67 protein-coding genes and 1 tRNA gene (1 of these 68 running past the window's edge) are annotated in these 54,608 nt (G+C 51.7%); 30 read left to right on the top strand and 38 right to left on the bottom strand.

Features of this window, described 5'->3' with window-relative positions:
* Positions 1-229: the final stretch of a GDYXXLXY domain-containing protein gene (locus PHE17_RS16665; protein ID WP_301017035.1), read on the top strand. 284 nt of this gene lie to the left of the window's left edge; the window shows 229 of its 513 coding nt (coding positions 285-513); its start codon lies beyond the left edge, outside the window; the stop codon is at positions 227-229.
* Here the strand turns inward: PHE17_RS16665 and PHE17_RS16660 are convergent.
* Both PHE17_RS16660 and PHE17_RS16655 read right to left on the bottom strand, forming a co-directional pair.
* Positions 226-528, bottom strand: coding sequence for a 2Fe-2S iron-sulfur cluster-binding protein (locus PHE17_RS16660; RefSeq protein WP_301017034.1), 303 nt, complete (start codon positions 526-528; stop codon positions 226-228). The genes PHE17_RS16665 and PHE17_RS16660 overlap by 4 nt on opposite strands.
* Before the next feature lie 4 nt (positions 529-532).
* Positions 533-886, bottom strand: coding sequence for a hypothetical protein (locus PHE17_RS16655; protein WP_301017033.1), 354 nt, complete (start codon positions 884-886; stop codon positions 533-535).
* A gap of 76 nt (positions 887-962) precedes the next feature.
* On the opposite strand from PHE17_RS16655, the gene waaA reads away from it, so the two are divergent.
* The 5 genes from waaA to PHE17_RS16630 are packed head-to-tail and all read left to right on the top strand — an operon-like array spanning position 963 to position 6,043.
* Positions 963-2,234 (top strand): lipid IV(A) 3-deoxy-D-manno-octulosonic acid transferase, encoded by a 1,272-nt coding sequence (gene waaA / locus PHE17_RS16650; RefSeq protein WP_301017032.1) that lies wholly within the window; start codon positions 963-965, stop codon positions 2,232-2,234.
* The gene (gene waaC / locus PHE17_RS16645; RefSeq protein ID WP_301017031.1) at positions 2,231-3,214 is read left to right on the top strand and encodes a lipopolysaccharide heptosyltransferase I; all 984 of its coding nucleotides are present in this window, start codon (positions 2,231-2,233) and stop codon (positions 3,212-3,214) included. Before waaA ends, waaC begins: the two co-directional genes overlap by 4 nt.
* Positions 3,214-3,996 (top strand): glycosyltransferase family 2 protein, encoded by a 783-nt coding sequence (locus PHE17_RS16640; RefSeq protein WP_301017030.1) that lies wholly within the window; start codon positions 3,214-3,216, stop codon positions 3,994-3,996. Before waaC ends, PHE17_RS16640 begins: the two co-directional genes overlap by 1 nt.
* Positions 3,993-5,117 (top strand): putative lipopolysaccharide heptosyltransferase III, encoded by a 1,125-nt coding sequence (gene rfaQ / locus PHE17_RS16635; protein WP_301017029.1) that lies wholly within the window; start codon positions 3,993-3,995, stop codon positions 5,115-5,117. The genes PHE17_RS16640 and rfaQ overlap by 4 nt, the downstream gene beginning before the upstream one ends.
* Positions 5,114-6,043, top strand: coding sequence for a glycosyltransferase (locus tag PHE17_RS16630; RefSeq protein ID WP_301017028.1), 930 nt, complete (start codon positions 5,114-5,116; stop codon positions 6,041-6,043). The genes rfaQ and PHE17_RS16630 overlap by 4 nt, the downstream gene beginning before the upstream one ends.
* Positions 6,044-6,067: 24 nt before the next feature.
* Here the strand turns inward: PHE17_RS16630 and PHE17_RS16625 are convergent, their stop codons facing one another.
* From PHE17_RS16625 to PHE17_RS16600, 6 genes are read right to left on the bottom strand one after another with little or no spacing between them, the layout of a single operon-like run.
* Positions 6,068-7,369, bottom strand: a complete 1,302-nt coding sequence (locus tag PHE17_RS16625; protein ID WP_301017027.1) for an O-antigen ligase family protein — start codon at positions 7,367-7,369, stop codon at positions 6,068-6,070.
* Entirely contained in the window at positions 7,366-8,325 is a 960-nt protein-coding gene (locus PHE17_RS16620) for a glycosyltransferase (protein WP_301017026.1), read from the bottom strand. The genes PHE17_RS16625 and PHE17_RS16620 overlap by 4 nt, the downstream gene beginning before the upstream one ends.
* Before the next feature lie 15 nt (positions 8,326-8,340).
* Positions 8,341-9,399 carry a glycosyltransferase family 9 protein gene (locus PHE17_RS16615; RefSeq protein WP_301017025.1) on the bottom strand — a complete coding sequence of 353 codons (1,059 nt, stop codon included), beginning with the start codon at positions 9,397-9,399 and terminating at the stop codon, positions 8,341-8,343.
* Positions 9,400-9,411: 12 nt separating this feature from the next.
* Positions 9,412-10,545 carry a glycosyltransferase family 9 protein gene (locus PHE17_RS16610; RefSeq protein ID WP_301017024.1) on the bottom strand — a complete coding sequence of 378 codons (1,134 nt, stop codon included), beginning with the start codon at positions 10,543-10,545 and terminating at the stop codon, positions 9,412-9,414.
* Positions 10,529-11,668, bottom strand: coding sequence for a glycosyltransferase family 4 protein (locus PHE17_RS16605; protein WP_301017023.1), 1,140 nt, complete (start codon positions 11,666-11,668; stop codon positions 10,529-10,531). Before PHE17_RS16605 ends, PHE17_RS16610 begins: the two co-directional genes overlap by 17 nt.
* Positions 11,668-12,807: a glycosyltransferase family 4 protein gene (locus PHE17_RS16600; protein WP_301017022.1), complete on the bottom strand. Its 1,140-nt coding sequence runs from the start codon at positions 12,805-12,807 to the stop codon at positions 11,668-11,670. The genes PHE17_RS16605 and PHE17_RS16600 overlap by 1 nt, the downstream gene beginning before the upstream one ends.
* Before the next feature lie 77 nt (positions 12,808-12,884).
* On the opposite strand from PHE17_RS16600, the gene PHE17_RS16595 reads away from it, so the two are divergent.
* Positions 12,885-14,027 (top strand): glycosyltransferase family 4 protein, encoded by a 1,143-nt coding sequence (locus PHE17_RS16595; RefSeq protein ID WP_301017021.1) that lies wholly within the window; start codon positions 12,885-12,887, stop codon positions 14,025-14,027.
* On the top strand, positions 14,020-15,096 hold the full coding sequence (locus PHE17_RS16590; RefSeq protein WP_301017020.1) for a glycosyltransferase family 9 protein: 1,077 nt from the start codon (positions 14,020-14,022) through the stop codon (positions 15,094-15,096). The genes PHE17_RS16595 and PHE17_RS16590 overlap by 8 nt, the downstream gene beginning before the upstream one ends.
* Here PHE17_RS16590 and PHE17_RS16585 read toward each other — a convergent pair.
* Genes PHE17_RS16585 through hldE form a run of 3 tightly spaced genes read right to left on the bottom strand, consistent with a single transcriptional unit; the run spans position 15,014 to position 18,434 of the window.
* A complete protein-coding gene (locus PHE17_RS16585) occupies positions 15,014-15,844 on the bottom strand; it encodes an aldo/keto reductase (protein ID WP_301017019.1) in 831 nt (276 codons plus the stop codon). The genes PHE17_RS16590 and PHE17_RS16585 overlap by 83 nt on opposite strands.
* Positions 15,829-17,001, bottom strand: a complete 1,173-nt coding sequence (locus tag PHE17_RS16580) for an FAD-dependent oxidoreductase (protein ID WP_301017018.1) — start codon at positions 16,999-17,001, stop codon at positions 15,829-15,831. Before PHE17_RS16580 ends, PHE17_RS16585 begins: the two co-directional genes overlap by 16 nt.
* Positions 16,995-18,434: a bifunctional D-glycero-beta-D-manno-heptose-7-phosphate kinase/D-glycero-beta-D-manno-heptose 1-phosphate adenylyltransferase HldE gene (gene hldE, locus PHE17_RS16575; RefSeq protein WP_301017017.1), complete on the bottom strand. Its 1,440-nt coding sequence runs from the start codon at positions 18,432-18,434 to the stop codon at positions 16,995-16,997. The genes PHE17_RS16580 and hldE overlap by 7 nt, the downstream gene beginning before the upstream one ends.
* A 66-nt stretch (positions 18,435-18,500) precedes the next feature.
* On the opposite strand from hldE, the gene lpxL reads away from it, so the two are divergent.
* From lpxL to PHE17_RS16550, 5 genes are all read left to right on the top strand, one after another.
* Positions 18,501-19,454 (top strand): LpxL/LpxP family Kdo(2)-lipid IV(A) lauroyl/palmitoleoyl acyltransferase, encoded by a 954-nt coding sequence (lpxL, locus tag PHE17_RS16570; RefSeq protein ID WP_301017016.1) that lies wholly within the window; start codon positions 18,501-18,503, stop codon positions 19,452-19,454.
* A gap of 22 nt (positions 19,455-19,476) precedes the next feature.
* Positions 19,477-19,965, top strand: a complete 489-nt coding sequence (locus PHE17_RS16565; RefSeq protein ID WP_301017015.1) for a peptidylprolyl isomerase — start codon at positions 19,477-19,479, stop codon at positions 19,963-19,965.
* 58 nt (positions 19,966-20,023) lie between these two features.
* Entirely contained in the window at positions 20,024-20,518 is a 495-nt protein-coding gene (gene tpx / locus PHE17_RS16560; RefSeq protein ID WP_301017014.1) for a thiol peroxidase, read from the top strand.
* Positions 20,519-20,666: 148 nt separating this feature from the next.
* Complete coding sequence (locus PHE17_RS16555) at positions 20,667-21,233, top strand: hypothetical protein (protein WP_301017013.1); 567 nt, start codon at positions 20,667-20,669, stop codon at positions 21,231-21,233.
* A 90-nt stretch (positions 21,234-21,323) separates the two neighbouring features.
* Complete coding sequence (locus PHE17_RS16550; RefSeq protein ID WP_301017012.1) at positions 21,324-21,728, top strand: SCP2 sterol-binding domain-containing protein; 405 nt, start codon at positions 21,324-21,326, stop codon at positions 21,726-21,728.
* 15 nt (positions 21,729-21,743) lie between these two features.
* On the opposite strand, the gene PHE17_RS16545 is transcribed toward PHE17_RS16550, so the two are convergent.
* A complete protein-coding gene (locus tag PHE17_RS16545) occupies positions 21,744-22,187 on the bottom strand; it encodes a hypothetical protein (RefSeq protein WP_301017011.1) in 444 nt (147 codons plus the stop codon).
* A 308-nt stretch (positions 22,188-22,495) separates the two neighbouring features.
* Between PHE17_RS16545 and PHE17_RS16540 the strand changes: the two genes are divergently transcribed.
* Positions 22,496-23,689, top strand: a complete 1,194-nt coding sequence (locus PHE17_RS16540; protein ID WP_301017010.1) for an ammonium transporter — start codon at positions 22,496-22,498, stop codon at positions 23,687-23,689.
* A gap of 67 nt (positions 23,690-23,756) precedes the next feature.
* Complete coding sequence (locus PHE17_RS16535) at positions 23,757-24,155, top strand: PGPGW domain-containing protein (RefSeq protein ID WP_301017009.1); 399 nt, start codon at positions 23,757-23,759, stop codon at positions 24,153-24,155.
* Here PHE17_RS16535 and PHE17_RS16530 read toward each other — a convergent pair.
* The 5 genes from PHE17_RS16530 to PHE17_RS16510 all read right to left on the bottom strand — a co-directional run bounded on the left by PHE17_RS16530 (position 24,152) and on the right by PHE17_RS16510 (position 30,392).
* On the bottom strand, positions 24,152-28,006 hold the full coding sequence (locus PHE17_RS16530) for a DUF3683 domain-containing protein (RefSeq protein WP_301017008.1): 3,855 nt from the start codon (positions 28,004-28,006) through the stop codon (positions 24,152-24,154). The two genes, PHE17_RS16535 and PHE17_RS16530, sit on opposite strands and share 4 nt — an antisense overlap.
* Before the next feature lie 85 nt (positions 28,007-28,091).
* Positions 28,092-28,586 (bottom strand): hypothetical protein, encoded by a 495-nt coding sequence (locus PHE17_RS16525; RefSeq protein WP_301017007.1) that lies wholly within the window; start codon positions 28,584-28,586, stop codon positions 28,092-28,094.
* Positions 28,586-29,014: a type II toxin-antitoxin system VapC family toxin gene (locus PHE17_RS16520; RefSeq protein ID WP_301017006.1), complete on the bottom strand. Its 429-nt coding sequence runs from the start codon at positions 29,012-29,014 to the stop codon at positions 28,586-28,588. The genes PHE17_RS16525 and PHE17_RS16520 overlap by 1 nt, the downstream gene beginning before the upstream one ends.
* Complete coding sequence (locus tag PHE17_RS16515; RefSeq protein ID WP_301017005.1) at positions 29,011-29,232, bottom strand: hypothetical protein; 222 nt, start codon at positions 29,230-29,232, stop codon at positions 29,011-29,013. Before PHE17_RS16515 ends, PHE17_RS16520 begins: the two co-directional genes overlap by 4 nt.
* A 122-nt stretch (positions 29,233-29,354) precedes the next feature.
* Positions 29,355-30,392, bottom strand: a complete 1,038-nt coding sequence (locus tag PHE17_RS16510) for a porin (RefSeq protein ID WP_301017004.1) — start codon at positions 30,390-30,392, stop codon at positions 29,355-29,357.
* A 421-nt stretch (positions 30,393-30,813) separates the two neighbouring features.
* On the opposite strand from PHE17_RS16510, the gene PHE17_RS16505 reads away from it, so the two are divergent.
* Positions 30,814-31,386: a hypothetical protein gene (locus tag PHE17_RS16505; protein ID WP_301017003.1), complete on the top strand. Its 573-nt coding sequence runs from the start codon at positions 30,814-30,816 to the stop codon at positions 31,384-31,386.
* On the opposite strand, the gene PHE17_RS16500 is transcribed toward PHE17_RS16505, so the two are convergent.
* The 3 genes from PHE17_RS16500 to PHE17_RS16490 form a co-directional block, all read right to left on the bottom strand.
* Entirely contained in the window at positions 31,383-33,011 is a 1,629-nt protein-coding gene (locus PHE17_RS16500) for a 5'-nucleotidase C-terminal domain-containing protein (protein ID WP_301017002.1), read from the bottom strand. The genes PHE17_RS16505 and PHE17_RS16500 overlap by 4 nt on opposite strands.
* Positions 33,012-33,119: 108 nt before the next feature.
* Positions 33,120-34,025: an alpha/beta hydrolase gene (locus PHE17_RS16495; RefSeq protein ID WP_301017001.1), complete on the bottom strand. Its 906-nt coding sequence runs from the start codon at positions 34,023-34,025 to the stop codon at positions 33,120-33,122.
* Between the two features lie 16 nt (positions 34,026-34,041).
* Entirely contained in the window at positions 34,042-35,205 is a 1,164-nt protein-coding gene (locus tag PHE17_RS16490) for a UbiH/UbiF/VisC/COQ6 family ubiquinone biosynthesis hydroxylase (protein ID WP_301017000.1), read from the bottom strand.
* Positions 35,206-35,294: 89 nt separating this feature from the next.
* On the opposite strand from PHE17_RS16490, the gene smpB reads away from it, so the two are divergent.
* The 8 genes from smpB to PHE17_RS16450 all read left to right on the top strand — a co-directional run bounded on the left by smpB (position 35,295) and on the right by PHE17_RS16450 (position 41,350).
* A complete protein-coding gene (gene smpB / locus PHE17_RS16485; protein WP_301016999.1) occupies positions 35,295-35,777 on the top strand; it encodes an SsrA-binding protein SmpB in 483 nt (160 codons plus the stop codon).
* Positions 35,778-35,820: 43 nt separating this feature from the next.
* The gene (locus tag PHE17_RS16480) at positions 35,821-36,972 is read left to right on the top strand and encodes a branched-chain amino acid ABC transporter substrate-binding protein (protein WP_301016998.1); all 1,152 of its coding nucleotides are present in this window, start codon (positions 35,821-35,823) and stop codon (positions 36,970-36,972) included.
* Positions 36,972-37,904 (top strand): branched-chain amino acid ABC transporter permease LivH, encoded by a 933-nt coding sequence (locus PHE17_RS16475; protein ID WP_301016997.1) that lies wholly within the window; start codon positions 36,972-36,974, stop codon positions 37,902-37,904. The genes PHE17_RS16480 and PHE17_RS16475 overlap by 1 nt, the downstream gene beginning before the upstream one ends.
* Positions 37,897-38,970 carry a high-affinity branched-chain amino acid ABC transporter permease LivM gene (locus PHE17_RS16470; RefSeq protein WP_301017064.1) on the top strand — a complete coding sequence of 358 codons (1,074 nt, stop codon included), beginning with the start codon at positions 37,897-37,899 and terminating at the stop codon, positions 38,968-38,970. Before PHE17_RS16475 ends, PHE17_RS16470 begins: the two co-directional genes overlap by 8 nt.
* Positions 38,967-39,737, top strand: coding sequence for an ABC transporter ATP-binding protein (locus PHE17_RS16465; RefSeq protein WP_301016996.1), 771 nt, complete (start codon positions 38,967-38,969; stop codon positions 39,735-39,737). The genes PHE17_RS16470 and PHE17_RS16465 overlap by 4 nt, the downstream gene beginning before the upstream one ends.
* A complete protein-coding gene (locus PHE17_RS16460; protein WP_301016995.1) occupies positions 39,734-40,447 on the top strand; it encodes an ABC transporter ATP-binding protein in 714 nt (237 codons plus the stop codon). The genes PHE17_RS16465 and PHE17_RS16460 overlap by 4 nt, the downstream gene beginning before the upstream one ends.
* Before the next feature lie 8 nt (positions 40,448-40,455).
* Entirely contained in the window at positions 40,456-41,223 is a 768-nt protein-coding gene (locus PHE17_RS16455; protein WP_301016994.1) for an RNA methyltransferase, read from the top strand.
* A gap of 51 nt (positions 41,224-41,274) precedes the next feature.
* Positions 41,275-41,350 (top strand) — tRNA-Thr (locus PHE17_RS16450).
* Positions 41,351-41,740: 390 nt separating this feature from the next.
* Here the strand turns inward: PHE17_RS16450 and PHE17_RS16445 are convergent.
* Together PHE17_RS16445 and PHE17_RS16440 are read right to left on the bottom strand one after the other, a co-directional pair.
* On the bottom strand, positions 41,741-42,652 hold the full coding sequence (locus PHE17_RS16445; protein WP_301016993.1) for a site-specific integrase: 912 nt from the start codon (positions 42,650-42,652) through the stop codon (positions 41,741-41,743).
* Positions 42,653-42,736: 84 nt separating this feature from the next.
* On the bottom strand, positions 42,737-43,321 hold the full coding sequence (locus PHE17_RS16440) for a ProQ/FINO family protein (RefSeq protein WP_301016992.1): 585 nt from the start codon (positions 43,319-43,321) through the stop codon (positions 42,737-42,739).
* A gap of 172 nt (positions 43,322-43,493) precedes the next feature.
* Between PHE17_RS16440 and PHE17_RS16435 the strand changes: the two genes are divergently transcribed.
* Positions 43,494-44,420, top strand: a complete 927-nt coding sequence (locus tag PHE17_RS16435; protein ID WP_301016991.1) for an Rpn family recombination-promoting nuclease/putative transposase — start codon at positions 43,494-43,496, stop codon at positions 44,418-44,420.
* A gap of 41 nt (positions 44,421-44,461) precedes the next feature.
* Here PHE17_RS16435 and PHE17_RS16430 read toward each other — a convergent pair whose 3' ends face one another.
* From PHE17_RS16430 to PHE17_RS16365, 14 genes are all read right to left on the bottom strand, one after another.
* Positions 44,462-45,001: a hypothetical protein gene (locus PHE17_RS16430; protein WP_301016990.1), complete on the bottom strand. Its 540-nt coding sequence runs from the start codon at positions 44,999-45,001 to the stop codon at positions 44,462-44,464.
* Between the two features lie 308 nt (positions 45,002-45,309).
* Positions 45,310-45,747 (bottom strand): hypothetical protein, encoded by a 438-nt coding sequence (locus PHE17_RS16425; protein WP_301016989.1) that lies wholly within the window; start codon positions 45,745-45,747, stop codon positions 45,310-45,312.
* Positions 45,740-47,065, bottom strand: coding sequence for a hypothetical protein (locus tag PHE17_RS16420; protein WP_301016988.1), 1,326 nt, complete (start codon positions 47,063-47,065; stop codon positions 45,740-45,742). Before PHE17_RS16420 ends, PHE17_RS16425 begins: the two co-directional genes overlap by 8 nt.
* A 79-nt stretch (positions 47,066-47,144) precedes the next feature.
* Positions 47,145-47,276 (bottom strand): hypothetical protein, encoded by a 132-nt coding sequence (locus PHE17_RS16415; RefSeq protein WP_301016987.1) that lies wholly within the window; start codon positions 47,274-47,276, stop codon positions 47,145-47,147.
* Between the two features lie 101 nt (positions 47,277-47,377).
* On the bottom strand, positions 47,378-48,034 hold the full coding sequence (locus PHE17_RS16410; RefSeq protein WP_301016986.1) for a hypothetical protein: 657 nt from the start codon (positions 48,032-48,034) through the stop codon (positions 47,378-47,380).
* Positions 48,031-48,978: a transglycosylase SLT domain-containing protein gene (locus PHE17_RS16405; protein WP_301016985.1), complete on the bottom strand. Its 948-nt coding sequence runs from the start codon at positions 48,976-48,978 to the stop codon at positions 48,031-48,033. The genes PHE17_RS16410 and PHE17_RS16405 overlap by 4 nt, the downstream gene beginning before the upstream one ends.
* Positions 48,979-48,984: 6 nt before the next feature.
* Positions 48,985-49,233, bottom strand: coding sequence for a hypothetical protein (locus PHE17_RS16400; RefSeq protein WP_301016984.1), 249 nt, complete (start codon positions 49,231-49,233; stop codon positions 48,985-48,987).
* Positions 49,234-49,235: 2 nt separating this feature from the next.
* Entirely contained in the window at positions 49,236-49,523 is a 288-nt protein-coding gene (locus PHE17_RS16395) for a hypothetical protein (protein WP_301016983.1), read from the bottom strand.
* Positions 49,524-50,456: a hypothetical protein gene (locus PHE17_RS16390; RefSeq protein WP_301016982.1), complete on the bottom strand. Its 933-nt coding sequence runs from the start codon at positions 50,454-50,456 to the stop codon at positions 49,524-49,526.
* Positions 50,457-50,458: 2 nt separating this feature from the next.
* Positions 50,459-50,680: a hypothetical protein gene (locus PHE17_RS16385; RefSeq protein WP_301016981.1), complete on the bottom strand. Its 222-nt coding sequence runs from the start codon at positions 50,678-50,680 to the stop codon at positions 50,459-50,461.
* A gap of 16 nt (positions 50,681-50,696) precedes the next feature.
* A complete protein-coding gene (locus PHE17_RS16380; protein WP_301016980.1) occupies positions 50,697-51,047 on the bottom strand; it encodes a hypothetical protein in 351 nt (116 codons plus the stop codon).
* Positions 51,048-51,199: 152 nt separating this feature from the next.
* Complete coding sequence (locus PHE17_RS16375) at positions 51,200-51,349, bottom strand: hypothetical protein (RefSeq protein ID WP_301016979.1); 150 nt, start codon at positions 51,347-51,349, stop codon at positions 51,200-51,202.
* Positions 51,346-51,504: a hypothetical protein gene (locus tag PHE17_RS16370; protein WP_301016978.1), complete on the bottom strand. Its 159-nt coding sequence runs from the start codon at positions 51,502-51,504 to the stop codon at positions 51,346-51,348. The genes PHE17_RS16375 and PHE17_RS16370 overlap by 4 nt, the downstream gene beginning before the upstream one ends.
* A complete protein-coding gene (locus tag PHE17_RS16365) occupies positions 51,497-51,736 on the bottom strand; it encodes a hypothetical protein (protein WP_301016977.1) in 240 nt (79 codons plus the stop codon). The genes PHE17_RS16370 and PHE17_RS16365 overlap by 8 nt, the downstream gene beginning before the upstream one ends.
* Before the next feature lie 66 nt (positions 51,737-51,802).
* Between PHE17_RS16365 and PHE17_RS16360 the strand changes: the two genes are divergently transcribed.
* From PHE17_RS16360 to PHE17_RS16350, 3 genes are read left to right on the top strand one after another with little or no spacing between them, the layout of a single operon-like run.
* Positions 51,803-52,156, top strand: a complete 354-nt coding sequence (locus tag PHE17_RS16360; RefSeq protein WP_301016976.1) for a helix-turn-helix transcriptional regulator — start codon at positions 51,803-51,805, stop codon at positions 52,154-52,156.
* Positions 52,156-52,584, top strand: a complete 429-nt coding sequence (locus tag PHE17_RS16355) for a tetratricopeptide repeat protein (RefSeq protein ID WP_301016975.1) — start codon at positions 52,156-52,158, stop codon at positions 52,582-52,584. Before PHE17_RS16360 ends, PHE17_RS16355 begins: the two co-directional genes overlap by 1 nt.
* Positions 52,574-52,933, top strand: coding sequence for a hypothetical protein (locus PHE17_RS16350; protein WP_301016974.1), 360 nt, complete (start codon positions 52,574-52,576; stop codon positions 52,931-52,933). The genes PHE17_RS16355 and PHE17_RS16350 overlap by 11 nt, the downstream gene beginning before the upstream one ends.
* Positions 52,934-52,946: 13 nt before the next feature.
* Here PHE17_RS16350 and PHE17_RS16345 read toward each other — a convergent pair whose 3' ends face one another.
* Both PHE17_RS16345 and PHE17_RS16340 read right to left on the bottom strand, forming a co-directional pair.
* Positions 52,947-53,282 (bottom strand): helix-turn-helix transcriptional regulator, encoded by a 336-nt coding sequence (locus tag PHE17_RS16345; RefSeq protein WP_301016973.1) that lies wholly within the window; start codon positions 53,280-53,282, stop codon positions 52,947-52,949.
* The gene (locus PHE17_RS16340) at positions 53,263-53,646 is read right to left on the bottom strand and encodes a type II toxin-antitoxin system RelE/ParE family toxin (RefSeq protein ID WP_301016972.1); all 384 of its coding nucleotides are present in this window, start codon (positions 53,644-53,646) and stop codon (positions 53,263-53,265) included. Before PHE17_RS16340 ends, PHE17_RS16345 begins: the two co-directional genes overlap by 20 nt.
* 173 nt (positions 53,647-53,819) lie before the next feature.
* Between PHE17_RS16340 and PHE17_RS16335 the strand changes: the two genes are divergently transcribed.
* Positions 53,820-54,074, top strand: coding sequence for a hypothetical protein (locus tag PHE17_RS16335; RefSeq protein WP_301016971.1), 255 nt, complete (start codon positions 53,820-53,822; stop codon positions 54,072-54,074).
* A gap of 12 nt (positions 54,075-54,086) precedes the next feature.
* Entirely contained in the window at positions 54,087-54,509 is a 423-nt protein-coding gene (locus tag PHE17_RS16330) for a hypothetical protein (protein WP_301016970.1), read from the top strand.
* Positions 54,510-54,608: the final 99 nt, after the last annotated feature.

The following is a 54,608-nucleotide window of genomic DNA, read 5'->3' as shown; positions in this document are numbered from 1 at the left end:
GCCGTCAGACTGCACGCTGCTGATCCGGGGGGAATGCGATGCTGGACGCTTTAATGCAGGCATTGAACGTTTTTACATCCCCGAAGAACACGCGGCAGCACTCGATACCAAAGTACGCGACAAGCAAGGCTCCATCGTGTTGTCGGTGGATACTGATGGCAACGCGGTACTCAAGGATTTGTTGATCGACGGCAAACCGTGGAAAACAGCACTGGAAACCGCCAACTAATCAAACGGTTCCCAATCTTCATCCATTTCCGGCAGGTCAAGGATCAGGTCGGAAATCGGATGCCCGACGCAAAACAGCCCCTTCCCAGCTTCGGCATCCTCCTCAAACAGTGCGATGGGTTCGCCGTCGGGGTAAACCATTTCCCCCAACACGATATGTCCCATGCACACGCCGCATACCCCGCCGCCACAACCCCACGGCACGGGGATTTCTTGGCGTAAAGCAGCCTGCAACACGGTTTCGCCCTCGTGGACTTGGAATTGCCACGGGGTATTTTGGATGGTGACGGTATAGGCCATGCGCTTACTTCGGGAATTTGTAGTAAGTGTCATTCATGTAATTGATAATTTTATCAATATCTTCGTCGAACAACTTTGCCCCCAAATTGGCATCGCAACGCTTCACTTGCGCGGAGAGCATGGCGAAATCCTGCATTTTGTGGTCAGCGCGGGTGTATTTACTGGAATCGTGGCAACTGATGCAGTTGGCGTCGTGCAATTCCTTGCCAGACAGGTTGCTGGGAGCGCTGGTAACAGGGGCAACTTCCGACAGGGCAGCCACTGGTTTGACGCTATTGGGGGCATCGGGTTTCTTTTCACCGCAGGCGCTCAGCGCGAGTGATAACGCCAACAATGGCAGAAAAAGGATTTTGCGCATAAGGGTTCTCCATTCCATTTATAACAAACGCAAGGTAGTATGCCCCAAATCTTGGTTGAAGCGAAATTCTGCACCTGTGACCCGTTTTTTTTATACGCTGGCTTTTTACCTGTTGCTGCCAGTTTTCGTGCTGCGGCTGCTATGGCGTAGCCGCAGTAATCCTGCCTACCGGCAACGGCTGGCGGAACGCTTCGGTTTCGTGGGTGCGCCAACAAACCAAGCGTGCATCTGGGTGCATTCCGTATCGGTCGGTGAAACCATTGCCGCCCGTCCGCTGGTGGAACGTTTACTGCACGAATACCCGCGCCATACCCTGTGGATAACCACGACCACCCCCACTGGCTCTGATACGGTGAAACGCCTGTACGGGGAACGGGTGCGGCACAGCTATTTCCCTTACGACCTGCCCGGTTCTGTTGCGCGTTTTTTACAGCGGGTACAGCCTGAATTGCTGATCGTGATGGAAACCGAAATCTGGCCCAACCTGTACGCCGCTTGTCAGCAACGCCACGTTCCCTTGCTGCTGCTGAATGCCCGCCTCTCGGAACGCTCATTCAGCCGTTACCGGAAAATTGCCGGATTGACCCGCCAAACACTCGCGTACATTAACTGGATAGGGGCGCGTAGCCAGCAAGATGCTGACTATTTCCAGCAACTCGGCGCAACGCAGGAACAGGTCAGTGTGTGCGGCAACCTGAAATTTGCCCTGCAAAGCCCTGAGGGGCTGCAAGCAACAGCACACGACCTGAAACAGCAATGGGGAAACCGCCCAGTCGTGGTGGCAGGTAGCACCCATGCTGGCGAAGATGAAATTCTCCTGCGCGTATTTGTCCGTATCCGCCAACAAGTACCCAACGCCCTACTGATTATCGTCCCACGCCACCCAGAACGTTTCGATACTGTCAGCAAATTATGCGATGACGCAGGTTTAGCGACGATCCGGCGCAGTTCCGGCAAGCCCGTATTACCCGAAACCGCTATCCTACTGGGCGACAGCATGGGGGAATTGCTGCTGTGGTACGCCGTTGCCGATGTCGCTTTCATTGGTGGTAGCCTGATTCCGCACGGCGGGCATAATCCGCTGGAAGCTGCGGCCTTTGGCATACCCGTTGTTTCGGGCATCCATACGGCAAATTTCACCGATATATTCCCACCGCTGTACGCGGCGGGCGGAGCGGTGCAAATCGGTGATGAAGTGGCATTACAAACGCAATTGCTGGCGTGGCTGCAAGACCCCGCCGCCCGTGCGCAAGCCGGAGCAAACGCAGCGGCATTTTTTGCCCAACAACAGGGCGTGTTGGCGCTTATACTGCAACACATTCGTCCCCACATTCGGCAATCTCCATGAGCAACGCCCGCAAACTGCTGATCATCAAAACCTCATCGCTGGGCGACGTGGTACACATGCTGCCCGCCGTCACCGACGCACTGCAACAGCAACCCGATTTGCTCATCGACTGGGTGGTGGAAGAAGGCTTTGCCGAAGTCCCAAGCTGGCATCCCGGCATCCGCCGAGTGATCCCACTTGCCCTACGGCGCTGGCGCAAAACACCGTTTGCTGCCAATACCAAGGCAGAAATCAAACAATTCCTCAGCGCCCTCAAGCAAGAACAGTATGACTACGTGCTGGATACTCAAGGCTTGCTGAAAAGTGCGCTGATTGCGTGCCTGAGCAGCGGGGAACGCTACGGTTACGACTGGCACAGCATCCGCGAACCACTCGCCAGCTTGTGTTACCAGCACCATGCAACAGTATCCCGACAGCAGCACGCTGTTACCCGCAACCGCCTGCTGACAGCCGCTGCGTTGGGTTATGCCATTGACGACATGCCGCTGGCTTATGGGATTTCCCTCACTACTTTTCCCAACCCCTCCGTCGAATTGCCGGAAAAGTATATCGTTGCCCTGCATGGAACCAGCCGCCCAGCCAAAGAATGGGCAGAAACACACTGGCAAATGCTAATCCAAACCATTGCGGAACGCGGTATCCACACCCTATTACCGTGGGGCAATGTGCGGGAATGCGAACGGGCAGAACGCCTTGCGCAACAGCAACCTTACGCGCAAGTCTTGCCCCGCTGCGGTTTGGGGGAATTGGCTTACCTGTTGCAACACGCCCAAGGTGTGATTGGCATGGATACCGGGTTGATGCACATTGCCTCAGCACTCGACCAACGTGGGCTGGCGTTGTATCCTGTAACCGCTCCTGAATTGACGGGGGTAATGGGCAATAATAATGCACAAACCCCCATTACCACGCTTGCCGGGGAAGCAACGGCAGATGCCGCCATCATTGTTCAACGCTTTTCCGATTTACTGGAAACTTGATGAAAACCAACAAACAACACCCAACTTTGGCAGTCGCGATGATTGTCAAAAACGAAGCTAAGAACTTGCAGGAATGCCTTGCAAGTGTTTCTGGCTGGGTGGATGAGATTGTGGTGCTAGATTCCGGCAGCAGTGACGAGACGGTAGCGATTGCAGAATCATTCAATGCCTGCGTGTTTGTGAATGCCGAATGGCCGGGGTTTGGGAAACAACGCCAGCTTGCGCAAAGCCATGTGCAGTCCGATTGGGTGTTGTGGTTGGATGCGGATGAGCGGGTATCAGAGGAATTGCGCGATGAAATCCTCGCCGTTCTACAAAATCCACCGACAAATACTGTGTTTGCCATGCCGCGTTTGTCGTGGGCGTTTGGGCGCTTTATTCACCATTTGGGCTGGTATCCTGACCATGTATTGCGCCTCTACCCGACCCGCCTCACCCAGTACGACGACTCCTTGGTGCACGAAAAAGTATGCATTCCCGCAGGTGTACAAACACAAATTTTAAAGGCTAATTTGCTGCACTATACCTACCGCGATATGCCGCAATACCTTGCCAAAATGGGGCATTACGCCAGCCTGTGGGCAACGCAAAAAGCCGCAGCAGGCAAACGCAGTTCCATTCCCAGCGCCATCCTGCACGGCATCGGTTGTTTCGTGCGTATGTACATTTTACGGCGCGGTTTCCTCGACGGGGCGCAGGGTTTGCTGATTGCGCTCACCAATGCCTATTTCACCTTCGCCAAATACGCCGATTTGTGGGTACGGAACAAGCAAAAGCCATGAAAATCCTGATCATGAAATTCCGCCACTTTGGTGACGTACTGCTGACCAGCCCGATGGCATCCGCATTGGCGACCTTGCCCGACAAGCCGCAAGTCACCTTTCTGGTCAAGCAAGGCACGGAAGTGATGCTGACTGGACATCCAGACATTCACGAAATCCTGACCCTGCCAGTACGGGCGCGAGGGGAAAGCCAATGGCAGTTTACCCGGCGGCAATTCGCTTTCATCCGTGCATTACGGGCGCAACGCTTTGATGTCAGCATTAACACCACCGAAGGCGACCGGGGGCTGATTTTCGGCTGGCTGTCGGGCGCTGCCAAACGGGTTGGCTACCTCAAAGATGCCTCACGGGAAAAATGGTGGCGCAAACGCCTGTTGACCGACCCCAAACCTTCGCGTAGTGGGCGCTTCCACACCGTATTGCGTAACCTTGACTTGATTACGGATTGGGTCACACCAACCAACATGCGTGTCAGTTTCCACTACACCCCGCTGGATGAACAGGTGGTATTCGATAAGCTCAAGCAAGCAGGTTGGGATGGCAACCAACCGCTAGTGCATGTCCACGCGGTATCACGTTGGTTTTTCAAATGCTGGCGTGACGATTACATGGCGCAAACCATTGACCACATCCAGCAAACGCTGGGCTACCGGGTGGTATTGACCAGCGCCCCGGATCCGCAGGAATTGGGCAAACTGGCGGGCATCATTGCCCTTTGCCAAACCCAGCCCATCAATTTGGGCGGGCAATTGAGCCTGAAACAAACGGGCGCATTGTCGGCATTGGCAAAACTGTTCTTTGGGGTAGACAGTGCGCCAATGCATATGGCAGCAGCGGTAGATACGCCGACAGTGGCAATTTTCGGCCCCTCAGGGGCGTTCGACTGGGGACCTTGGCCGAATGGGTGGGAGGATATGGCTGTGAACCCATATTCTGAACGCAATGGGATACAACGAGTTGGACAACACATAGTGGCGCAACAAACGTGGGATTGTGCGCCATGTGGTCGCGATGGGTGTAATGGAAGCAAGCAAAGTAAGTGCTTAGAAGATTTATTATCCAGACTCGTGTTATCTTTAATTCAGCAAACCATTAATGTTCCATCAGGAAATGTGTCATGACATGTATACTGACAACCCACTCACAAAACCACCCTTTGCTACAAGCACTATCTGAGTTGAATGTCCGTATTATTTACAAAGATTTTCGACACATTACCCATAAAGACTTAAAAGGCACAACAGCTTACCTCAGCAATCTTTTCACTGAACTTAAATATCCTTATCATTTATATAAATTATCCAAAGCATTGAAATCAAGAAAAATTCCCTATGTCTTCTGGAATCGAGATGCGCCATGGAACTGCGGCATGAAGAGCAGACACCGCTGGGTATTAAATATAATAAATCCTATTGATATATATTTCACACATTCTGGACAAGAAAACATTCCTGCCAAAGTCACAAAATATCTACCAAATGCAGCTCGTGTCGATTATATATTCAATGGCGACATGAATATTTTTCGTAACGAAAGTCATTATAGTTACGATGTATGTTTCATGGGGGCTTTAGCTAATAAAAAACGTTTTGGTTGTCGTGATCGACATGATTTTTTAAGCACACTACAACAGCAATTACAAAATTCATCTCCCAGATTACGTTTCAAGATAGTAGATACCAGCGTTGAGCGACTATCCCTAACTGAACAACTAGACTTAATACAACGCAGTAAAATTAATATCAATTATGGTGCAAACTGTGACCTGCCTAACTTACGCTCTTGGGGCTTGCCTGAACGGGTATTCGGCATACCAGCAAGTGGAGCATTCCTATTAACCGAACACAGGGAGTGTTTACGTGATACTTTTTCAATAGACACTTATGATTACTTCTCATCCCCAGAAGAATGCGTAGAAAAAATTATATTTTATTTATGCAACTTAGATATACTACGCTCCCGTGCAGAAACATTACACAATAATGTAGTAGCAAAACATACTTATATCAATCGCGCTCAAGCATTTCTGGAAAAATTATCGAATTAGATGCCATCAACAAAACGCAACACTTTACACTCCGCGATTATTTTCTTGGCTTACCACAGCCAAACCCCATAGAATCGCTGTAACAAAAGCAAAACCAATAAAACGTGAACCATACATATGTCCGTCAAGCAAGCTACGCACACAAAAATTAAGCACAAAGAACAGTAAAACCAAACCAGTTGCATCACCAATTTGATACGACAACCATCCACGACGCATAATTAATAAAAATAACAACAATAACAATCCCAAGCCAATAATGCCATTTGCCAAAGCAAAATCCAACCATCCACTGTGACTACTAACTACTCCTTTGGGGCCACCTAACTCAACGACAAAACGCCCAAATGCATCAGAACCATATCCCAATCCAAATGGATGTTTAGCGATACCATTTAAACTTATCTTTACCCACATAGCTCGAAGATAAGACGACGCCTCCATTTGATTAACCATAGCACTTGGATCACTAGCACCAGTGAATGTCTGGAAGTCTATTGGTGAATTAATAACTGCAACAATAGAATCTGATGTGCCATGCCAACGATTATTCCATGTTACACTCACAATTAGTACAAATACCGCACCCGCAAATAACAATACCCCCTGTCGCATTGATTTTAATGATATAACCACAAATATTGCAGAAGCAAGAAATAAGACAACGGATCCAACCACTGCTGCCTTAGCATTCAATACTCCCAATGCAACCAAGGTTGAAAAAAATATAAATACAAGCCATTGATTAGAAAAAGGCAACCATTGTTTATCATTAAAACGCAATACAACTTCAGCCATCAAAAAAGATAATGCACCCGTAACAAAAGGAGATGCATACCCATAATTCCCAAGAAAGCTATTCCCCAGCATTAAATTTCCAGAATAAAAATAACTCCAAATTTGATATGCAACGGTTGAGATAACATGAATAAAGCACCCAAAAAACAAACCGACAATTAGCCAATTTGCACGGCCTTCCGAACTAAAAACTTTTAATACCATCCAAATAGCAATAACCACAGTCAATAACCATTTCCCCCACTCATCACCCAACTCGGCTAAAGAAGCTGATGGGGTTGAAGAAATAAAAGCCGACTGTAAAAGCAACCAAAGCGTAAGTACAACTAACACCGCAACTTCAACATTAAACCGAGGCCATGTAATAGGCGACATAGAACGCCTTGCCAGCATAATCAAATGCAAAATACCGACAACCAAAAATACAGTACGCCACATACCAACATCAGGGATACCACGCGAAGCAATCCAACCAGACAACCAAACAGACCCCATCCAATATACTGGATTAAAAAAACTCTTTATCATTTCACTACCAACGAATACAACCAATAACGAATAATGCGCCGATGCTGAGTAAACCCATGAGCATTACTCCATAATAACTTAAAAAACCCTTCTTTACGTAATATACGTAAACGTTGTTTAGCTTCAGGCTTAGGCAATTGTTTAAGTTTATGAAAAACCGAAAAAGCACCATCAACCAACTGTGCCTGCAATAATGTCCTCAAAGAACATCTATGCGCATTTTTAGCGATCTTCGCCAAAGATTGCACATTAAAAACACTACTATCAATAATTTTTCTTACTTGACGCGCCTTCTCTTCTACAGAAAATTTTCGGACAGAAATCCGATAGTAATAAAAAGGTGTAGAATCATAACACACGTGCTTAGCAGCCAATAATACTTGTGTCGTCCAGAGAACATCCTCATAAATCAACCCAGGAACAAATCGAAAACAATTATCTTTAAGAAATTTACGTCGATATATATGTATAACAACATAATGCAGCAACCTATCCACTTTTAAGTGTTTAAGCAACCAATCTTCTCCAGATAAGCCTGATACTGCATCAGCATTCGGATAAATTAAACAATCTGGTTTACGCCCTTCAAAATAATACACTCCATTGAATAGAAGTATTTCAAGCCGTTCATCTCGCATATATCGCAGGCCTTTATCATAAAGGTCTGGTGCAACAAAGTCATCTGCATCAACAAAAGCCACAAACTCTCCACTAGCCACATCGAGTCCTGTATTCCGAGCAACAGATTGACCAGCATTCTCTTGGCGAATAACTTTTAAATTAGGCATACGTAAAGCGTAATCAGCAAGAATTTGAGGAGAATTATCAGTAGAGCCATCGTCAACAGCAATGATTTCATCTGGCTGAACCGTTTGTGCCATTAGGCTGTCTAAACAGACAGGCAAATAGGCTTGAACGTTGTAAATCGGCAGGATAACTGACAACCCGCTATTCATAGTTATTCTCCAAATTTATAACTCTCCCTTCATTTGTGGCTTCGGCACAATGCTACTATAAGCATTAACCACCATCTGAACTGAAACATCACAAGCTTCTCTACTACCCGTTTGAAGCACAACATGAGGAACTCCCCAAGGATACCAACGAGATGCATCAGCCACACCAAATAGTGCCACCGTAGGCTTTCCTAATGCGGCTGCTATATGCATGGCTCCACCATCTGAACAAATGAAAGAGTTGCATAACGATATACCTGCTATCAGATCCCTTAACTCTGTAGTTTCATAGCCAATCAAAGGCAGATCATCCATTTCACTCAGTATGGCTTTAGCTTTGTTATCATCCCCCGGATGCAAACGATTAGACTCGTTTCCCGGAGACCAAAAAAGAACGAAACTATACCCATAAAGATCATATAGCTCGCGAATCAACTTTTTGAACGATTCTACTGACCATCGTTGTGACTCACGTCTTGAGCTAATGTGAATTCCTATAATAGGACAAATCATTTTTTTACTTTTAAATAATGAATCCGCTTTACTTAAGGCATCCTTCTCTGGAAACAATTTCATATTTGAAATTGACACATCACCAACCAAAGGAAACGCCAAACTCACCAATTCCTCTACAATATGCTTATTTTCTCTTCTATATTTTACAGGAATATCAACATATTTAGCGCAAGGATCATTATCGCCAACAAAAGCTATAATTTTTCTAGGAAAAATCGACTTCACCAAACGCATTGTTTTACTTGGATAGTGCGTAGTCGCGACAACAACATAATCAAAATTCTTAAACAAGAGCTTCAAATATATTAACAATCCCTTCAAAATCCCTCGAATAAAATCACTTTTACCTTCTTGATGTCGATTCTGTTTATAGAAAAACACATCATCAATATCTGTATTCCCCTCAAGAACCTGAGCATTATAAACATTAACCAAACAAGCAATATAAGGTTTATCAAATCCATTTCGCAACATACTAATTAGTGGCGTTGTGCAAACCAAATCACCTATGTTTTCTCGTCTAATGATTAGAATTTTTGGTGCGCGACCTGATTTCATACAATTACATCCTTAGCTTGCTTCATACAACGTCTTTTGAAACAGAAATTCATATAATGCGTTAATAACATTTTTAGCTGCCACATTCTTCATGCAATGTGGATCAGGACACTCCCGCAAGCCACGTAAGCAATGTTTTACCCATGGAATCTCACGTCGAAATAATCGCGTCATATCTCGACAAGAAATATTTTCATCCCACAAAGCAACAAAAGGGCTATTTCGCCAAAATTCACCAGCACCAGAAATCAATGGTGAACCTGGACCAAATAAAGCAACAGTCGGTGTATTTGTCAATCTGCCTAAATGCGCAATTCCTGTATCGGGGCAGACCAATGCTTGCGCGCGTTCAAGTAATCGCCAAAGCTGTGCCAAATCCAATTTACCCATGTAGTTAATATCGGCAGTTTCTTGGTGAATACCTTCCAACAAATGTAACTCACTACACCCCCCACTCCACACCACTTGCATACCTTTTTCACGTATCCAAGACGCAGTATTATTCCAATTCAAAGCTGACCAATATTTGTGAGGTTTACTAGCGCCTAAGTGCAACACTACATAAGGGCGGATGGGTAAAACAAATGATTGACAAGATGGAGCGAGCCAATCAACAGGATCATAAAAACTTTCCACCTCACCACCGGATAAGGTAGCCATCAAATCTCCCCACGCCATGCGGTTTAATGGAAATTTACGCAATTCATTAATTGGCCAGTTCTTCCATCTTGTATCTCCTTCAAATCCCACGATCCAACGGCTTCCCATCGCCAATGCAAGCCATGACCAACGATTATCACCAGGAACAAATGTCAAGTCATGCCCACGACAATGCCAAACAAGCCGAACAACCGTAGTAACGAAACGGGGATTAAAGCCAATTGCTTTCACACCATAAGGATGGGTCACATATAATGGCACAATTGACTCAGCGCATCCTAAAGTAATGGCGGCAAATGGATACTGCTTATGAATTTTTTTCAGCAATGGCGTTAACATCAACGTATCGCCAAGTAATAAATGGCTTAGCACGAGAACATTATTAACTTGAGTAGGCCGTTTACGCCATAATTTTGCAGGCAACTGCCACAAAGCCATGCCAGTAATCAAAATTCGCCCCCACAAACGACTACCTGCCATAGTCATTCTCATTCTCATCCAATACCTGATAAAATACTTGTTCCATTTTATCCAACATTTGAGTAAAACTAAAGGTTGATTTAAAGTGTATCAAACCTGCCAGACCCATTGCCCGACGTTTTAGCGGATCAACATAAAGTGTTTGAATTGCATCTGCCAAACACACCGAATCACGTGCAGGGACAAGCACTCCCGTTTGCCCATCCAATACTGCTTCAGAAATAGAACCAATTGGTGTAGATACCACTGGCAAAGCACACGCCATTGCTTGTAAAATAGACTGCGGAACTCCCTCTTCTCCGTAAGATGGCAAACAAAATAGGTCAAATGCATTTAACCACTCAGCCACATTACTTTGTCGCCCCACAAATATAACACGTTCTTCAATACCTAACTCTCCGAGCTTTTGGCGTAGTTTTAGCTCATGAGGCCCATCCCCAACTACAATCAAGCGGCAGTCAGGACAATTCGCTTGCAAAGATGCCAGTGCCTCAAATAAATAAACATGCCCTTTCCAGCTCCGCAATGTTGCTACGATGCCTAACAAAAAATCATCTTCTGGCAAACCTAATTTTTGGCGGCAAACATGCTTCTCTAGTGGCTGAAAGAGGCTAGGATCAATGCCTGTTGGCACTGATGTCATCCGCTCCAAAACAAATCCATTTTGGGATGCCAAATATTGGCGCAAACGCTCACCAGTGGTCACGATATGTTGGGTGGCAGACTGATATAACCAACGGGTTGACCATGAAGGATTCACGGCTGTTGAGACATGACGAGTACGTACCATCGGCAATGGTTTAGGCAATGATGCATTCGCTAATGCAAATAACCAACTATCGGTAGAGCTATGGGCATTAATCAGGTCAAAACGTTCTTGATGATCGACCAACCATTGCCGCACCGCCCACAAACCAGACAAACGCTTTTTCACAATAGGCAACGTATGGACAGGAATGCTACGGGCAACAGCCGCTTCATAGATTTCCGCCTGTGGAGCACAAACTAATTCGACTTGATGTCCACGCCCAATAAAACCTGCGGCTTCGTTCAAGATACGGATTTCTTGCCCACCCCAACCACAAGAAGATTCTGTATGTAAAATGCGTAAGCGTCGTTGTATCCCCATCAGATTCCTGCCAATAACGAACGATAAGTATCAACCAATGTACCCACCATTCGCGCTATAGGGTATTGCTCGGCTGTTCTACGGGCATCTGCCCCTAATGTTTCCAATACGGTACGATCCTTGCAGCTTTCCAGCAGGCTGGCAAGCTGTTGTGCATCGCCAGCATGAAAAACATACCCGTTCTGCCCATCCCTCACTAACTCACCAGAACCGCACTGACTGGAAACAAGTACACCACGCCCATGCGCCATTGCCTCCAATACCACATTACCAAACGGCTCATACCAAGCCGGATGTACCAACAAGTCTGCCAGAGCATAGCACTCATTCATGTTTGTTTGCATTCCGACAAACCTTACCCTTGAAGCGATACCTAACTGTTGCGCTGCACGTTCAAAATTCCGCTGGTATTTATCCTTCCCTACTACCACCAAATGCCAATCCGTAGTTTGAGCCAATGCCTGTAATAAAACCGCCAAACCCTTACGTTCAAAACCAGACCCCACAAACATCGCTACTGGGGTTACAGCCGCATAACCCCACGCCACCTTCACACGCGCTTGCACATCAAGTGGAGAAGGCATATGTTTTTCCAGATCTATCCCATTGTAGACCAACACCAATTTGCCTGGATCAACCATGGGGTAGTGACGCAATATATCTTGCCTCCCCCGTTCTGAAATACACACCACTTTCTGCAAAGCAGAATGGGCAAACATATCCGCTTCAGCCGCCAACACCGCCCGATGAAACGGGTCAACACCTTGCCACCAACGCCCCAACGTTCCCAGTTGGTATTCCGCACGGATGCGCAACCATTCCGCATGTACCCCATCCCCCGCCCGGTAAACCTGGCAGCCGGGAACGCGCTCATGCGATTGCACCAAATCAAACCGCTGTTGCAGCAATACGGCTTGCACATCCGTTACAAAATGCCGGAAGCGGCTACTGCGTGACCAACCGCGCTTGCGTACCGGAATGACTTGCAGCCCAGAATCCGCTGGCACTTGCCAACCCTGCGTAACGATGCTGACATCCAACGATCGCCCGAAACCATCCAACATGCGCTGGATAATACGTTCCGCGCCCCCGTCAGGACGGTAGTGTTGGCGGACGATGGCGAGCCGGAAGGACTGCATGGTGCGTTACAAGCCTTGGTGGAAACGGTTAAAAACGGTAGAATAGCCCGCCATCACTGACCAGCGACACAATAACCATGCGGCCACTGTACCAGCTCAATCTGCAACAGCAATTCGGCGGAGGAGAAGTATATACTGATTTCCTTTGCCAAGCATTAGGGCGGCTTGGTGTCCCCCATACCCTGCTGGTTCACCCGGATGCCCCGTTCTGGCAGCAATTCAATTTACCACAGACCACGCTGCAAGCTATCCAACCAGATTTGCCCTCGCTACTGCAAGCACTCGCTTCACCGTCACTATTGCTGACCCACGGCTCAACGCCCCCTACATGGCGGCGGGCATTGAAAGCGGCAGGACATCGATTGGTAGGCATTGCGCACATGCCGCTGTACGGACGTGATCCCAAGGCTTTTGAAAACTACGATGGTGTCATCGGGGTATCCCAATACGTGATCAACAGCCTGCATGATGCGGGGGTGAAACAGGCGTACCCTGAACCTTGGTATGGCGTGGCGGCACTGGCGCGGATGCAGCGCACAGAAATGAACATTACCCAGCATTCCTACTACGACTGGGACAAGCGCAAAGGGCGCGACCGCTTGCTGTCATGGTTAGAACCACTGGTTAAACCCTTTCGCAGCCGCCCGGTTTTCCGCAAAAAACCGGGACTAACGGTAGGCATTGTTTCAAGGCTTACTCCGATCAAGCAATTTCCACTGCTATTTGAACACCTTGCGCCCGCTTTGGCGGATATTCCCGACCTTAATATCGAAATTTTTGGCAGTGGCGGTTACGCTTCGGTACGCGATTTGAAACAGGCATTGCGCCCGCTTGCCGAACGGGTGCGTTTCTGGGGGCATCAGCACCATGTCGCTGACGTTTATGCGCAACTGGATTTTTTGCTCACGGGATTACCAGAAAAAGAAGCCTTGGGGTTAAACGTGATCGAAGCCCAATATTGCAACCTGCCCGTGTTAGCGGTGGATGCACTGCCATTCCGCGAAACGGTACTGGATGGCAAAACAGGCTACCTGTTCACTGATCCGCGCCAAGATGGCGGCAAACACCTCAAGACCTTGTTACTAGCTATTCAAAACGGCACAAAACCGCACCCGCAGCCCGCACAGGAACAAACCCACCTGCAACGTTTCTCACTAGATACTTTCACCGAGCGGGTCAAAAACACCCTGCCGTGGATGGAAAACTCAGCAAATGATTAACGACATGAAGCGCATCCTCATCATCCGCCGCGACAACATCGGCGACCTGATCTGCACTACCCCGCTGATCCACGCCCTCCGCACCCACTACCCAATGGCAGAACTGGATGTGTTGGTCAACAGCTACAATTTCCAAGCTATTGAACACAACCCCGACATCAATCATGTTTACGCCTACACCAAAGGCAAACACCGCGAACCGGGGCAAAGCCTGCTGGGGGTTTACTGGCAACGCCTCAAACTCACCTTCACGCTACGACGCAAACACTATGATTTAGCGATACTGGCGAGCGGCGTATTTTCCAAACAGGCGCTGAAGCTGGCAAGCAGCGTTAATCCTAAGCAAATATTGAGCCTGATGCCTGATGATGGGCAGAACATCCCAGAAATTACCTTAGGCGTTCCCACACCCACGGCTACCGATCTGCATGAAGTGCAACGAACCTTGCTACTGCTACAACCGCTGAGCATTTCCCCGGCAGATTCCTCCCTCGTGTTACGCCCCGACCCGCAATGTCTGCAACAACAGCGGGTAAACCTGCAAGCACAAGCGTGGTACCAGCCGCGCTTGACCATCGGCATCCACATCAGTTCACGCAAGCCCAGCCAACGTTGGCCTGAAGAAAATTTCACGTCACTGATCAAACGGTTGCATGAAGAATACCAAGCGCAATTCCTGCTGTTTTGGGCACCGGGGAATGAAAACAACCCGCGTCATCCGGGGGATGACCAAAAAGCACAGCGGATTGTTGCGCAATTGGCAGGTATTCCCGTATTACCGCTAGCCACCAGCGAGCTGCGGGAACTGATTGCTGGCATTGACCTGTGTGACCATTTTATTTGCAGCGATGGTGGCGCGATGCATATTGCGGCTGGATTAGGCAAACCGATGGTGTGTTTTTTTGGCGAATCAAGCACCACGCAATGGCGACCGTGGGGTGTTCCCCATGCCTTATTACAAGCACCCAGCAAGCATGTTGCCGATATTAGCGTTGACGAGGCGTTGGCAGCATATCAGCGAAAATGTCATGCGCCACCGCCACATTCTCCCGCAAATGCTTCGGGTTAACTGTCCCCAGCACCACACTTGTTGCCCCAGCTTGGGCAAAAATAAACGCCAGCGCATGTTCCACCGGGTTTGCGCTGCCCAGCTTATCCAAATGCCCGCTGGCAAACGCTTTCTTCACCAGCACCGCCCGCTGCTGCGCAACGGCTGCTTCCAGCACAGGTAATTCCTCAATGTAAACCGGATTGTACGCCGCCATCACCACATCGCAATCCAACTTATACGCCAGCAACGCGCCTTCCACCGTTTTTGAGGAAATGCCCACCGCCCGCACCCAACCAGCGCGTTTCATTTCCAGCAACGTATCCAGCACGGCTTCATCGCGAAAAATGCGTTCATCATCGCCATCAGAATGGATCAACACCATATCGAGGTAATCCGTCTTCAGTAAACGTAGGCTGTTTTCCACGCTCTTGCGCGTACCTGCTGCGCTGAAATCGAAGCTGGATTCGCCGTCGATGAAACTTTCCCCCACTTTGGTTTCGATCACCCAATCGTGGCGGGAATTGGGCAGCAATTTTCCGATCCGTTCTTCGCTCAAGCCGTAAGCAGGTGCAGTATCCAGCAAGTTGATACCAAAATCAAAGGCCAGCGCCAGCAGATCACGCACTTCTTTGTCGGAAGGTAACTCAAAGCCTTGTGGGTATTTTACTCCTTGGTTGCGCCCAAACTTGACCGTGCCGAGACCCAATGGGCTGATTTCGATGCCTGTTTTGGCAACTGGGCGGCGCTGGCTTAATACGTGTTCCATGCAACTTGATTCCAGATAGCAGTGGCGATGGGGGGTAGCTGCAAACGGTTAGGCAATGCCGTTTCACCACGGGTTAGTGGTAACGTTTCCAGCAAGCGGGTTGCTAACATGGGGGCGAAAGCGAGCTTGGTTGGCCATGCGACAGTGACGTTGGCAGTACGGGCAAACATCGGTTGGTCGGGGCGGCTACCGTCGGGTTGGCAACCTTCGGCACGGTCAACGTTCCATGTTGCCCATTCGGCATGGCTGAAATCAACCCACGGTAGCAATTCGGCAAGTTCGTGGCGGGTAGCGGCAATCACATCCGCAGGTGGCTTGCCCACGCCTTGCTCTGCGGGTTGTCCACCGATGTACCAGATGGTTTTTCCCTGCGAATCTTTGTGCGAGGTAATGGTGGCGCGGGGCTTGTCGCTCATGCCGAGGGCATGGGCGTAAACCATCGGCATATCACCGCGCATCATCACCATTTGCAAAGGGCGGCGCTGCATTTGAGGGCGGCTATGCAATGGCGCAAGTAGTGCATCATTACCTGCGCCTGCGGTGAGAATAATCTGTCCGGCTTCAATCAGGAGCGTTCCACCATCCGGCAATACTGCCCGGTAAGCAAACGTTTCGCCCACTGGCTGCAAGCCCGACTGCGCCACATCGACTTGCACCAAGGCTTCCGCCAGTTGTTCCCGCAAGGTTGTCAGCAGTGACAGCACATCCAACACAGGCTCATCCAAGCGGTAAAGCCCACCGTGAAACTCCGCGTGTTGGAACAGTTCGGGATAATCTTGGTGCGGCACGGCTTCCATGCGACTTTTCATCGCTTTGCTGGCAAAAAAGCCGGTCAGGCGCGAACCTATGCCGCTGGAAGTCCACAGCAGTTGCGATTCTGCCAAAATATTTACACGACTTAAGTCCACTGCACCTTCGCCATTGAGTGCTGTACGCCACAGACGTGGCATATCACCAATTGCCAGCGTTGCGCCCGTGAGCTTGCCAGTCAGCGCGTATTTTGTGCCGCCGTGGATGATGCCTTGGGAAGCAATGGTTTGCCCCTTGCCGAGTTCATCTGTTGCCAGCAGTGCATTTACACCTTTTGCCCGTAATTCCGCCAACAGCCACAGGCCAGCGATGCCACCACCAACAATCAAGACATCAACGTTCAGCATGACTCTTTTTCCATATTCTGGATTTTGGCAATCGTACTGGTGGTGGAAACCCCATCCACGAAGCTCACCACCACCACATCACCTCCGTTATCCCACACGCAGTGATTGCCGGGGATTTTTTGCGGGTCATTGTCGCCGCCTTTCACCAGCAAATCCGGCTTGACCGCGCAAATCAGACGTTCCGGGGTATCTTCGCTGAAATCCACCACCCAATCGACGCACGACAATGCCGCCAACATTTTCATGCGGTTTGCCATCGCATTGACCGGACGGGTCGGGCCTTTGAGCTTGCGCACGGATTCATCGGTATTCACTGCCACAATCAGCCGATCACCCAACTTGCGGGCTTCTTGCAAATACGTCACATGTCCGACGTGCAAAATATCGAAACAGCCATTGGTCATAACAATGCGTTCGCCGTGGATGCGGGCATCCGTTACTGCCAGCAACAACTGTTCTTCCGTGACCACGCCTTTCACTTGCGCGTGGTGGGCTTTCAGGGCTTTGTGTAATTCGGGAACACTGACGGTTGCCGTACCCACTTTCCCCACCACAATGCCAGCAGCAAGGTTCGCCAATGCCATCGCCTGTTCCACGGGCAAACCCGCCGCCATGCTTGCCGCCAATACCGCAACGACCGTATCGCCTGCACCCGTCACATCGTAGACTTCCTGCGCACGGGTCGGCAGGTTGAATGGTTCTGCATCAGCCCGCAACAAAGTCATGCCCTGTTCACTGCGGGTAATCAGCAAATTACCCAGTTCGCAGCATTCCAACAAACCCATACCGCGCCGCACCAAATCTGCCTCATCCTGCCATTCCCCCACTGCATCGCGGAATTCCGCCAGATTGGGGGTAATCACGGTCGCGCCTTGGTAATCGCTAAAATCTTTGGCCTTGGGGTCAACCACCACTGGCTTGCCCGCCGCCCGTGCCAATGCAATCAGCTCCTGCGCCCGTTCCAACGTACCTTTGCGGTAATCGGACAGCACCACCACATCCACGCTGTCTAGCAACGCACGAAAACCTTCCAGCAAACCCACATGATCTTGCCCGGCAAAACCTTGCTCAAAATCCAGCCGAATTAACTGCTGATGACGGCTCAGTACGCGCAGCTTGGTAATGGTTGGGGCATGATCCAACGCGATGAAACGGGTGCTTACCCCGCGCTGCTGCAAAACCTTTTCCAGCGATTTACCCGCTTCATCGTTACCCACATAGCCCAATAAGCTGACCTTGCCGCCTAGGCTGGCAATATTCAATGCCACGTTTGCCGCACCACCGGGGCGTTCCTCATTCTGGCTAACATGCACCACCGGAACAGGTGCTTCCGGGGAAATGCGGGAAGTCGCCCCCGACCAATAACGGTCAAGCATGACATCGCCCAATACCAATACGTGCGCCTGTTCAAAGGCGGGAATTTGTAAACTCATGGTTATTTTTACACAAAAACAGGAAAAAACAGGCTGGAGAGTTTACCATAAGGCGCTTGTTTAGGTATGAAGCTGCACGTGGAAAAAATCACTGAAAACCAATTTCTGCATCCCCGCTACTGGCCAACGTGGTTAGGGCTGGCTGTCCTATGGCTCATTGCCAAGCTGCCGTGGCGCATCCAAATGGGCTTGGGCAAAGCCTTGGGAGTATTGATGTTCCACGCCATGCGCAAACGCCGCTTCATCAGTTGCGTCAATCTGGAACTGGCATTTCCGGAACTTCCTGTAGAACAGCGCCGCCAACTGAACCGTGAACACTTTATTTCACTGGGAAAAGGCTTTGTGGAAGCCGCTATTAGTTGGTGGGGCGATGAAAAACGACTGGTTGCAATTACCCGTACTGAAGGCATCGAACATTTACATGGCGCTTTGCAACAAAGCGGTGTCATCCTCCTCACTGCACATTTTACCAGCACAGAGCTGGCGGGAAGGTTGCTGGCGACACAACATCCTGATCCCCATGCCGTCTATCGCCCCCACCAAAATCCCGTCATTGAACAACAAATAACCAAGTTGCGCCTAAAATACTGCAACAAAACCATTCCCCGTGACCACATTCGCGAAATGGTTCGCAGCTTGCAACAAGGGCATGTCGTATGGTATGCACAAGATCAGCACTTTCACCACAAAGGTAGCCTATTCATCCCGTTTTTTGGCGTGGAAACCCCCACCAATACCGCCACCAGCCGCTTAGTCAAACTGGGTGGGGCGCAAGTCATCCCATTCTTTACCGTGCGTACCGATACTGGCTATCTGCTACAGTTTTTGCCGAAGCTGGAGCATTTCCCCAGTGAATCGGTAGTCGAGGACACCTTGCGCATCAACGCGATCATTGAGCAACAGATACGCGAATTTCCGGCGCAATACCTCTGGACACACCGTCGCTTTAAAGACCTACCAAGCGGCGGCGACCGCTACCAACATTACCGCGACAATCCACCGATCAATGGATGTCTTTGACCCTCAACTTAAAGGAACTTTCATGCAAATCGCAGCAAACTCCGTCGTCACCATGACCTACACCTTGACCAATGGGCAAGGCGACATTCTGGATCAGGCCGACGCTTCCCATCCCTTCGTGTACCTGCATGGCGCGAGCAATATTATCCCCGGCTTGGAAAATGCACTGACTGGCAAACAAGCCAGCGACAGCATGGTAGTCAATATTGCCCCCACAGATGCTTACGGCGAACGTGACGAACGCTTGACCCAACAAATCCCGCGTGAAATGTTTGGCGATGTCCCCACCGAACAACTCGTGCCGGGCGCACAGTTCCAAGCACAGACCAATGGCGGCATTGAAGTCATTACCATCACGGCGGTAGATAGCGATAGCATTACCATTGATGCCAACCACCCACTGGCAGGCGTGGCACTGACCTTTGACCTAAGCATTCTGGAAGTACGTGCCGCAACTGCTGAAGAAATCGCCCACGGACACGTCCACGCGCATGGCGGTTGTGGACATTGACGCGCCGCACAAAATTAGCTATAAGACAAAATTTACTCTTTGAGGAGATCACGAACAAATGGCAACGATTACATTACAAGGCAACGCGATTGAAACCATCGGCACACTGCCAGCCGTCGGCACTGATGCACCTACTTTCACACTGGTCAAAACTGACCTGTCTGAAGCTGGCTTAGGCGATTTCGCAGGTAAAACAGTTATCCTGAACATCTTCCCTAGCATCGACACCGGCATCTGCGCGGCATCTACCCGCCGTTTCAACGAAACTGCCAGCGCTAACCCAAATGTAGCGGTACTGTGCATTTCTGCTGACCTGCCATTCGCCCTTGGGCGTTTCTGCGGCGCGGAAGGGCTGGAAAATGTCGTTTCCATGTCCACTTTCCGTAATGCAGATTTCGGTAAAGCTTACGGCGTCACCATCACCACTAGCCCACTGGCTGGCCTGATGTCACGCGCGGTCGTCGTGATCAAGGACGGCAAAGTTGCTTACACTGAACAAGTGCCAGAAATTGTTCAAGAGCCTGACTACGATGCAGCACTCGCTGCCATCTAAAGCCGCTACCGGCTAAGATAAAGCCCGCCACCGTGCGGGCTTTATTGTTTTTGCTTACAAATCAAACATCTGAAGCCAATAGCCTCTGCTACACTCCCCTAATCCACATGATGCCAATAACGGCATGTGTCTTTAGGAAGTACGCCTTATGCAGACAAGACACCTCCCCCTTGCAGCCATCGCTTTGGTGATAAGCCTGTTCCCAGTCACTTTTGCGCTGGCGGATGATTGCACCACATCCTTTTACTGCTACGGTGGCTCAGCAGCCTCGACCACCAATACCTCAACCCGACCACCACCACTGCCGCCACCGGGGCGGAATTACCTGCGACAACGCAATCAAGCACAACTTGCTGCAAGGACAGTGCCACCCACGCCCCCCCAATATAGCCCGATCCTGCCACGGTTGCGCCTACCGATTGCCCAACCCGTCTTCCATAGCCAGTCAGTAAACCGCATGGCGCAACCCGCACCGCCTAATGCCAGCCCCGTATTCCGCAGCAACAGGCCGCCTTTTCCACCTGCGGCCAATCCGCCGATCAGCAATGGCGGCGTAACATGCCAAGCAGCCCACCAAAACTTACTCGACCGCGCAGCAGCACTGGAAAGCAGGGCAATTAATGCATCAAAAACCGGGCAGCGGCAGCAAGCCAGCGATATGTTCCGGGATGTAGGCAAGATACGGGCAGACGCACAGCGGATGCCATGCAGATAAAGGTGCGTTATTACTTTGTGGAGCTTGCGAAATACGCTAAAATCCCCATCAAATAACAGTTATTTCGCAACACGCATAAGGAGAGAACTCATGCCACAACTTTTTTCTGCTGATTGGATGAACGAATTGAAAGACCTGTGGAATGCAGAGCCTGACATTAAGGACAAACTGGCAGCCATCGGTTTCAATTCCGTGATTACCTGCGGCCTCAAGGGTGAAGCCAAACCACTGGGTGTTTTCGTGGTTATTAACGGCGAATGCGTCCGCGCAGGCGACTATGACGGTGAAACCCCAGACTGGGACATGCGTGCCGACCGCAAGGATTGGATGAAGTGGACGAAAGACCCATTAGGCATGGTTGGTTTAGGCACTGCCTACACTTTCGGTAAGCTGAAATTCCAGACGGGCGATTACGGTGCAATGATCAAGAACCCTGCAATGGCAGGTCCGTTCATTAAATCTTTCGGTCTGATGGCGAAGATTGATACCCAATAACCCGTTTTGCGGGTATCAGGCCGAGGGGGGACGCGCTTCCCCTTCGCCTGAGCCAAACACCACACCCAACGTTATCAGCACCATACTGCCGTACCACAGCCAGAAGCCTGCCCCTAACTGCACCACATGCATATTATCCCGCTGCCCCGGAATGTCTTCAAACCAGAAGGATTGCCCCGCCAATAACACCGCCACCACCACCAGCAACATTGCCCAATTAGGACGGCGGTACATCAGCAATACCCCCAGCAATTGCAACAAGTTGGCGTACCACGCAAATTGGAACAGCGCGAACCCCATCCACCCCGTTACCAGCACCCAATAGCCCATGACTGAGCCGTGCGTGGTGTAGAAGACGACTTGGGTCAACGACATCACCCACAGTAAACCACCCAAGAACAGGCAAACATCTGGCATTGATAAATAGTTAGGCTTAATTGCCCGCAATACAGCATCCATACTCATCCTTCCCATGACTATCGCGTTGCACGTTTAATGATACATCCCACTAATGAGTATAGATGCAAGCCATGCAAGCTGCATGACGAAGCGCAACTCCGGTAACGCCCCACTTATAGTGCACAAAACGCACTATAAAAGTGCAATAGTGCTTATTTGCACAACTATTGTGATTTTTTCTTGGTGATAGCCCGTAATTTTTTAAAAAGTCCTTAGTAATCACTCATTTTGTGCGCCATCCCCTAGCCTTCAACTTATAGGTGTTTATGATGGTGCATCTTTTGCTTTAGTGTTTGGAGGATGCCCGTATGGAGCAAATCGTACCCGCTTTAGACACCCTGTTTGTGTTGATGGGGGCAGTCATGGTGTTGGCAATGCACGCAGGCTTCGCGTTTCTGGAAGTCGGCACGGTGCGCCACAAAAATCAGGTCAATGCGCTAGTCAAGATCATTGTGGACTTTGCTGTTTCCACCATTGCCTATTTCTTCATCGGCTACATGGTTGCCTACCACACTAACTTCTTCGGCGATGCCAAAACACTGGCGCTGAATAATGGTTACGATCTGGTTAAGTTCTTCTTCCTGCTGACCTTTGCGGCGGCAATCCCTGCGATCATTTCCGGTGGGATTGCGGAACGGGCGAAATTCTACCCGCAACTCTTTGCCACCTTCATTATCGTAGCGCTGGTTTACCCTTTCTACGAAGGCATGATCTGGAACAACCTGTACGGCGTACAAGATTGGCTCAAAGGCATGTTTGGCTTTGCGTTCCATGACTTTGCTGGTTCCGTAGTGGTACACGCAATGGGCGGCTGGATCGCGCTGGGCGCAGTCATCCTATTGGGGCATCGGCAAGGGCGTTACAACAAACAAGGGCATCCAATGATGGCCCACCCACCTTCCAACATCCCTTTCTTGGCGCTGGGTTCGTGGGTACTGGCGGTTGGCTGGTTCGGCTTTAACGTCATGTCTGCACAGAAAATCGGCGGCATCAGCGGACTGGTAGCGATTAACTCGCTGATGGCAATGGTTGGCGGCATTCTGGCGGCACTGTTTGCAGGCAAAAATGACCCCGGCTTCGTACACAATGGCCCGCTGGCTGGCTTAGTGGCAGTGTGTGCCGGTTCTGACCTGATGCATCCATTGGGTGCGCTGTTTGTCGGCGGCGTGGCAGGTGTGTTGTTCGTGTGGGCTTTCACACTGGCACAAAATAAGCTGAAAGTGGACGACGTATTGGGTGTATGGCCTTTGCACGGTTTGTGCGGCGCATGGGGCGGTATTGCAGCAGGCATTTTCGGGCTGGAAACCTTCGGCGGTATCGGTGGTGTCAGTTTCGGCGCACAACTGACCGGCACACTAATCGGCATCAGCATTGCCACCGCTGGCGGTTTTGTGATCTACGGCATCCTCAAAGCCACACTGGGGCTGCGCTTGACACAGGAAGAAGAATACAATGGGGCGGATTTAAGCATCCATAAAATCAAGGCCAACCCGGATACTTGATGGAAATTCCCCTTAAATCGGTGGGTTTCGTTCCTTAACCTACCCTGTCCCTGTTAGGATTAGCCCCATGATTCATGCATGGGGTTTTTCTTTGAACGATATTTTGGTTTGGCTTGGCATTTTTTCCGCCGTCACTTTCGTTTTATCGCTGCTATTGCTACCGTGGTTCTTAGGCAAAATTCCGGTTAACTACTTCACTCTCCCGCGCGATCACCATGCGTGGCACGTACTGCTGCACCCCCGCAGCATCGTCCGCAACCTACTGGGCTTGCCCGTCTTGCTCGCCGGAATCGCCATGCTGGTATTGCCGGGGCAAGGCATCATTACCATCCTGATCGGGCTGGGAATCATGAATTTTCCGGGGAAATTTGCTGTGGAGAAATGGATGGTGACACGTCCCGGCGTCCTAAAAGTCATCAACTGGATACGCCAGAAAGAAAATCATCCACCCATTTCTGAACCTTAAAGCAGCACCTTCTCAATCCCGCCGTGCGTGGCAGTCTCGATGAAAGTTTTCTGCCAATCCTTACCCAGCAAGTAATTCGCCATTTCCACCACGATGTAATCGGTTTCCATGCCGGTATCATCGGCGTAGCGCGACAAACCTTGCTGGCAGGCCGGGCAGGAAGTCAGGATTTTCACCTTAGCGTCCTTCACCATCTCAGTTCCGGTCAGTTCATTGATACCTGCCTTGAGGCTTTCGGCCTTGCGGAAACGTAACTGGCTGGCGATGTCGGGGCGGCTCACGGCAAACGTACCCGCTTCCCCGCAGCAACGTTCGCTCAGCACCACGTTAGAACCTGTCAGCTCCTGCGTCACTTTCAGCGGGTTAACCTGCTTCATCGGTGAATGGCAAGGGTCGTGGTAAACGTATTGCATCCCACTCACACCTTCCATTTTCAGCCCCTTTTCCAGCAAGTACTCATGGATGTCGAGCAAACGGCAACCGGGGAAAATCTTGCCGAACTCGTATTTCAGCAACTGATCCATACACGTGCCGCACGACACGATCACGGTCTTGATGTCGAGGTAACTCAACGCATTCGCCACGCGGTGGAACAGCACGCGGTTTTCGGTAGAAATCTGCGTAGCCTTCTTCAAATCTCCCCCCGCATTTTGCGGATAGCCGCAGCACAAATAGCCCGGCGGCAACACCGTGGTTGTACCCGTTTTATGCAGCATCGCCAGCGTCGCCAAACCTACCTGACTGAACAGGCGTTCCGAACCACAGCCGGGGAAATAGAACACCGCTTCCCCACGCTGCCCATTCTGCAAAGCCGGATCGCGGATAATCGGGATCACATTGCCCTCTTCCACTCCCAACATCGCACGGGTGGTTTTCGCCGGAATCCCCGCAGGCAATGGCTTGCGTATAAACTGGATAATCTGCTCTTTAATCGGCGGCTTGCCCAGCGTGGCAGCAGGCGGCTTGCCCGTACCGATCAGCCCGGCATTTTTCGCCAGCTTATGCGCCCAACGTTGCGCGGCAAAACCAAACTGGATCATCCCCATACGCATCAGCTTGATGGTATCCGGGTCTTTCATATTGAGGAATTGCATGGAAGCCCACGTCACCAGACTGGTCTTTTTCTTACCGCGTTCCAGCAAAATGCTGCGCATCCGCACACTGACATTGCCGAAGTCGATATTCACCGGGCACGGGGTAACGCATTTGTGGCACACCGTGCAGTGATCCGCCACGTCATTCATTTCGTCGAAATGGCGCAAGGAAATGCCACGCCGCGTCTGTTCCTCATACAGAAACGCTTCAATCATCAGCCCAGTCGCCAAAATCTTATTACGCGGCGAATACAGCAAATTAGCACGCGGGATGTGCGTATTGCACACCGGCTTGCACTTGCCACAACGCAAACAGTCTTTGATGTCGTTGTTCAACGCGCCCAGTTCATTGTGTTCCAACAGCAAAGCTTCACGCTCGACCAACCGCAACGATGGCGTATATGCATTCTGCAAACCGGAACCCGGCAGCAACTTGCCCTTGTTGAAATGCCCATGCGGGTCAATCTGCTGTTTATAACCCGCAAACTCATTGATTTCACGCGCATCCAAATACTGGAACTTGGTCAAACCGATGCCGTGTTCGCCGGAAATGACCCCATCCAAACGCCGTGCCAGCGCCATGATTTCATCCACCATGTGCTCGGCTTCGTGCAACATGGCGTAATCGTTGGAGTTGACCGGAATATTGGTGTGCACATTGCCATCGCCCGCGTGCATGTGCAGCGCGATAAACAAGCGCCCGGAACGGATTTTGCCGTGGATTTTTTCCAGCGCCTGCAACAGCGGCTCCAGTTCGCGCCCGGCAAAAATATCGTGCAAAGGACGCACCACTTCCGCACGGTAGGAAATGCGCAAATCCCGCCGCAACAGCAAATCAATTACCCGGTCTTGCGGACGCTGCGCCGCTTTCGCCGTGGCATCCAGCAAATCCTGATGGTCAGCCGCTGACGCATTGAACGCGGCTAAAATCTGCTCCCAACGCGCCTTGCGTTGCTGGAGGTAATCCACCGCATGGGCAAGCTTGTTCGCCCAAATCGACGTGCGTTCCGCGCTGGCTTCATAATCCGCCACTGCGCGTAATTCCGGCAACTCACCTGCCAGATATTCCAGCAAGCCGTCAATCATGCGCACTTTGTTCAACATCGACTGGCGGATGTTGATGGTTTCGATGCCCTCGGTATACGCTGCCAAATTGCGCAGCGGAATTACCACGTCTTCGTTCACCTTGAAGGCGTTGGTGTGCGCCGCAATCGCAGCCGTGCGCGAACGGTCAGCCCAGAACTGCCGCCGTGCTTGCGGGCTGATCGCGGTGAAGCCTTCCGCATTACGCGCATTCGCCAAGCGCACCACTTCTGCCGCCGCTTCCGCCACCGCTTTTTCGTCGTCACTCACGATGTCAGCCAGCAACACCATTTTCGGCAACATCCCGCGAGCGCCTTTCGGGGTGTATTTCACGGCCTTGACGTAACGCTCGTCCAAATGCTCAAGCCCGGACAGCAACACATCGCTACGCCCGTCGAGGTAATCCTTGATTTCCACAATCGCCGGAACCGCTTCGTGCAAATCTGTGCCATAAAATTCCAAACACACGGTACGGATTTGGTCGGGCATCCGGTGCAAAATGAATTCGCCGGAGGTGATCAGCCCATCGCAACCTTCCTTCTGGATACCCGGCAAGCCCCCCAGAAACTTATTGGTAACGTCTTTGCCCAAGCCTTCTTTGCGGAAATAACGCCCCTCAAAGCTGAGGATTTGCGCTTCGCCTTTAAGTGTTTTGCCATCCGCGTGGAAACGTTGCACAGAAAATTGCACATTTTCTTGGTCGTGGATTTTACCGAGGTTGTGGTTCAGGCGCGTGACTTCCAACCAATCCGCATCCGGCGTGACCATGCGCCATGACAGCAGGTTGTCGAGGCTCGTACCCCACAGTACTGCCTTTTTTCCGCCTGCATTCATGGCGATATTGCCGCCAATGGTGGAAGCATCCTGCGAAGTTGGGTCAACCGCAAACACTAACCCGTGCTTGCCTGCAAGGTCGGACACACGGCGGGTAATCACCCCCGCGCCAGTACGCACCACTGCCACCGTTTTATCCACACCCGGCAAATCATTGCGGTGTTGGACGGCACTGATGAACTCAAGCTTTTCGGTATTGATCACCGCACTCAAGGCGTCTAAGGGCACTGCCCCGCCGGTATAACCCGTACCACCCCCGCGCGGGATCACGGTCAGCCCCAACTCAATGCACGCCCCAACCAGTGCCGCCATTTCTTCTTCAGTATCCGGCGTCAGCACCACGAAGGGCAATTCCACCCGCCAGTCGGTTGCATCCGTGACGTGGGCAACTCGGGCAAGGCCGTCGAACTGGATATTGTCTTTCGCGGTAACTTTTTGCAGGCGCTTACGCACCTTATCGCGCAATTCCGCTTGTTCGTGGAACGTCGTGGAAAAACCATCCACGGCTTGCCGCGCAATCTGCACCAATTCCAACGTCAGCAGATTACCTCTGGAACGTTCCTCAATCTTCCCGACCCGCTCGCACAAGGTATCGACGAGCGATTTCTGGCGGTCACGGTTTTCCAACAAATCGTCTTGGATGTAGGGATTGCGCAGCACCACCCACATATCTCCCAACACTTCCAGCAACATTCGGGACGAAATGCCGGTTTCACGCTTTTCCCGCAAGCCTTGTATAATCTCCCACGCACGCACGCCCAATAGACGCAACACGATTTCCTTGTCGGAGAATGAAGTGTAGTTGTAAGGGATTTCCCGGATCGGGTGACTGGCTGTCATAGTATTTCTGAACGCCCTAGTGCAAAGATGCGTAGTGTAACGCGGCGCAGCATTGAAAAAAACCGTAGGCTACAAAAGGAATTGGCTAATGCCACAAGCGCTGGCCTTGGGCAATTTTCGCAGCTATCTCCTGCTGGAAATCTGCCGGGCCGTAGGCGATGGTCTGTTGGTCTTTCTGGAACTTGCCATTCTCGATAGTTTGCTCGGTGTAAACCAACGGACGCCCCCGTTGTTCCGCAAACTGTTTAAGCCAATTCAAAGCACGCGGCGGAATACGCTTACCCACCGGAACCGCCAAATCTACCGGCAAGCCACGCCACTGGAGCTTATTGAACAGCACCATGACTTTGGCTTCGTTGGGTTTCATCCATACGGGTAGCGGGCTATTGGGGATTACCCAACCGCAGTTGAAATTGTCGCAGGGGTCAATAGGGCGGTTAGCGTAGTCGTTGCAACCTTTGCCAGTACTGTGCGGGCAAGCACAACCGGGGTAGACATCCGCACCCTTGATGTTCATTTGTACCCAACCGTCGCAGCAAGCTGTGCAGGGTTGGCATTGGCGAGAAAGTACTTGAGCCACTAAATTACCCACTCCTGCAAATGGATAACACTGCCTTCCTGCGACACTTTATCGGCATAACGCTTGTCTGCCGTTACTAATGTGCCACCTAACATTTTTGAGACGGCATGGTAACTCGCATCATAAAACGTCACAGGATAGGTTGTTGCCAACCTGACAGCTTCGCACATCCATTGATCATTTTTTACATCCTTCACACCCAAATCAACACACAAACTTAGTAATTCTTGTGCATATTGTGGCATCAACCGACACAATGTGTTCCCCACCTCAAAACGCCATAATTCTGGTACAACGACCTCAATATGCCCATCACACAAGGCATCACGAATAGCATCCGCTTGCAGCACATAATCTTCCTGCTCAGCAGGCAACAACCATTTCAGCAACACACTGGCATCAACAACCCAGATAGGCAGGCTGCTCAATGTGCGTCCCTCAACTCACGCACGACTTCCGTCAGGTTCACTTTCACAGGCATCATGCCACTGCGCAAATGCGCCAAACGGAGCGCCGCTTGCTGACGACGACGTAAATTGAACGACAATATCAATGCCTCATTAACGAACTGGCTACGCTCGCCTTTGGGCAAAGACTGCAACGCAGACCACGTTTCATCTTTCAACATCACATTAACACGGTGCATAGGCTAACCTCTCTCTTCACTTACTCACACCATTTTTACACACCCAACACACACACTACAACTTCAAACGAAAAAAGCGCCCGAAGGCGCTTTTCTCTCAACTGTAAACCAAACCGTTAGGCTTAGAATTCAGTAACCAAACCAATTGCAGTTGCTTTGGTATCAGTTTTCAATGCTGCACCACTGACTGCGCCAGTGTTTTTGTTGCTGCTACTCAGCAAGTAAACAGAAGTTTTCTTGCCCAAGCTGTAATCAACACCCACAGATGTCAATTTTTCTGTACCATTAGCATCTGCATTAGCTGCACCAGAACCTTTACGTGAACCAACTTGCGCTTTCAGACCAACGTTACCCATTTTGTAAACGCCATTCAACAAGGTGGTTTTTTCTTTAGTGCTAGTGTTCGCAGTGCCATTTGTATTCTTGTCATTTTCCATGATCAAGTTGACTGCGTGGCCTGCTTCAGACTTCCAACCCAAACCCAAGTTGGTTTGCTTAACAGACTGAACCGCAGCAGCCGTCTCAACGTTGGTCTTAACAGCAGTATAACCCAAGGCAGCAGACCAAGGACCATTGCCATAAGCCAACATTGTGCTATGTGCATTGCCCGCAGTATCAGCCGCACCAATACCACTAGTTGTGTAAGCAGTTGCGAAGGTAACAGGGCCAAACTTATTGATGTATGCAACAGCATTGTTTACACGATTTTGATCCGCATTAACGATGTTAGACATATCAGCATAAGTATCAGCAAAAACATCTTGACCAGCAGTTGCCAATTTAGCAGGAGTATCATGCTTACCAACGCGAACTTCGCCGAATTTGCCTTTCAAGCCAACGAAAGTGTTACGAGACGTTAAAGTATCAGCGGCAGCCGTACCAGTAGCTGCACTAGTAGTACCACCACCGTTGTCACCATCAAGGTTAAGACCGTATTCCAAGCCGTAGGTTGCTTCCATGCCGTTATCCAGCGCGGTAGAACCTTTTACACCCAAACGTGAAGAGTGGCTTTCTACTGCTTTTGAAGTAGTAGATACTGTACCAGTAGTTGTTTTAACAGAACCTACGGAAGCGTGCAGTTTGCCGTACAGGGTGGTATCAGCCATTGCAGCAGGAGCAGCCAGTGCTGCGGCAACTGCGATTACGAGTAATTTTTTCATGAGTCGACTCCTATTAAGGTTTGTCCTGAGGATTTAAGTTGTTTCAATCCGAGATTTTTGTTCAATCTGACGGGTGTATTTATACATCCCTCGTCAGCGTCTTGCAACAGCTTTTTTGCAATTACGCTACAAAGTTTAGCCCAGATGTTGCAAAAATGCCACATCATCTACCGATTACAAGCATGAAAAATAGACAAACGGTAGATTGCTTTTTATTTCAACAGGCTAAGCGCTAAGTCTAGCGGCAGGCCAGACTGAAGTCCGGCAAGGATTTCAGGTTCAACCCACCACCCTGACGTGCAAGCGCGGCAATGATAGCTGATAAGGGGAAGAAAGCTCAATCATGTGGCTGTATTCGCATTCCCGCAGGCACTGCCACTATAATGCCCTCCAGTTTATGTTTTGAGAGAGGAAACCCCAAGTGCGCATACGCCTGAACACCAAATGGAGCAAGCAGGAACGTGAAGTTTCGCTGGAAGATACCGTCAGCGTGCTGGCCTTCAATGCGTGGAAGATCGGCATGAAGGCATTGCTGGAAATCGAAAACGAGAATTTCCAGACCGATACCCAGATGCAGCGAGTGATGGTAATGGAAGAAATCATGGCGTTCATGATCCACATCCTCGACCGCATCGCCTATGACGTGCTGAACGATGAAGACCGCAGCACGCTAGTCAGCAGCTTTGCCGTCAAAATTGCCGACCACGTACAAGATAATGCCCGCGACTTCGGTGGCCCCGGCGATTACCGCAACCCGTTCATCAATAAGCTTAATCAGCGCATGGCGGATTATGCCGAAACCACATGGGGAAAAGTCGGGCAAGAACCGGGGTTTTCCATGAGCCTTGCGTTCGCCAACTTCATCGCCGAAAGCCTAGGGCCACGTGACCGCAAGTGGGCACTGGACTACATCCAGCGCGTATTGATGCCGGAAACCCTCAGCACCTATAAGAAGGTGCTGGTGCGGTTGGGGCTATTGGAAGGCAAAAGTTAGTCCAGCAAACAGGGGGAACCTTTCACGGCAGTATTGCATATCCGCCCTTCGACCTTAGGTGCAATGCCTGTGCTGCCTGCTTGTTGCAAGGCTTTTACCACTTGATCCTTGAGTTCGATGCGCGGTTGAGCAGGATCGACAATCAGTTTGTCGCTGAGCATGGTGTAACCGTCTTGGTCGCCGCTGCTGTCGATTAGGTAATCGCCCGTTACCGCATAGATGGTTTCATCCGGCTTGACCGGGCGCAGACCTTGCGGGGTGATGAGGCTGAGGTCTTCTGCCGTGCCTTTATCGGGGTTGTGGCGGAAGGCGAAACCGCTGATTTGCAGCCAATGCCCGTTACCTGTCCACGCTTGGATGGAACGGTCAACCACGGCTTGCAGTTGCTTGCCTGTCAATTTGAGCATCACCAAGCGTGCTGGGTAGCCGAATAGGGTATCAATGTGTTTGCGGGTAATGTCACCTGCGGGGATATTTTGGTTTAAGCGCATCCCGCCGGAATTGAGGAACGCCACTTGTGCGCCCTGTGCAGCAAATTGTTCACGGGCAATATCCACCAGCCAGTCGCCGATATTGGTTTCAAAGCGACGGATAGTCAGTTCTTCGGCCTTCAATTCCACTTGTGTCTTGCCCAACACGCTAGCCAAGCAATCTGCCGGGGCATTCTTTTCCGCGCAGTATTCCTGCCCAAAGCGGTTCTCCCAATGGGTAACTTGCTGCTGCACGGTGCTGTCGGCAGCGTACTTGCCGGGTAAATCAACAAATTCCAGCGATGCTTGTGGCAGTTTGCTGCCCGTCACACTCAAACGCACAATGGTAGCACTGACGGCATCCGCATCGGCTTTGACAATGCGCCGCCCGTTAACCTGTAAACTTTGGCGTTCATGTTCGTGCCCGCCTGCAATCAGGTCAGGGGCATCGTCACCCAAGGCCGTGAGCAAATCTTTATCTTCCTGCACGGTTTGGTGAGTCACAGCAATCACAACTTCCGCCCCCTGTTTGCGCAATTCACGGGTAACATTGCGCACAGCTTCTTGTGGCGGAATGAAACGCTGGATGTAATCTGCCCCTTTTACATCCGTCGTTGCACTCACTATGCCAACTTTCATGCCATTCACCGTCAGGATTTTGCTCGGCAGCAAGTTATCGGCCTGCACCATGCGCCGCCCCGGTGAAATTTCGCGGAACTCCACATTCGTCCCCAACCACGCGAACTGCGATTCGGTGATACGCTTTTGCAGCATCTCGGCGTGTTTCAACTTACCCTTCTCGAACTCGTGGTTGCCGAAGGTAATGAACATGCGTTCGTCAAAGGCTTTGCCATCGCCATCCAGATAGCTCAGCACATTGACCATCTGCTCGCCATCGTAGCGCTGGCTCAAGAGCGAAGGGAACAGAAAGTCGCCTGCATGTAACAGCAGGACATCACCCTCCTTTTCTTCCAGCGCAGCCCTCAGACTGCGCACGTAGGGCAAGTTATCAAGTCGGTAAATATCATTGATGACAAGGATGCTAGCCCGTTTGGTGATAGGGTTTGGCGCTGGCGTTTCTTGCGCCTGCCCCGGCAACCAAGCACAAGCAGTAATACAAGAAGTAATCAGAAGTAAAGCGAGTAAACGTTTCATCGGCAAGCCTCTTTGTTAAAGTCATTATTCTTAAATTGTAGGCCACATCAACGTAGCTTGTACGCGCCACAGAGAACTGGTGGGTTCTCTGCGACAAAGCGTCAGGCGTTATTTCCAGCCAACAAAGGTGACAATTTTTTCCGCCAATTCATCAGCGTACAAGTCTAGGAAGAAGTGGTCAGCGCCGTCAATGGTTTCCACGGTCAAATTATCCTGCTTCACCTTTTCCAATTTGGCAGGCAAATCAGCCACAACCTCATCCGCCGAACCCCTTGCTATCAGCATAGGCTTTTTGATTTTAGGCAGCAGGCTAGGGGTATTTTTGCGTTCATCATCCTTATAGTAAGAGACGAAAGCTGCCGCCGTAGCTTTCGCTTTTTCGCAATAAACAAAACCGGGCAAGTCCATGACGGTATCGCCCTTGCCTGCATCGACCAATTTCTGCGCTTCGCCCAATACATCCGCCAACGGTTTTGTGTAACGCTCTTCGTATTCTTTGGCAGCGTTTCCGGCATCCCACGTTGCGGGAGCAATGGCGACGACTTTTTCCAACAGGTCGGAATCTTTTTCCGCTGCGTACCACGACACTTGGTTGCCACCGCGCGAATGTCCCAGCAGCACTACTTTGCTCGCACCTTGTGCTTTCAGCCAATTCATCCATGTATCGAGTTCGGCAACTGCGTCTTCGTGTTTATGTTTGTGCTCAATGGTGCAATCAAGCATCGCGGATGGGCGCTTGTCGATGCCAAAACTGAGGTTGATATTGAGGGTGTTATAGCCGCTTTCCTTCAGCAAACCTGCCAATGACTGCATGATTTCCATTTGGTTGTGCGCCAATGTGCCGTGCAACATGAGGATCACACCGTCTTTGGTAGTTTTACCCTCTGCCAATGACAGGTCGCCGCGCAAGGTAATGTCACCTTGTTTGGCAATCACTTCTTCCGCCTGCACGGCAGAAAAGGCGCTAAATAACGTGAATGCGGCAATGCTTGCCCAGCGAGAAAGTTGTTTCATGAAAATCCTCCAGCGTTTAAATGCCCATCGCTTTCTTGGCGATTTCGTATTTTAGGAAACCCATGCGGTTCATGATAGATAACCCAGAATTGCGCAGGATTTTCCACGGTGTCAAGGTGTTACAGAATAGCAGGCGGAAGCCTTCCATCGCTTTCTGGGTCAGCACATTGTCTCCACGGCGGGCGCGTTCGTAGGCGCGTAATACTTTCTCACTGCCAAGGTCGCCGGAGGCGCGAACGAGTTGGTTTGCCAATTCCAGCGCATCTTTAATACCGAGGTTTACGCCCTGCCCCGCTAATGGATGAATCGTATGTGCAGCATCGCCGACCAGTGCGAGCCGTTCTTGGATATAAGGTTCGGCATGGCGACCTCGCAGGGAAAAGGCCGCACGTTCACCTACTGCCGTGATTCCGCCCAAACGATGATCCAGTGCGGCGGCCAATTCGAGGCAGAAATCCGCTTCGCTTTTCTGCACCATCGCATCGGCGCGGTCGGCGGGCAAAGTCCACACGATGGAACAAGAGCCATCGCCCAGCGGTAAAAACGCCAGCGGCCCTGTCGGCATGAAACGTTGCCATGCGGTTTCTTGGTGCGGCAACTCGGCTTGCACCACGCACACCAAGCCTTTTTGCCCGTAATCGTTGGTTTCCAGCCCGATGCCTGCGAGTTGGCGGACTTTCGATTGTGCGCCATCCGCCCCTACCAATAATTCTGCTTGTAAGGTTTTGCCGCTGTCTAAGGTTACGCTAACGCTGGTTTCATCCACTGTGAATGCCGCCAGTTTGTCGGGGCAATACAGGTCAACACCATCAAGGGCGCGGATCGCATCCAGCAAAGCCAATTGGATCATGCGGTTTTCGACGATGTGCCCCAAATCCGGCTCGCCCAAATCGGCAGCATCGAAACGGATTTCCCCGTCGCCGGTCGCATCCCACACTTGCATGACCTCATACGCGCAAGCACGGCGGGCAACCACACCTTCCCATGCACCTGCTTGCGCCAATGCCCGTTGCGAGGCGCGGCTAATCGCGGAAACGCGCAGGTCGTAAGGGTCAGCAGGGGAAAATGGCGGCGGTTCGTGCGCTTCCAGCACCGCAACACGCTTACCCGCCTTGCCCAGCAAGCACGCGAGTGTGGAGCCGACCATGCCGCCTCCGGCGATGATTACGTCGTATTGCATTGTTGTTCTCTGGCAGTCAAGGAATCGAAGCAATTCTACGCCGTTCCGGTTATCATTCCACATTTTACGTAACACCCTTTTCAAAAATCATGGCAAAGACACCCAAGAAGAAAAGCACTCCCGGTCAGAAAACCATTGCCCTGAACAAACAGGCACGGCACGACTATTACATTGAGCAAACCTACGAGGCGGGGATGGTTCTGCAAGGTTGGGAAGTCAAAAGCCTGCGCGAAGGGCGCGTCCAACTCAAAGAAAGCTATGTGATCCAAGACAAGGGCGAAATGTTTTTGTTCGGGGCGCACATCAGCGCCTTGCTGTCAGCTTCCACCCACATCATCCCGGATTCCGTGCGTACCCGTAAGCTGCTGCTGCACGGCAATGAAATTTTCAAGATCAATGTCGCCGTTGACCGCAAAGGTTACGCCGTTGTTCCGTTGGCGATGTACTGGAAAAATAACCGGGTGAAGCTCGAAATTGGCTTAGGCAAAGGCAAGCAGCAGCACGACAAACGTGACACCGAAAAAGCCCGTGATTGGGGACGTGAAAAAGACCGTATCATGAAACGCCATTAATTGGCTAAAATCAAAAAACCAGAAACTTCGAGGAACACGCAACATGAAATCATCCTTGCTCGCACTCAGCATTGCCTTGGCTGTTGGCCTTACCGTTTCCGCCTGTGGCGATAAAAAAGAAGGCGCTGCCGCTGGCGGCAATGGCCCGGTCAAAATTGGGCAATCCTCCCCCCTGACTGGCCCACAAGCCCACATCGGTAAAGACAATGACAACGGCGCCCGTTTGGCGATTGACGAAATCAATGCCAGCAAACCCGTGATCGGTGGCAAACCCGTTACCTTTGAAGTGATGAGCGAAGACGACCAAGCCGACCCCAAAACCGCCACCATCGTCGCGCAACGCATGGTTGACGCAGGTATCGTCGGGGTTATTGGACATTTGAACTCCGGTGCAACCATCCCCGCCGCCAAAATCTATTCCGACAACAACATCCCGCAAATCTCCCCTTCCGCTACCGCCATCAAATATACCGCCCAAGGCTTTAAGACCGCTTACCGCGTCATGACCAACGACGAACAGCAAGGTAAAGTATTGGGTGCTTACGCCGCGAAGCTGGGCAAGAAAGTTGCCATCATTGATGACCAAACCGCTTACGGGCAAGGTTTGGCAGCCGAAGTGGAAAAAGCCGCGAAAGCCGCTGGCGCTGAAGTCGTGGCAGTGGAACACACCAACGACAAGGCCAGCGATTTTTCCGCCATCCTGACCTCCATCAAGGGTAAAGCGCCGGACGTGATTTTCTTCGGCGGCATGGATCCACAAGCGGCCCCGATCAACAAGCAAATGCGCCAATTAGGCATGACCGCGCAATTGCTCGGCGGTGACGGGATGCAAACCCCGAAATTCATTGAACTCGCGGGCGCAGATGCGGAAGGTGCGATTGCCTCCATCCCCGGCCTGCCGTTGGACAAAATGCCCAAAGGTACGGATTTCAAACAAAAGTTTGAAGCCAAATACGGGCAAATCCAGTTGTACGCACCGTATGCTTACGACGCTGCCTACGTGATGGTCGATGCCATGAAACGCGCAGATTCCACTGACCCTGCCAAATATCTGCCGGAACTGGCGAAAACCAGCTACGAAGGCGTGACGGGCAAAATCAGTTTCGATGCCAAAGGCGACCTGACTTCTGGGCCAATCACCCTGTACAAAGTGCAAGGTGGTAAGTGGGAAACATTGGAAACGGTTCAGCCCTAATGGATATTTTCGCACAGCAGCTTATCAATGGACTGGTGCTGGGCAGCGTGTACGCACTGGTAGCACTGGGCTACACGCTGGTTTACGGCATTCTGGAACTGATCAACTTCGCCCACGGCGAAACCACCATGATGGGGTCAATGATCGCGCTGGCGGTCATCGGGGCATTGTTTGGGGTAGCGCCGGATTTGCCCGGCATCGTGATTGTTTTGACCGGGCTGCTGGTAGCGATTCCGGCGTGTATGTTGCTGGGTTACAGCATCGAACGGGTGGCTTACCGCCCGTTACGCCATGCCCCACGGCTTGCGCCACTGATTACCGCGATTGGCATTTCCATTGTGTTGCAAAACGTGGCAATGCTGATCTGGGGCAAGCAATACATCGCCTTCCCCACCACGCTGTTACCACAAGGGCGGCATGAAATCTTGGGGGCATCCATTACTGATGTGCAAATTGCCATTCTGGTACTGACCGTAGCAATCATGGCGGGCTTGGTCATACTGGTCAACCGCACCCGGCTGGGGCGTGCAATGCGGGCGACCGCGCAAGCACCAGCGGTGGCGCAATTGATGGGCGTAAATGTCAACGCAGTAATTTCCGCCACCTTCATTATTGGCTCAGCACTGGCGGCTATTGCGGGTGTCATGGTCAGCGCCAATTACGGACAAGCCCATTATTACATGGGCTTTTTATTGGGCTTGAAAGCGTTTTCAGCAGCCGTATTAGGTGGCATTGGCAACCTTGCAGGCGCAATGCTGGGCGGCTTATTGCTGGGTGTGATCGAAGCCTTGGGCGCGGGTTACATCGGTGATTTGACAGGTGGTTTTTTGGGAAGCCATTATCAGGACATTTTCGCCTTCATGGTGCTGATTCTGGTGTTGACGCTGAAACCATCGGGCTTGTTGGGGAGTAAAAGCGTTGAACGTGCTTGATACTTTGACGGGTAAAGCCAAAAGCCGCGTGTGGCTGACTGCCGCGCTGTTATTGCTGGGATTGGTGTTACTGCCGTTTCTGGTGGAAGCCTCCTTGGGCAAATCGTGGGTGCGGATTATCGACCTTGCCTTGCTCTACATTATGTTGGCTTTGGGGCTGAACATCGTGGTTGGCTATGCTGGCTTATTGGATTTGGGCTACGTGGCCTTTTACGCGGTGGGTGCGTATTGCTGGGCATTACTGGCTTCTCCGCAGTTTGGGCTGAATTTGCCCTTTTGGATTATATTACCGGCGGGTGCAGCGATTGCGGCACTGTTTGGGGTATTGCTGGGTACGCCGACCTTGCGTTTACGCGGGGATTACCTCGCCATCGTGACGCTGGGTTTCGGTGAAATCATCCGCATTTTCATCAATAACCTCAACGCGCCAATCAATATCACCAACGGCCCGCAAGGCATTACCCTGATTGAACCGATGTCGATTTTCGGCTTCTCGCTGGGTAAAACGCAGGACGTACTTGGCCTAACACTATCCTCCCCACATTTGTATTACTACCTGTTCCTACTGTGTGTAGCGCTGGTGGTATTCGTGTGTGTACGGCTGGAAAATTCGCGTATTGGGCGGGCATGGGTCGCCATCCGTGAAGATGAAATGGCAGCGGCAGCGGCAGGCATCAATACCCGTAATATCAAACTGTTGGCATTTGCGATGGGGGCAACCTTTGGCGGCTTGAGCGGCGGCTTATTTGCCAGCTTCCAAGGTTTTGTCAGCCCGGAAAGTTTCAACCTGATGGAATCCATCATGATCCTTTCCATGATTGTGCTGGGCGGCATGGGCAATATTCCCGGCGTAATCCTCGGCGCGATTCTGGTCACGGTGATTCCCGAAGCTTTGCGCTATACCGGCGATTTACAACGTGTCCTGTTTGGGCAGGTGTATATTGACCCGGCGGATTTGCGTATGTTGCTGTTCGGGATTGCGCTGGTGATGATGATGCTGTTCCGTCCGGCGGGCTTATTGCCTTCCAAACAGCGCAAACGTGAATTTGCGGAGGATGCCGCATGAGCGATTTACTCCGCATTGCCAACGTGACCAAACACTTTGGCGGTATCAAGGCGCTGACTGATGTCAGTTTTACCGTGCGTAAAGGTGAAATTTTCGGTGTCATCGGCCCCAATGGCGCGGGCAAAACCACGCTATTCAATGCCCTGACCGGGCTTTATCAGCCGGATACGGGGGCGATTGATTTAGCTGGCACGTCCTTGTACCGTCGCAAACCGCATGAAATCCTCAAAGCGGGTTTTGCGCGGACTTTCCAGAATATCCGCCTGTTCCACAATATGACCGCGCAGGAAAACGTGATGGTAGGGCGGCATACGCGCACCACCTCCGGCGTACTGGCGGCGTTGCTGCACACCGCCCACAACCGCAAGGAAGAACGCGACTGTGAGGCTTACGCCCAGCAATTACTCAACCGTGTTGGCATCGGCAAGCATACCCACACGCTGGCAAAACACCTTTCCTACGGCGACCAACGTCGCTTGGAAATCGCCCGTGCATTAGCCAGCGAACCCAAATTACTGGCGCTGGACGAACCCGCCGCAGGCATGAACCCCAATGAAAAGAACGCCTTGCGTGACCTGATGGTGAGCTTGCGCGACGAAGGCTTGACCCTGATGCTGATCGAACACGATGTCAAACTGGTGATGGGCATTTGCGATCGCTTGGTGGTGCTGGATTACGGCGAAAAAATTGCCGAAGGCACGCCCGACACAGTACGCCACGACCCCAAAGTGATTGCTGCCTATCTGGGTGGGGAGGTCGCTGCATGAGCCTGCTTTCCGTACAAAACCTGTGCGTCAATTACGACAGCATCCGCGCCGTCAAAGGCATCAATTTCGAGGTGCAACAAGGCGAAACCGTGTGCCTGATCGGAGCCAACGGTGCGGGCAAAACCACCACGCTCAAGACTTTGAGCGGCCTATTACCTGCCACTTCCGGCGACATTCTGTTTGATGGCAAGCGCCTCAACGGAATGCCTGCCTACCAGATTGCCACACTTAACCTTGCGCTTGTGCCGGAAGGACGCGGTATTTTCACCCGCATGACGGTGCTGGAAAACCTGCTGATGGGCGCGTACAACCGCACCGACCGCGCAGCAGTGCAGCGTGAAATCGACGACATCTACACATTATTGCCACGACTGGCAGAACGCCACCAGCAACAGGCCGGATTATTGTCTGGCGGTGAACAGCAAATGCTGGCTCTTGCCCGCGCCATGCTCTCCAAACCGAAACTGCTGATGCTCGACGAACCCAGCATGGGCTTAGCGCCGATCATGGTGCAGACGGTTTACGGCATCATCCAGACCATTGCCAAACAGGGCATCACCATTTTGCTGGTGGAACAGAACGTGCGGCTGGCACTCGGCATCAGCCAGCGTGGTTACGTGATGGAACACGGCGAAATTACCTTAAGCGGCGCATCCCACACACTGGCGAATGACCCAGCCGTACAAGCAGCCTATCTGGGCGAACTCTGAGCAATAGCATGTATACACCTGCCTTAGAAAACCTGCGCATCGTCATGGTGGAAACTTCGCACCCCGGCAATATTGGCTCGGCAGCACGTGCCATGAAAGTCATGGGGATTAAAGATTTGCGTTTGGTGACACCGCGCAAACCGTTTTCACAGGAAACCTTTGCTTTAGCCTCTGGTGCGAACGACATTATTGAACAGGCGCAAATCGTACCGACTTTACAAGATGCACTTGCCGATTGCCAAATCGCGATTGGAGCAAGTGCACGTTCCGAACGCACCCTGCAATGGCCGCAGATGGATGCGCGGGAATGCGGTACATTCGTCGCTGAACAGTTGCCGCAGCAGAAGAAAATCGCGTTGGTATTCGGACGTGAACGCACGGGTTTGACCAATGAAGAATTGGATCATTGCAATACGCTGGTACATATACCGATGGCATTTGATTTCCTATCGCTGAATATTGCGATGGCGATTCAAGTGTTAGCTTACGAGTGTGCAACAGCGGTTAGGTTGGCAACACATTCCCAGCCTATGGCGGCGGTTGATCCTGATGAGGCACTGGCGAATGCAGAGGCGTTGGAAGGCTTCTACACGCACTTGGAACAGTCGATGATTGATGCCCGCTTCCTTGACCCAGAGAACCCACGTTTGCTGATGCGGCGGCTGCGGCGCTTGTTCGGGCGTGCCAGCGTGACAGTCAGCGAGATGAATATTTTGCGTGGGATGCTGGCAGCGTTTGCGGGCAGAAAATTTCAGTCCCGTTTGTCGTCTGATTAACGGAAAATGCTTGCCAACAAAAAAACCTTTGTATAGAATTCGCCTCTCTTAGCCGGTATAGCTCAGTTGGTAGAGCAACTGACTTGTAATCAGTAGGTCCCGAGTTCGACTCTTGGTGCCGGCACCAAATCTAAAAGCCATTACAACGGCTTAGTAGTTGTAGCAACCTTGGGTCAAGGGTTATACTCTGGCTTGGTCATTCTTTCGTTACTGCCTATGGTTTATGGTACGAAAAACGCTGATACAGGTGACACCCCGGTATCAGCTCTCCTTTCAGCGATTATCAGCATGGTCAATACAGCTTAAACAGCCATTACAGCGGCTTGATAGTTGCGACTGACTCAAAAGCTACACCCACTTTGCTATTTTCCTTCCTGTATTGCAAGTATTTTCTACCCGCCACTTCCAAGTAGTAGCCATTACAGCGGCCTGATAGTTGTGGCTGGCTAACTGCATGGATAGTATAAGGTTTGCGCACCAGCAACAACCTATATTCTTACCGATACGCAAAACCAAGTCAGATATTTGCCAAGCCCGACAGCAACTCAGCCATGCCCTTCATGTCCGGCTGCACATATCCCAGCGTTGTCCGTACATCCGTATGCCCCATCACCTGCTGCAACTCTTTGATCCTCCCCTGCTTTGCAAGTTGTGAGGCAAAGGTGTGGCGGAAACAGTGCGCACTGACGTTAACCCCAGTCTGCTCCCTGACCCTACGGAAAGCAGCCGACACATGGTCAACCATCATATTTTTAGCCTTATAGTTCGGGTTAAACAAAGTGACATTAAAAATCTGCTCAGTCGGCAAGCATCGCCGCCCCAACTTATGCTCCATCACTCCCTTAAGTTCAACCAGAATCTCCTGCAAAGAGGAAACCATCGGTATTAGCCATTCTGTCCGGGTCTTGCTGGTGTCAGCACACAACCTGACTGTATTTTCGCACCAATCAATATCCTGCCACAGTAAACCGACCAACTGACGCCTTCTGATACCAGAATAATACAGCGCCTTACAAACAGTCTCCCAAAACCAACCGGGCATAAATTGCTGATCCGGGTGGCGCAAATACACCAACACCTGCCCGATCTCATCTTCGCTGACAGTACGTTTTCGCCGCTTCTGCTCAGGTAGCCGCTTAATGCCTTTTAGGCATTGCCCGTCTCCCCATCCATTCTCCTTAGCAAAATTGAAGAGCACTTTGATATGGCGCAAGTAGTTATTCCACGTTGCCACACTGACCTTACGTTTCTTTAACAAGTGGTTCCGCCAATCTATCAGGTTGTCACGCCGAATTTCCTCCAGTCGGCTAACCTTGGAAAAGCCGCGAAATGAACGCAAAACAACACCCAACTGGCGTTCCATGGCTTCTGACGGGTCACGCTCCCTGACATACAATGCCAGCAAATCTTCCAATGATTCTAACAACATACACACAATCCTCAAAGTGGGGCATTTTCCCCCATAGGGTTAATGGTATGTGTTGTCCTATTCCTTCAAGGCCCTATACCCTTCCTAGAGTATAGGTGGGGCTGGCTGGTGTGCCTGCCTTTTCCTCTCCTTCCTACCCTTGCGCCCATCAAGCACCGCTCCTGCATGTTCCCGCTGTTCCTGCGCCACCTCCCCGCCGACCTGCCCCGCCAAGCTGTAGCGGTGTGGCTGTGACAGCAGGTTGCGCAAGTAAGAGGCCCGCGATGTATGCCAATGCAGAGCCTTGTGGATCACGCGCTTTGAGTATGTGTCTTGCAGCCCATCTGCTGCCAACAAGGCGTAAACCTCACTGATCACGCCGATATTAAGCGGTTGGAAGTCATGCCAAACAGCCGAATGCTGGCCCAGCCATTCCGCCAGTTGAGTGGCGGCATCATCCGATGCGCGTGGTTGGTACGGTGGCTGGTGTGGTGGTTCCCCCTGCTTGGGTGCAACAGCTTCCTGTCCCGCTGCAACAGGTTTCTGTTTCTTCGGCTTTGCGGGTGGGAATGGGACTGGGGGTGCTGCAACAGGTGCTGGGGATTCTGGCACAGGGTCAGGTTTCCTGCTGGCTTTCAGGCTTAGGGTGGTGGCGAATCTTTTTGGTGCGGGGAATCTGTCCATGCTCATGTGGGCAAATGTAGCACACAGCGCAAAAAATCCAAGTGCTTGCCATGCTAAAACCCAAGGTTTTTGTGGGGTGAAGCCGCGCTAGGGCGCGGGAGGCAAACACAACAACACACATTTGAGCAGCATCCCGCTATAATCGGGGCATTGACCATGACAAAATTACAGGTGTCCCATGCGCTTCCTCGATGTCAAGACGGATTTCGCCTTCAAGAAAGTGTTCGGCAGTGAGCAAAGCAAGCCGATCCTGATCAATTTCCTCAACGCGCTGCTGGAATACTCAGGCGATGGGGCAATCACCGACCTGACCATTATCGACCCCTACCAAGCCCCAGCCATCAAAGGCATGAAGGACACTTATGTGGACGTGAAGGCTGTCCTTGCCAACGGGCAAACGGTGATCATTGAAATGCAGGTGCTGAATGTGGATGGGTTTGAGAAGCGTGTCCTGTACAACGCTGCCAAAGCCTATTCTGCACAACTGGGCAGGGGTGAGAAATACCACCTGCTGAATCCGGTCGTTGCCTTAACATTGACCGACTTTGTGATGTTCCCCGACCAACCAGACGTGTTCAGCCACTACCGCTTGCTGGAGAAGCAAACCTTAGCCTCCTATAGCGGCGATCTTGAACTGGTGTTCATTGAGTTGCCGAAGTTTAATACACCCTTGGAAGCACTGGAGGGTATCCACGACAAGTGGGTGTATTTCGTCAAGAATGCGGGCAAGCTGGATTATATCCCCGACACATTGATGATGGAGCCGTGCATCAATGAAGCATTCGGCATCGCCAACAAGGCAGGGTTGACAGAGGATGAGCTGGAGGCGCAAGAAAAACGCCATGACTTCATCCGGCTGCAACGTGGCTCCATTGAAAAGGCACTGCATGACGGTCAAGTGAAGGGGCGTGAGGAAGGGCTGAAACAAGGCATTGAACAAGGCATTGAGCGCGGTATTGAGCAAGGCCGCGAAGCTGAGCGTCACGCACTTATCCGGCAAGCCTACGAAAATGGGATGCCCACCCACCTGATAGGCAGCTTCGTTGATATGGATGAGGAAGAAGTTATCGGTTTGTTACGCCAGTTATTGCCGGGCAACTCCTGACCAAGGGGAACCATGCCCACGGGCATGGTTCCCTTATTGGGTTACTTCGCAGGCGGGTTCGTAGGCGGAGTATAGTTGAATTTCCTTGTATCTATGACGGGGTGGCAGCCATCACTATATATCTCATCAGTATTGACTGTGTAGAGGTTGCCAGCAATAAGTTCTTCTGTGATCGGTTGTGGTTCACCCCATGGGCCGATCCGCGTTGCCCCCTGCCCAAGGTAGCGGCGACATCTTGCATACAGGATTGTTTTTCCCGGTTTGACGGTCGCCGCAATATTATCTTTATCATTTTCAAAATAGTCTGTTTCGACAAGCCCCTTCTGCATTAGGTCAATATTCCCAATGCGGGTAAAGTTTGTTTGTACAGCTTGTGACATTTGTGATGGGTTACGGACATTGGTTTCGTAATTGACACGGATATAGGCTGGTTCACCCGTATATCCATCTGTTAAATCAATGACCCTATTCATGTCCTTCTCAAAAACCCCCCAATGGACGGGACTCCCCATCAGCGTGTCACCATTAGTTGCGCACCCGCCCAGACTCATTAAAAGTACCGCAAGTACAGTTTTTTTCATCGTTATTACTCCATTTGTTTATGGTCAAAAATCAGCTAAGTAAAATACCAGATATATACAAAATTTATCCATGCCCGTTTATGGGTAGCCACTTCATAAGTAACGCAATTTCCACGTTGGGTGGAACGGCTTGGCATGTTTCACCCTATCCAACCTGATGTTCAGGTGTCCCCCAGACGATGCGGAAGTTATTGTCCCGAACTCAGCCTTGCCGCATCCGGTGTATTCAACACGTCCGCCCCGTTTTGCTGGCACGCTGTATGTTTTCCTTACATATCCCATTCCCATAATGCCTCCTGTTGTTTCATTCAAGGTTTGCTGTCCCCATCCCTCACCCGCATGGCGAAGCAGATGCCGGGGACATTACACAGCCGGAGCTTGCGGGAACTGCGGAACCCATCCTGCTGGAGGACTTCGCCCAGCCGATTGAGGCGCATGGCAAGGTGCTTGCCCGCCCATTCAGGGCCGTAACCGTGCATGGATACATACTGCTCACGGGCGGATTTTGGTAGCCGCACGTCGGTCACAAACAGGTTCAGTTGCGCAGATGGGCGTTCCGTATTGGCAGCGGCCTTCTTGGCTCCGACCAGTGCCAGCCTACCTGCCTTCGTGCGCCGCATTGCTCGCAGTTCCGCCTTGGACGCCTTGGCAGCGGTCTTCCTGCCTGTTGCCAAGCGTGCCAATCCTGCTAACCTTATGGCTTCCAGCCCCTCCTTGGTGGGGATTGCCAGCAGTTGCTCAGCCATGGCTTGCCCCCTGTGTCAAGGTGGAAATTCCTATACCCGCCTGTGCCGCCTTGTACACGTCCAGCTTTTGGAAATACGTGGCTTTCATCGCCTCGGCCTGTTTAAAAAACACCTCCTGCCCACTTGCCTTGTACAGCCGTTGGGTTTCCTTGATCTCAGCCGCCAAGTTGTTCAACTCCACCAGCGTAATGCCATCCTGTTTGGCCTGCACCACCTGCTGCCCCTTGCGCCATTCCAACGCAGGGGTGCGGTCAAACGTGCCTTCACGCGCCTTGTTTGCGATGTGTACCAACAACCCGATGGGGCTTTTTATGGGCTTGGCTGGCGTGGCATTTGCCAACTTCCATGCCAGTGCATCCAATACCTCCTGCGCCACTTGGGGATGCAGGCCATCCAGCTTTTTTGGTGCATCGGTGCGTTCTGCCGCCGTCAGGCTTGGCGGGTATTGCAGGGCGGCAGCAGCCATCCCTGCCACTCCTGTCCCCGTTGCTGGGGTTGGCACGGCATGAGCTGCCAGTTTGGCAGGCGACGGTGCTGGCATTGCTGCGTATTCCTCCCAAGCCTGAAAACCATCACCCCCCTTCCCTACCTGTCCCCAGTGTTCAGGCCAACGCTCTGGGACTTCTTCGGCTTCTTCCCCACTGTCAGGGTTTAGGTTTGTAGGGGTTATGTTATGTAATGGTTTATTAATGTCTGTTACCAAGTCTTGGTGAGCGTTTGACCAAGAGTTGGTACGTGGCTCACCCAAACTTGGTAAGGCATTTACCAAAACTTGGTCAGGTTTACCAGAATCCGGTAAGGCATTTACCAACTTACGGTTAGTTTCCACCAAGTCTTGGGTGGCGTTCACCAATGCCCGGATGGTTTCCTGAGCCTGTCCATATTGGGCCAGTAACTGTTGATGTTCGGTTGCTAATGCCGCATAAGCGCCCTCCTGTTCCGGCTCAAGGCCATCCTGTACCTGTACTGCGGCCCCCTCGTCTTCCGGGTAAGCGTAAGCATCGGTTTCACTCGCCCCAATGTTGGCACTGAAACCGATATAGCCGCTGTCATCCAGAAAGCGTTCTGGGATGCGGTATACCGTACCGTACTTGCCCTTGCCTGCTGTTTCAAACAAGCCCATCCCAACGACCTTGCGCACTGCCACGCGGGTGCGGTCACGGCGTAAGCCTGTCAGTTTGTCCAAGCGTGAGTCGGCAAGGTCATCCTCTACCTTGCCCCAGCAAAATGTTTGGCGCATCAGGCAAGCCCATGCCAGCCACTCAGATGCGGCGGGCTTGCGGGTGATAACTTCGTCAAAAACAGCAACCATGTTCATGATGGTTAGTCTCCAGTTAGTTTTGTCAGGCAAAACTTGCCCGTAAGGCTGAAAACAGCCTTGTTTGTTTGGAAAGTGGTTAGGGTTTGTGGCTCAGGCCGGTGTCACGGTGGCTGCTGATGCTGCACACCGCCATCACCTGCATCCCCGTGTATGAATACGCTGATTTCGGCTTTTGCCCTGTCAGCTTGGGCTTGTGTGCCATCGTCATAGGCTGGGCAATCCCGTGCCTTCACTAATGGCAGGAAGTTGTTGCACCCATTGCCCATCAGGTGGCAGTGGGAACAGTTGCGGTTCCAAGGGTGTCCCCACTCATGGCTGCACCTGTAAAAACTGGATTGCCCATACCCACGGGTTTGCCTTACTGGCATCCTTGCCATTGATTTTGTCCCACAACCAAAAATAATGCTCTTTGGGCTGTGCGCTATAGCCGTAGCCCGGAATTGAGCCATGCCCACCGGGGCAACCTTCCTCCCGGCAATCTGCACTGCTGATTGCCCATAGACGCTCCACCCAGACAGATTCAATTTCCAATAGGATACGGCTTGCCTTGCGTGGCATGTGGATGGATGGTTTCCAGCGCCCATCAGGATAAGGGTAATCAGCACGGTAAGCATATTCGCCATCATCACCCAACGCCCATGCTTCACGTACCCACAGCCGATCACCAACCCTGCCGTAAGGGCAAGTAAAAATAACTTCCCCTTCCTCATCACCCCATGTTGCTATGTCTGCGTTTGTTTCCGGTGTCATACCACCAGCATCAGCCGTTGTTATGAACGAAAGCCCCGCTTTTTCTGCTGGCTTGCATACGCGCCGCGTCTGGGTTTTCTGCCCGGACAGGATGGCACGTACCATCTCCCCGGAGAAAAGGATAGGGTGTATTTTCTTGTCGGTTGTTGTTTGTGCCATTTCCATGTTATGCCCTCCGGCAATGTGTTTAAAAAGGGGTTGTTGGTTGGTGCTCATGCCCACACCTCGCGTAACTGCCCGGCAAATGTCCGGTTCACTGCCGCCTCGAAACGGGCATAGTTGGCATCCCAATGGCGGTAAAATGCCGTGGCGGCCTGTGTTGCACTGACACCCGGTTTCAGCACCCAAAACTTGTGCTTGCCGTTGGGCAAGCCATTGAAGTATTGCCTGCGGATGTTGCCCGGCAAGTTGTTGCCAATGTTGTGCATCAATCCCCGTCCAGCCCGCAGCCCCGTACCATGCGCAAGGCGGTAAGTGGCAATAGCGCCATCACTGCCTTGCTGGTGCGCCATGTAAAGGTTTGCACCCGTGATGGGGATGCCTGCCCGCACCAATGCGGCGCGGTTGTCGCGTGCCAATTGGGCCGCAGCACGGATGGAGGCGGCGGCATTGGTGCGGTGGTCTGCGCCGCCCGTCACCAAACCATACCTGCGCCCTGTATCACCCACAAACTGGTACAGCCCCACCGCCCCGTCGCACCCATTGCGTTGGCAGCGGCGGGCTGATGGGTTGATGCTGGACTCAATCACCGCCATTGCCGCCATGTACCCCTGCGGCAAGCCAGCCTGCTGCCCTGCTGCTTCCGCCGCCGCAATGATCCGCCCCTTGCCTTGCAGGTTGCCCCTGACCGTCACCGGGGTGATCTTGGGTGCGGTTGCCTGTGGGGTTGCCGTGCTGGCATCCGCTTCTTGGTCAGCACGGATGTCCCCAAGCTCTTGGGCAAAGTCCGCAAACGACACCGCATCAGCGGCGGACAGCACAAAAGCCGTAGTAACAGCGGCCGCAACATCGGCCTTATCGGAAAAGTACTGCGCATCATCCTGTGCGATGGCGGTTTGGGTGTTCTGGACATGCCGTGCCAGCACGGCGGCAAAATCCGGGCTGGCGTTTTGCACAGCCAGCAATGACCCCGACACCGCAATGGTCAATAAGCGCCACATGCCCGCCTAACCCCGCTTGCCTTGCTGGCTGGTGTCGCACCAGCCCAGCGCCTGTACCAGCAGCGACACTGCCAGCCATGCCAATGCCCAACCATAGAGGGTGTCGTTATGGCCAAAAGTGGCACGGAGGTGCAGGGTCTTTTCACCAACCAGTATGTTGGTGGCAATGCCCGCCACACCCAAGGCCACCAACACGTTGGTGAGGCGCACCAAGCCCAAGAAGGGGCTGAACAGGCCAGAAAGTGGGTTCGGCATGGTTAGCCCTCCATGGTGGGGGTAGTTTTGGGGGCATCCCGGCCTTGGCCATGGCCACAGTCAAGGTCACGGATAAAGGGTGCGGCAAACACCGAAGCCAGCCACAACAGTGCCAAGGGCAGCAGCATGAGCACTGCCCACAGCAGCGCCCCATTTTTATCACCCGCCCCGTAGGTATGGAGCGCCATGCCTAAGGCCGCAAGGTAAGCCGCCAGCATGGCGATGGCGAAGGCTTTAGCCACCCAGTACACAGTGCGGTTAACCCGCGTTTGATCCATTGTGCTTTTCATTCAGAAATCCTCAGTAACGCAGCCGGAAACCATCCCACCCTTCTCAAGGCAGACGCTGAGGCGGCTTTTGTTGGGGTCTTTAGGTTTAAGATCAAAATCACCCTTCGCCCACACGCTATCTGTCCCACCACCTGTCAGGCGGTCGCCACCCACCCCGGCAGCGGAGCCGAGTGCGGTGCTGGTTGTCTGGTAGGGGGAAGCCCGTCCGGCTGTCCGTTTGATGGGTTGGTTGCCCATCAGTGATGCCACCCAGTTATTGCCGCTTGCCGCAGGCAAGGTTGCTTTTGGTTGTGTCACCGTGCTGGCCTTGCCACCTTTTGGGGCGGTGTATTCGTAGTAATAGGGGGAAGGTGCGGACTTGGCCTCACCCGGCATCAGTGCCGTGATCCAGTTGCCACCACTGGCAGCACCACCCCCCGTTTTGCCAGCGGCGGCACTTGCCGCTACGGGTTTGCTGCCCGTGCGTGCCGCTGGTTTATGGGCGGCAACAGTGGCAACCGCAGGGGCTTGTGCAAGTGCCTCACCGCTGGCAAGCACTGGCTGGGTGGTTTTCCCTGTTTGGCGCACGGTTGGCACAAAGCCAACATCCACCCCAGCCCTGCTTGCTTGTGCCGCTGGTGGGGTGGGCAGCATTGCCAGCACCACCACAGGGGTCGCTGGTGATGGCCTGACAGCCAGCCCCGCTTTGGGGGCAGTGCCTGTTTGGGCATCGGTATCCTTGTAAGCGGACTTGCCGCCATCCCCAAACGGGTTCAGGCCATTGCTGGCCCATGACCCCCAGCCATGCAGGAGTGCGCTGGTGATGACCGCACTCACCAAGCCGCCAGCGGCGAATGTCCCGAACGTTTTCAGTTTTGCCCCGGCAGCACCCGTGGCGGCACGCGGCTGGGGATGGGTTGGTGCGTTTGTTTTAGGGTTTGCAGCGGTATTCATGGTTACTCTCCTTCAAGGTAATGGGTAATGCAGGCTTGTAGTGCTGCGGGTTCTTGATCCCCGCACGCCAGCGCCGCTTGTTGGTAAGGGTTGGCGTCATTGCCGCTATCGGTTTCCGCATAAGCGCCCCAAGGGGTACTTTCTGTTGCCAGTGGTTCTTGCTCCCCTGCTTGGGTAGCCCCTGCCAACAGCAGTAGGGAGGTAAAAATCAGTTTCAGTTTCATGTCCTCTTCCCCCTAACTAATCGCAGGCAAGCACAAAGCTGTTGTTGCTGCCTACGCTGACGGTAAAACTGCGGCTGCGGTTGTTACCGTTGCATTCCAGCCGTGCCTCGTAATTTCCCGGCACCAAATCAAGGCTCAGGCTATGGGCATGGCTGGTTTTCACCGTGTCCCTACCCCTCACTACTACCCAACTGACCTTCTGGAAAGCCGGTGCATTCTTGAGTGTTGCTGCCAAGTTCACCGTGCCGGTGTTAGCTTCTGCGGCTTCCGCCCTGCCAGCACCGAAGGCGATTGCCAAGAGGCACACCGCCAAGGTTGCTGCTGCCAATGTGTCCGCGATCTTGTCCCCTGTTGTACGTTTGTTCATGTGCTTACCTATTTCTTGTGTCTGTTATTGGTACGTTTCATTTGTGAAAGGCAAAACTTGCCCGTCAGGCTGTTTTTCAGCCTTTGTTCTTGGGAAAAGTCAGTCAGTTAATGGGTTGTTTGGTCAGGGCGGGTGCTGTGCTGGGGAGTGCTTCATGTCTTGCCCCCTTTGGGTTTGCTGCCCTTGTCCCCAGTGCCAGCCCCTTGCCGTTTCAGCTTGACCAGCTTGCGTTCAAGTTGGTGTTGTTCCTTGGTCAGTGCCACAAGGCGTGACGCTTGTTGTTTTTGGCCGTTGGTTTTCATGGCTTGCCTCCTGCCAGCATCAGCCGGAAACGGGATGGCAGGAAACGGATGCAGCGCAGGAGCGATTCCCGTAGTTCTGCCTCAGAAATGCTAAACGCCTGTGCCAGCGCCAAAAATGGGGTGTAGTTTTGGTGGGTTGTGGTAGCATTATTCATTGGTTTCGCCCGCTGGTGCTGGTTGTGGCGCGGCTTTCAGCCCTAACGCGATGGCTGCTAGATATGCCTGACCGCGTGTACCGGGCATCCCCCCGTGCAAAAGGCTGTTGACGACATTGCGGCTAAAGCCGTATTTACGGCACCAGCCAACAATGCTGATGCCTTCGGCGCGGAACCAAGCAAGCACCTCTTCGGGGGTGCGTAGGGTTGGGTGGGTAATGCTGGTTTCCATCGGTGTTCTCCTACTCAAATGTGTTGTTGTGGTTAGTATGTTCATCTTGGATACATTAGTCAATACATGAAGTTTAATTCAGATACAAAAAAAGAACCGGATGCAGAAGCCATCGGTCAGCGCCTGCGGGAAGTGCGGACAAGTGCGGGGTTGACTCAAGTAGAATTTGCGGAAAAATTAGGAGTTGAGCGGCAATCAGTTCTGCGTTGTGAGGCCGGAAAGAGACTGCCAGATGCTGTAATGCTCTTAAGCCTAAGACAAGAATTCGGCACTAACCTAGGTTGGCTACTGGATGGCGAAGATGCTGAGGAATGTAACCAAATAGATACATCTGCTATCGCAACAGATTTAGAGATGCTCAAAGATGCACGCTCTTATTTAGAGCGTGTCATTGCAAATCTTGAGAAGGGGAAAGGGTGATGTTGAGGATTCTTTTGGCACTTGTAGTGTGCATAACTTGTAGTCAAGTCAATGCCAGTTTTGATGATTTTAAAACGAAATTCAAGGCTTATACCGATATTTCCAGCAATGCAGAAGCAATAAGGGAATTTGATCTTGGAAACCAATATGCAGATGGAGATGGTCTTCCACGGTCAGATGCCCAAGCATTCATTTGGTATGAGAAATCAGCCAAGAAGGGGCATCCATTAGCCCAATCGTTAGTAGGTGCAATGTATGCGGAGGGTAAGGGTACTGCTGTATCTCAGAAGAAAGCTGCAAAATGGTATCAACTAGCGGCTTCCCAAGGTCATCCATTGGCTCAGCACAATCTGGGAAAAATGTATGAGGCGGGGACAGGAGTTTCTCACTTATGCAGATGCTATCAAATGGTACAAATTGGCTGCTGACCAAGGGCTTGCCACTGCCCAAAATGATCTGGGAATAATGTATTTAGATGGAAAAGGCATAAAAAAAGATCGGCAAAAAGCTCGGGAGCTTTTTAGTTCGGCAGCCATGCAAAACAATGCCGAAGCTAAGAGAAACCTTAAGCTGTTAGAAGATGAAACTAAAAAAACTATCATGAAAGAGTTGTATGGTGATACCCCTCAAGGAAATGACACCATCACCTGTAAAACGCGATGTACCAATGGTGATTGCTATCGAACTTATTCCGATGGACGCACGGTGCATTTTCAGGCACAGATGAAACTGAACCCGTTTACCAACCAAATGGAATTTGATTCGGGTGGTTGCTGAAATTCTGCTGCTTTCAAGCAGCAGCCACCACAAGATGTCCAAACTGGGATGCGGCAGGCTTTACAGTTATTTCAATGTCATAACCTAGCCGATTGAGGCATCCCATCAGTTTCCGTTCTGACAGGTTGGTAAAATTACCACGCATCAGGTCGGAAACTTTGGGCTGGGTAAGCCCCATACGTTTTGCTGCATCCTGTTGTGTCAGGCTGAGGCGGCGCATGGCTTTGATGATCTGGATAGCCAAGTCAGCCCTTACTTTGTGTTTTTCAGCATCAGGTAAGCCCAGATCGGCATAAACATTGCCTGATCCTTGTAATACCTCAATACCATCAATGACCCGTTTTTTCATTTCTCATCTCCTGTGCCATTATTTCAGCCACTTTCAAACGATGGCGAATAATTTCAATGTCTTCTTTAGGGGTTGCTATCCCGTGCTTACTCTTTTTTTGGAACGCATGTAAGACAAACACGGCTTCCTCGAACTTAACTGTGTAAACAGCCCGGTAAGTTCCCGCCTCATCATTTTCAACTACCTCAAGAACGCCTGCCCCACCAAATCCCCTGAGTACCTTTGCGTCATCATGCTTTTCGCCAGCTTGAGCCAACCCTAATGCAAAGCCAAAAAAGCTGCGCACATCCTTAGGTAAGGCCATCAGGTCTTTGTAGCTACTACCTACCCACTCAAGGGGTTTCTCTATGTACTGCTCTTCCATTCGGTGATTATACCTTTACTGGTATATAAAACAATCCGCACTTCCCGCAGGCGCTGACCGATGGCTTCTGCATCCGGTTCTTTTTTTGTATCTGAATTAAACTTCATGTATTGACTAATGTATCCAAGATGAACATACTAACCACAACAACACATTTGAGTAGGAGAACACCGATGACAGAGACACCCACCATAACCGTATTCTTCATCCGCAAGGATGGGGTTGAAGTCAAAAAAACCTCCGGCACTGCTGCCCAAGCGGGTGATGCGTGGAAAGCAGAAGCTGACGCAGCACCCGCAGGTGTAAAGGTTGACCTGTATGCACTGTACAGCGATGGCAACGAGGAACTGCGCGGCTGGAGCCGTAAGCCACTCCCCAGCGAGTGGGAAAGCCCGGAAGCACGGGCATATTTCCAAAAACACCAATAACAGGAGAGCACCATGATCAGGATCACCACACACACCGAAGCGGCGGCAGAACAAAAAATCTGCCACCTCACCCAACCACCACACCAAGGCCGTTGCTGTGCTAGCCAATGCATGGCTTGGCAGTGGGGGCAGGCAGGCCGTTTTACCTGTAGCACCAAGTTGCTGTCACGGTATGCAGAATCTGCATTCGAGGGATACCGGGAAGATGATGAGCATGAAATGCCAGACTTTGAGGTAGCCAACTTTTACCAGCCCATTGGTGAGAGCTGGCAGTTCAACACGTTTGCAGCAGGTGAGGATGGCTGGGAAGCCCACTGGGAACGGGATACTGACCCAGAACGTGAAGGTTACTGCGCAGCATTAAACCACCCGATGGCGGTGGTGGCAAAGCTGGATGAAATCAGCACCGCCATTGGCGTGGGGGTTGGGGAATGAGCCAAGCAAACCACCACAAAGCACCGTTGGCAGAAATCCACCGCCAACACCTTGCTGCCGCCCGCAGGCTACGGCAGGCATGGCAGCAATCTTTGGAAC

It is taken from the genome of Thiothrix sp. (assembly GCF_028714775.1).
Taxonomy (GTDB): Bacteria; Pseudomonadota; Gammaproteobacteria; order Thiotrichales; family Thiotrichaceae; genus Thiothrix.
This window is presented reverse-complemented; position numbering and strand designations above follow the sequence as displayed.

Coding starts and splice junctions, on each gene's coding strand:
- PHE17_RS16660 (WP_301017034.1), bottom strand. CDS start 528: ATGGCCTATACCGTCACCATCCAAAATACCCCGTGGCAATTCCAAGTC.
- PHE17_RS16655 (WP_301017033.1), bottom strand. CDS start 886: ATGCGCAAAATCCTTTTTCTGCCATTGTTGGCGTTATCACTCGCGCTG.
- waaC (WP_301017031.1), top strand. CDS start 2,231: ATGAGCAACGCCCGCAAACTGCTGATCATCAAAACCTCATCGCTGGGC.
- PHE17_RS16640 (WP_301017030.1), top strand. CDS start 3,214: ATGAAAACCAACAAACAACACCCAACTTTGGCAGTCGCGATGATTGTC.
- rfaQ (WP_301017029.1), top strand. CDS start 3,993: ATGAAAATCCTGATCATGAAATTCCGCCACTTTGGTGACGTACTGCTG.
- PHE17_RS16630 (WP_301017028.1), top strand. CDS start 5,114: ATGACATGTATACTGACAACCCACTCACAAAACCACCCTTTGCTACAA.
- PHE17_RS16625 (WP_301017027.1), bottom strand. CDS start 7,369: ATGATAAAGAGTTTTTTTAATCCAGTATATTGGATGGGGTCTGTTTGG.
- PHE17_RS16620 (WP_301017026.1), bottom strand. CDS start 8,325: ATGAATAGCGGGTTGTCAGTTATCCTGCCGATTTACAACGTTCAAGCC.
- PHE17_RS16615 (WP_301017025.1), bottom strand. CDS start 9,399: ATGAAATCAGGTCGCGCACCAAAAATTCTAATCATTAGACGAGAAAAC.
- PHE17_RS16610 (WP_301017024.1), bottom strand. CDS start 10,545: ATGACTATGGCAGGTAGTCGTTTGTGGGGGCGAATTTTGATTACTGGC.
- PHE17_RS16605 (WP_301017023.1), bottom strand. CDS start 11,668: ATGGGGATACAACGACGCTTACGCATTTTACATACAGAATCTTCTTGT.
- PHE17_RS16600 (WP_301017022.1), bottom strand. CDS start 12,807: ATGCAGTCCTTCCGGCTCGCCATCGTCCGCCAACACTACCGTCCTGAC.
- PHE17_RS16595 (WP_301017021.1), top strand. CDS start 12,885: ATGCGGCCACTGTACCAGCTCAATCTGCAACAGCAATTCGGCGGAGGA.
- PHE17_RS16590 (WP_301017020.1), top strand. CDS start 14,020: ATGATTAACGACATGAAGCGCATCCTCATCATCCGCCGCGACAACATC.
- PHE17_RS16585 (WP_301017019.1), bottom strand. CDS start 15,844: ATGGAACACGTATTAAGCCAGCGCCGCCCAGTTGCCAAAACAGGCATC.
- PHE17_RS16580 (WP_301017018.1), bottom strand. CDS start 17,001: ATGCTGAACGTTGATGTCTTGATTGTTGGTGGTGGCATCGCTGGCCTG.
- hldE (WP_301017017.1), bottom strand. CDS start 18,434: ATGAGTTTACAAATTCCCGCCTTTGAACAGGCGCACGTATTGGTATTG.
- lpxL (WP_301017016.1), top strand. CDS start 18,501: ATGAAGCTGCACGTGGAAAAAATCACTGAAAACCAATTTCTGCATCCC.
- PHE17_RS16565 (WP_301017015.1), top strand. CDS start 19,477: ATGCAAATCGCAGCAAACTCCGTCGTCACCATGACCTACACCTTGACC.
- tpx (WP_301017014.1), top strand. CDS start 20,024: ATGGCAACGATTACATTACAAGGCAACGCGATTGAAACCATCGGCACA.
- PHE17_RS16555 (WP_301017013.1), top strand. CDS start 20,667: ATGCAGACAAGACACCTCCCCCTTGCAGCCATCGCTTTGGTGATAAGC.
- PHE17_RS16550 (WP_301017012.1), top strand. CDS start 21,324: ATGCCACAACTTTTTTCTGCTGATTGGATGAACGAATTGAAAGACCTG.
- PHE17_RS16545 (WP_301017011.1), bottom strand. CDS start 22,187: ATGGATGCTGTATTGCGGGCAATTAAGCCTAACTATTTATCAATGCCA.
- PHE17_RS16540 (WP_301017010.1), top strand. CDS start 22,496: ATGGAGCAAATCGTACCCGCTTTAGACACCCTGTTTGTGTTGATGGGG.
- PHE17_RS16535 (WP_301017009.1), top strand. CDS start 23,757: ATGATTCATGCATGGGGTTTTTCTTTGAACGATATTTTGGTTTGGCTT.
- PHE17_RS16530 (WP_301017008.1), bottom strand. CDS start 28,006: ATGACAGCCAGTCACCCGATCCGGGAAATCCCTTACAACTACACTTCA.
- PHE17_RS16515 (WP_301017005.1), bottom strand. CDS start 29,232: ATGCACCGTGTTAATGTGATGTTGAAAGATGAAACGTGGTCTGCGTTG.
- PHE17_RS16510 (WP_301017004.1), bottom strand. CDS start 30,392: ATGAAAAAATTACTCGTAATCGCAGTTGCCGCAGCACTGGCTGCTCCT.
- PHE17_RS16500 (WP_301017002.1), bottom strand. CDS start 33,011: ATGAAACGTTTACTCGCTTTACTTCTGATTACTTCTTGTATTACTGCT.
- PHE17_RS16495 (WP_301017001.1), bottom strand. CDS start 34,025: ATGAAACAACTTTCTCGCTGGGCAAGCATTGCCGCATTCACGTTATTT.
- PHE17_RS16490 (WP_301017000.1), bottom strand. CDS start 35,205: ATGCAATACGACGTAATCATCGCCGGAGGCGGCATGGTCGGCTCCACA.
- smpB (WP_301016999.1), top strand. CDS start 35,295: ATGGCAAAGACACCCAAGAAGAAAAGCACTCCCGGTCAGAAAACCATT.
- PHE17_RS16480 (WP_301016998.1), top strand. CDS start 35,821: ATGAAATCATCCTTGCTCGCACTCAGCATTGCCTTGGCTGTTGGCCTT.
- PHE17_RS16475 (WP_301016997.1), top strand. CDS start 36,972: ATGGATATTTTCGCACAGCAGCTTATCAATGGACTGGTGCTGGGCAGC.
- PHE17_RS16465 (WP_301016996.1), top strand. CDS start 38,967: ATGAGCGATTTACTCCGCATTGCCAACGTGACCAAACACTTTGGCGGT.
- PHE17_RS16460 (WP_301016995.1), top strand. CDS start 39,734: ATGAGCCTGCTTTCCGTACAAAACCTGTGCGTCAATTACGACAGCATC.
- PHE17_RS16455 (WP_301016994.1), top strand. CDS start 40,456: ATGTATACACCTGCCTTAGAAAACCTGCGCATCGTCATGGTGGAAACT.
- PHE17_RS16445 (WP_301016993.1), bottom strand. CDS start 42,652: ATGTTGTTAGAATCATTGGAAGATTTGCTGGCATTGTATGTCAGGGAG.
- PHE17_RS16440 (WP_301016992.1), bottom strand. CDS start 43,321: ATGAGCATGGACAGATTCCCCGCACCAAAAAGATTCGCCACCACCCTA.
- PHE17_RS16435 (WP_301016991.1), top strand. CDS start 43,494: ATGCGCTTCCTCGATGTCAAGACGGATTTCGCCTTCAAGAAAGTGTTC.
- PHE17_RS16430 (WP_301016990.1), bottom strand. CDS start 45,001: ATGAAAAAAACTGTACTTGCGGTACTTTTAATGAGTCTGGGCGGGTGC.
- PHE17_RS16425 (WP_301016989.1), bottom strand. CDS start 45,747: ATGGCTGAGCAACTGCTGGCAATCCCCACCAAGGAGGGGCTGGAAGCC.
- PHE17_RS16420 (WP_301016988.1), bottom strand. CDS start 47,065: ATGAACATGGTTGCTGTTTTTGACGAAGTTATCACCCGCAAGCCCGCC.
- PHE17_RS16415 (WP_301016987.1), bottom strand. CDS start 47,276: ATGACGATGGCACACAAGCCCAAGCTGACAGGGCAAAAGCCGAAATCA.
- PHE17_RS16410 (WP_301016986.1), bottom strand. CDS start 48,034: ATGAGCACCAACCAACAACCCCTTTTTAAACACATTGCCGGAGGGCAT.
- PHE17_RS16405 (WP_301016985.1), bottom strand. CDS start 48,978: ATGTGGCGCTTATTGACCATTGCGGTGTCGGGGTCATTGCTGGCTGTG.
- PHE17_RS16400 (WP_301016984.1), bottom strand. CDS start 49,233: ATGCCGAACCCACTTTCTGGCCTGTTCAGCCCCTTCTTGGGCTTGGTG.
- PHE17_RS16395 (WP_301016983.1), bottom strand. CDS start 49,523: ATGAAAAGCACAATGGATCAAACGCGGGTTAACCGCACTGTGTACTGG.
- PHE17_RS16390 (WP_301016982.1), bottom strand. CDS start 50,456: ATGAATACCGCTGCAAACCCTAAAACAAACGCACCAACCCATCCCCAG.
- PHE17_RS16385 (WP_301016981.1), bottom strand. CDS start 50,680: ATGAAACTGAAACTGATTTTTACCTCCCTACTGCTGTTGGCAGGGGCT.
- PHE17_RS16380 (WP_301016980.1), bottom strand. CDS start 51,047: ATGAACAAACGTACAACAGGGGACAAGATCGCGGACACATTGGCAGCA.
- PHE17_RS16375 (WP_301016979.1), bottom strand. CDS start 51,349: ATGAAAACCAACGGCCAAAAACAACAAGCGTCACGCCTTGTGGCACTG.
- PHE17_RS16370 (WP_301016978.1), bottom strand. CDS start 51,504: ATGAATAATGCTACCACAACCCACCAAAACTACACCCCATTTTTGGCG.
- PHE17_RS16365 (WP_301016977.1), bottom strand. CDS start 51,736: ATGGAAACCAGCATTACCCACCCAACCCTACGCACCCCCGAAGAGGTG.
- PHE17_RS16360 (WP_301016976.1), top strand. CDS start 51,803: ATGAAGTTTAATTCAGATACAAAAAAAGAACCGGATGCAGAAGCCATC.
- PHE17_RS16355 (WP_301016975.1), top strand. CDS start 52,156: ATGTTGAGGATTCTTTTGGCACTTGTAGTGTGCATAACTTGTAGTCAA.
- PHE17_RS16345 (WP_301016973.1), bottom strand. CDS start 53,282: ATGAAAAAACGGGTCATTGATGGTATTGAGGTATTACAAGGATCAGGC.
- PHE17_RS16340 (WP_301016972.1), bottom strand. CDS start 53,646: ATGGAAGAGCAGTACATAGAGAAACCCCTTGAGTGGGTAGGTAGTAGC.
- PHE17_RS16335 (WP_301016971.1), top strand. CDS start 53,820: ATGACAGAGACACCCACCATAACCGTATTCTTCATCCGCAAGGATGGG.
- PHE17_RS16330 (WP_301016970.1), top strand. CDS start 54,087: ATGATCAGGATCACCACACACACCGAAGCGGCGGCAGAACAAAAAATC.